A 57,671-nucleotide genomic window follows, 5' to 3' on the forward strand; every position below is an offset into this window, starting at 1 on the left:
ACACATTTCCATTTAACTTCACTTGAATAAGCAATTCTCTGCATAATAAAACACTCCTATCAAATTCATTTTATATGAATTCAACAAGAGTGTTTTTTATTCTGTCCCATTAATTGGGGTCAGTCCGCTTTTCCTATCAAAAGAGCCGATGCTTTTATATTTTATTTCACGAAATGCTGCTCAACATACTTCGTCAGCTGTGGCAGTTGAATATAGCCATCCGCAACAATTTCATCATTCATTGTAATGAGTGGATAGAAAAGTTCATCGTCCTGAATTCGCTCAACGATAGACTGATCATAATCTGAGTGATTTTCAGTATCATTGATATCGATATAGTTGAAAGTAAAATCCAGATGATCGAACTTACGCTTTAAGTTCGGCTGTACCCAGTCGTAGATATCTTTAGATGTTGGTGCATTGACACAGCTTGCGCAGACAACATCTGCACCGTAAATATTTACTTTTACTTGTTCCATGTGCAACCCCCTTAAATAATTGTATAAACTATGCTATAGTGATTATACTATACAGTAAGTGAATAAAGAAAGGAGTCTACTATGACGACTGAACAACAAACTCAATTTGATCAAGTCAGTGAAGTGCTTGATAAATTACGTCCATTCCTTTTACGTGACGGCGGTGACTGCGAACTTGTTGACGTAGAAGATGGTATCGTTAAACTACGTTTACTAGGCGCATGTGGTACATGCCCTTCTTCTACTATTACGCTTAAAGCAGGTATCGAACGTGCGCTGTTAGAAGAAGTGCCTGGCATCGTAGAAGTTGAACAAGTATTTTAAGACTACTCTTCGGAGTGGTCTTTTTTTATTCTATTATTGTCAAACACTAAATGTTAACCTATTATTATTTTATGTTTACATTTAGGGGGATTATGATGCAATATGCTGAAAAAGTAATGAATGGCTACACTTTAACAAAGGAAGAAGCACTCAACGTACTACAGACACCTGATTCAAAAATACTTGCTTTAATTGATGATGCCTATCAGATTCGTCACCACTACTACGGGAATGCTGTCAAACTGAATATGATCTTAAACGCAAAAAGCGGGCTTTGTGCTGAAGACTGCGGGTATTGCGGTCAGTCTGTCAAAGCTGATACCGGCTGCAGTCAGTATGCACTTGTGGATGAGGAGAAGTTAATAGAAGGTGCTGAAGCGGCCGTCAACAACCAGGTCGGTACATACTGCATTGTTATGAGCGGCCGTAAACCGACGAACCGGGAAGTCGACCGGGTCACAGATGCAGTGAAATCGATCAAGTCACTCCATCCTTCACTGAAAATATGTGCCTGTCTCGGACTGTCGACAGAAGACCAAGCGCAGAAACTGAAAGATGCAGGTGTTGACCGCTACAATCATAATATCAATACGAGCGAACGCTACCACGATGAGGTTGTTTCGACGCATAGTTATCAGGACCGGGTCAAAACGATTGAAATCATGAAGGCACATCACATTTCTCCTTGTTCCGGCGTCATCTGCGGAATGGGTGAAACAGATGAAGACATCGTCAATATGGCTTTTGCACTTAAAGAAATAGACGCAGACAGTATTCCAGTGAACTTCCTCCATGCCATTAAAGGGACGAAGTTCCAGGATAAAGATGAACTGACACCTAATCGCTGTCTGAAGATCCTGGCACTTTTCCGCCTGATCAATCCGACGAAGGAAATCCGTGTTTCTGGCGGTCGTGAAGTGAACTTACGTTCGTTGCAGCCTCTCAGTCTTTATATCGCCAACTCTATCTTTGTAGGCGATTATCTTGTGACAAATGGTCAGCCTAATGAAGAGGATTACCAGATGATTCAGGACTTAGGTTTTGAAATAGAAACCAATGCTTTTCATACAGACCCCTCTATAGTTAAAACCCTTTAAAGAATGGAATGTTCCATTCTTTTTCTTTTGAATCCATATATTTGGTTAAATTTTAATTAATTTAAGGGTTTACATTGTATAAATCCTGTAAAAACTTATAATTAAGGTAGGCATAAAGTTTTTCATCAATTTTGAGAGGGGTTATTACATGAGTGAAGTTATGACTGGAACAATCCAAATCACTTTAAATGGCCAGCCAATGGCAGTGCCAGCGGAAGCCAATCTTCTAGACTATTTAAGATTCAAAGGTATTGAAGTACCTGCTCTGTGTTATCATCCGGATCTTGGAGCAATCGAAACATGTGACGCATGTATTATTGAGGTTAACGGGGAACTCGTGCGTTCATGTAGCACTCAGTTAAATGAAGGCGACGTCGTCAGAACGGGTACAAGCGAAGCATTCGAAGCACAGATGATCGCAATGGACCGCGTTTTACGCAACCACGAACTTTACTGTACAGTCTGTGATTTTAACAACGGTAACTGTACAGTCCATAATACGGTTAAAAAATTAAAAATCGATCACCAGGCGACACATCAGTCTCCTAAAGGTGCACCTGTCAATCGCGGTAAATTCTACCGCTATGATCCTGACCAATGTATCCTCTGCGGTCGATGTGTACAGGCTTGTCAAAATGTCCAGGTTAATGAAACATTAATGATTGACTGGGAACTTGAACGTCCACGCGTTATCTGGGACGGAAACGGTTCTACACTTATCGACGAATCATCTTGTGTCAACTGTGGGCACTGTTCAACTGTCTGTCCATGTAATGCCATGATGGAAGTCGGCATGGAAGGCGAAGCTGGTTTCTTAACGGGCATGCTGAAAGATGCATTCCGCCCGGCTGTAGAAGTCACTAAAGCCGTTGAAACGGGTTACACACCTCTTATGGCTATTTCTGATATCGAAGCAGAAATGCGTGAAGACCGCATCAAAAAAACAAAGACAGTCTGTACTTATTGTGGTGTCGGCTGTTCATTCGAAGTCTGGACTAAAGGCCGTGACATTCTAAAAGTAGAACCAACGCCTGAATCTCCTGCAAACCAGATTTCTACATGTGTCAAAGGTAAATTCGGCTGGGATTTCGTCAACTCAGGTGAGCGCTTAACAAAACCTTTAGTACGTGAAGGCAACGAATTCCGCGAAGCATCTTGGGAAGAAGCTTACGAGCTGATTGCTAAGAACTTCAAAGAAACAATTGAAAAACGCGGACCAGAACGTTTAGCGTTTATCACTTCTTCTAAATGTACAAACGAAGAATCTTACTTAATGCAGAAGCTCGCTCGTGCTGTTGTCGGTACAAATAACGTCGATAACTGTTCACGTTACTGTCAGTCTCCAGCTACAATGGGCTTATGGCGCACAGTCGGTTACGGCGGTGACTCTGGTTCTATCACAGATATCGGCAGTGCAGAACTGATCATCGGTATCGGTACAAATACTGCAGAAGCTCACCCAGTAATCGCAACGCGTGTGAAAAGTGCACAAAAAGTGCGCGGGTCTAAGATTCTTGTCTCTGATATCCGTAAACATGAACTGGCTGAACGTGCTGATATGTTCATCCGTCCTAACCCAGCTTCTGACTTAGTCTGGTTAAATGCGGTCACTAAATATATCATCGACAATGACTGGCATGATAAAGAGTTCATCGCAAAACACGTCAACAACTTTGATGAACTGGTTAAAGGTCTTGAGAAATATACGATTGATTATGCTGTTCAGCATACAGGTCTGACTAAAGAAGAAATTATTAAAGTCGCTAATATGATTCATGAAGCAAAATCAACAGTTGTCATGTGGGCAATGGGTATCACACAGCAACGTGGCGGTAGTGACGCTTCTACAGCGATCTCTAACCTCTTACTTGCAACAGGTAACTACATGAAGCCAGGTGCTGGTGCTTATCCGCTTCGCGGCCACAACAACGTACAAGGTGCGAGTGACATGGGTAGTATGCCAACTCACTTACCAGGCTACCAGAAGATTGACGACAAAGAAGCGCTTGCGAAGTTCAGCAAAGCATGGGGTCGTGAACTGAATCCTGAAAAAGGACAGAACAACCACCAGATGGTTGATGCGATGCATGACGGCGAACTTGATATCCTGTACTTAAAAGGTGAAGACATGGGTATCGTTGACTCTAACGTCAACTACGTTCGTGCTGGTTTCGAAAAACTGAAGTTCATGGTTGTACAGGATATCTTCTTCTCTAAAACAGCAGAATATGCAGATGTTGTCTTACCTGCTGCACCAAGCTTCGAAAAAACAGGTACATTTTCTAATACAGAACGTCGTATTCAGCGTCTGTATCAAGTCATGGAGCCGCTTGAAGGTTCTAAACCTGACTGGATTATCATCCAGGAGATCGCTAACTTACTCGGTGCAAACTGGAACTACACACATCCAAGTCAGATTATGGACGAAATCGCTGCACTGACACCTATTTATTCAGGTGTTAACTATGAACGCCTTGACGGCTTCAAGAGTTTACAATGGCCAGTACACGAAGATGGTACTGACTCACCTCTTCTTTTCACAGACGGCTTCCCGTTCGATGATAAGAAAGCTCGTTTCGCACCAGTTGACTGGACAGAACCAACAGAATATCCGGCAGAATATGATATTCACGTCAACAACGGACGTCTGCTTGAACACTTCCATGAAGGTAATATGACTTATAAAGTCGAAGGACTTGTACTTGAAACACCAGGTGCTTTCCTTGAGGTCTCTCATGAACTTGCAGCAGAACGCGGCTTAGAAGATGGTACACTAGTACGTCTGCAGTCTCCATACGGCCGTGTCGATGTGAAGACAGTTGTCACTGACCGCGTTTATGGTAAAGAGGTTTACTTACCAATGAACGATTCAGGCGACGCAGCCATCAACTTACTTTCAAGTTCTATCGCTGATAAAGATACATCAACACCAGCATACAAAGAAACAAAAGCGAAATTGATTATTTTAGATAAAGGTGGTAAATCACCACTCCCTAAAACAAACTTCCGTTATGGTCATCGCGTACCTCAGATGGGCGTCAATGTTCAGAAGAAATGGGAACGTCGTGATTATGTCTTCCCTGGTACAATCGTTAAAGAAAGAAGAGGTGGTAAGTAATGGCTCAAGCTACTACAGTAATCAGAAGAACAGAAGTCGATGTTGAAGCCGTTCGCGCAAAAGAACTACGTGAACTAGAAGATCAGCTGATCATGCATAAAGACACACTGCACAAACTGTTCCGCCTTCTTGACCAGCTGGATGACCACGAAGTCATCAACGCCTTAAATGCTGGACTTGCTAAAAGCGATCCGATTCTGACTCGTGTGTTAAAAGCAGTTAACGAGACAGAAACAGATAAAGCGATCCGTAATGGTCTCTTACTTGTCCAAGGACTCGGTAAATTCAACTTTGATGAGATTGAACCGATGATCTTAAAGTTCAATAAAGGTCTGAAATTATCGACTGAATATAACCAGAGTAAACCACTCGGCTGGTTAGGTCTTCTCAATGTACTGACAAATAAAGATTTCGTTGAAGGGTCTATCGTTCTAACGAAGTTTGTTAAAGGATTCGGTACAAGCTTTGAACAGCTCAAAAAAGAGCAAGGTATCATCGATCCAGTTCAGACAGATGTCGGTGACTTAGACAAAGCATCATCTATTGAACTTCCAAGCAAGGCTGCCCGCACACGTGAAGGCAACCGCACTGCTGCAAATCCTAAAGTGAAGATGCTCGGCATGGTTGCAGGTGCTGCACTTTCTGTCGGTGCATTACTTCTTAAAAAATAATAGTCATAAAAAATAACCTGGAACTTTAAGTTCCAGGTTATTTTTATTTTACAGGCGTTTTAGGTTCTTCGCCGTTTACAATGTGTTTTGCATTATCCACGCAAAGCTGAATCATGGCGTCGCGTGTTTCCACGGTCGCACTGCCGATATGCGGTAAGACAACGATATTCTTTTCTTTCAAGAAAGGATGTCCTTCTTTGATCGGCTCCTGACGCAGCACATCAAGGCCAGCCGCTAAAATCTCACCATTTTGGACAGCTTCGAGTAAATCTTCTTCGACGACATGGCCGCCGCGGCCAATATTGATGAAGATTGTGTCATCATTCATCTTCTGAAATGCTTCTTTATTGAAGATATTTTCTGTTTCTTTTGTGAGGGGTGCTGTACAGACGACATAATCTGTTTTTAAGAGCTCATCGAATGACACATATTTCGCGACCAGTTCCTTTTCAGCTTCTTCATGTCTTGAACGGGTATGATACATGATATCCATATCAAATCCTTTGCAGCGTCTGGCAAAGGCAGTACCGATAGAACCCATGCCGTATATACCGACTGATTTTCTGTAGACATCTTTTCCTGCCATCAAGTACGGCTCCCAGCCTTTCCACTCTCTTGACTCCACTAAATGTGCCGCTTCAATGATGCGTCTCGCTGTTACAAGCATCAGGGTAAAACCGAGCTCCGCAGTTGTTTCAGTGAGGACATCAGGCGTATTGCAGACGATGATGCCTTTATCCCTGGCATAATCTACATCGATGTTATCGTAACCGACTGCGAGATTAATGACAGCTTTCAGCTTAGGACAATGATCCAAGTACTCCTGGTCAATCTGATCACTCATCATCGTAATCACTACATCTGCGTCCTGACTTTCATTAAGCAGTTCTTCTCTTGGCATCGCCTTGAGTTTTTCATGATACATCTCAACATCTGCGACTGTTTTCAGGTCTTCAATAAAACGCTCTGGTATTTGTCTCGTAACTAAAACTTTCATTCTGTTCCCTCCTGATAGATCTTAATGACATCATTCAAGTTTTTGACAGAATATGACGGCGGCACTTCTTCTGCCATCACCGCATCATATGTAGAGACACCGGTCTGGACATGCAGCGTATCAATCCCACTATTGATACCCGACAGAATATCTGTCATATAAAGGTCCCCTATCATGACGAGATCTTCTTTTGGCAGTCCAATCATCTCTACCGCTTTATTCATGATATGCACTTCCGGCTTGCCGATGAAGATAGGATCTACATCTGTCGCTACTGTCAGCACGCTGGTTAGTGCACCATTCCCAGGCAGCAGTCCTCGCTCGCTCGGCAAAGTACGGTCCGGATTTGTTGAAATAAATGTCGCACCATTACGGATGGCAAGTGCTGCATTCGCAAGCTTGTCATAAGTGATATCTACATCGAGACCGATGACCACATAATCTGCTTCGATGTCGTCCACTATTTCAAGCCCCTCGTCAGTGAGCGCCTGTCTGATTCCTTTTCCGCCGACGCAGTGAACGCGAGCGCCTGGCTTTTCATCAGCAATATACATCGCTGTTGCCATGGCAGACGTCACCACGTTCTGAGCCGTGCACGGGAAACCCATGCCTGTCAGTTTCGCTGCTACTTCGTCTGGTGTTTTTGAAGCATTATTCGTCACAAATAAATAAGGCAGCTCATTTTGATAGAGATAGTCAATAAATTCCTTTGCCCCTTCTATCACGCGTGTTCCCGCATACATCGTCCCGTCAAGATCCAGCAGATACCCTTTATACTTTTTCATGGCTGCCTCCTTTTCCGAATGCCGACACAGGTCCAAGTTCGCGTTCAATAAATGATTCTACGGCATGCTGAAAGTTTTGATAAGCGTCAAGATTGTCACTGAAAGCTGACTTCAGTCTGCTATGGTCAATTTGTGTATAGTCACGAACCATCCACTGTCTCATCGGCAACGTCGCTGATATCTTCTTAGCATCCTCACTTGTGATCACTTTCTCCATCTCCATGATATCAATCACGTCCTGGTAACTGCCCGGATCACGCATAATAAAGCCATCTATCATCATATTGCCGACATCGACCGTGCTTTCAATCAGCATATGACAGATACGTTCAAGCGCGTAGCCTTCTGCAGCGGTGAAATCAGCTGTCAGCCGGGTAATATAATTGAGTTTTAATGCGAGTTCATCTCTGTCTACAAAATACATGTTATCGCCTCCATCCCTAGTTTAACAAATTTTCTTATCACCTTCATTACTGATATACTTGAGACGGAGGGATATTATGATAGATATGTTCTTATATGATGACTCAGAGAAGGCGAATGTCCGCTTCGTCAGTTTTCTCGGCGAATCTCGTCACGATTTAACACTTATCCAGACTGACCGGCATTATGGCAAAACCATTGTGTTGAATACACAGTCCAATAAATTCGGTATAATCGGTCGTGATGATCTGGAGGAAGAAGGTTATATTGCTTATGTGCTCGGTATCAGTGAAGCTGAAGCCGAAGAAGTAACAGAATTTTTAAATGACGTCATACATTAAAAAAAAGTAACTGCCTAGGCAGTTACTTTAAAAAATCTTTTAGTGTTTTACCAGTCGATAGATCCTCAGTCTCCTGAGCCGGTGTATGTTCCACCGGCTCTTCTACTTTGACTGCATCCATCTCCAGCTCTTCTACTGAAGTTTCCTTAACTTCAACTTCGACATCTTCAGCTTCATTACGAATCACTTCATGGGCCGTCAGTCGTCTTAAGACAAAATAGGCGCAGCCGAAGTTACAGTATTCGAGCAGATAATCCTGGATGCTTGAAAATCTACGGTTGATATCCGCTTTTTTATTTTTATCTTCATAGAAACCTTTCAGACGCAGCTGCTCATAACCGATATCTCCTACTATAATAGGATATTTATCAAGTACTTCTGAATAACGCGTCTCAAACTGTTCCTGATTGAAAGCATTCTTATGATCGACCATTATCTCAAAATAGTGATCGCCTGCTCTCACATTCATTAAGCTTCTCCGAGTGCCTGACGTTGTTTCGCTGCTTCATTTACCTGCTCGTCTGCATGGTAAGAACTACGTACCATAGGACCAGCCTGACAGTGTTTGAAACCTTTATCCATCGCGATTTTACGCAGTTTACCGAATTCAAGCGGTGAATAATATTTCTGAACTTTGATATGTTTACGAGAAGGCTGTAAGTACTGACCAATTGTCATGATGTCCACGTCATTTGCACGCAGGTCATCCATTACTTCAAGGATTTCGTCCCAAGTCTCTCCTAAGCCGACCATCAGACTTGATTTAGTCGGAATATCCGGCTGCAGTTCTTTAGAACGACGCAGTACTTCAAGAGAGCGGTCATAAGTTGCACGCGCACGAACTCTTGGCGTCAATCTACGGACTGTTTCGATATTATGATTCAGAATATCAGGACGCGCATTCATGAGGCGCTCCCAGTTATCAAAGCTGCCGCCCATATCTGATGGAAGCACTTCGATTGTTGTATAAGGATTGCGTTCACGTACTTTACGAATCGTCTCTGCATAGACTTCAGAACCACCGTCTTTTAAGTCATCACGGGCAACTGCTGTGATAACCACGTGTTTTAAGTTCATCAGTTCTACTGATTCTGCTACACGTTCCGGTTCATTTAAGTCAAGTTCGTTCGGCAGGCCCGTCTTAACTGCACAGAAACGGCACGCACGTGTACAGACTGCACCGAGAATCATGAAAGTCGCAGTACGACGTTCACCCCAGCACTCATGGATATTCGGACATTTTGCTTCCTCACATACCGTATGCAGGTTTTTCTCGCGCATCATTTTCTTAAGTCCTGTATAGTTCTGGTTCGTATTAAGCTTTATTTTTAACCATTCAGGTTTTCTCAAAATCTCTTCATTTCTTGTCGCCACAATACATCCCTCCGATATCCATTAATTATAACTCAAAGTCATTTAAAATAAAATGTCCGGCTCATGAAAATCTTCTATTAAGTGCCAGCTCCATGACATCCCGCAGAAACTCAGGCATAAAGTATTCTTTTTCGTTTTGAACGAACTGCGGAAAAAAACGTCCAAACGTATACATATCAAGGGTCGCCAGTGTATAAGACTTGTGGTCATCCACTGGCTGATCGCCTACAAAAAACTTACGTTCAGACTGAATATAACCGATATGATCCGTCACATACATACCGAAGACGTCGCCTCTGTAGCCAAATCCTTTGACGATTTCATCACGGAACTCATGCTTACTGCTCATGGCGATGACTTCTTTCAGTTCTCGTCCGGACAGCGTGATGTTAACAGGATTGATCGGATGCGGCAGCATCTTATGCAGGTCATATTTGGTTAAACTGTCGCCTTCGTAACCTTGCACGATCAGCCCTGAATTAATCAATGCGCAGTCTGCATCCAGTTCCACTCTCAGCTCATTTGCCAGGAGTGCTGTCGCGTATGATGCACTATACAGTCGTCTCGGCAGACTGACCGGACTTTGATGGATGACTTCGCTGAGAAGTGCACGGCCATCCTCATAATAATGATCTTCACTATTCGCCAGTTCATCTGTTTCAATCAGTCTCGCGTCTTTTTGAACAAGATGACCCTCGTCAAATTTCAGCTTGATTTCACCGATGTATTCACCATATCTACCTGCCGCACCAATCAGGACACCATTGACCCGTTCACCTTTTTCGAAATGATGATGGGTATGAGCACCAAGAATGAGATCAATACCCGGGATTTCATCAGCAATACGACGATCAGCGAACATACCCAGATGACTCAAGATGATGACAACATCACATTCACTACGAATTGCTTCTACCTGCTCTCGAATGGCTTCCAGCGGCTCTGTAACCTGCCAGCCGAGCGCCTTATAAAAAGGTGTGAACTCTGCTGTCGCCCCGATAAAACCGAGCTTAATTCCATTAAACTCATCGATGACATTAAGTTTGATATGACGGGGTAATCGTCCTTCCATATCGAACAAGTTGCAGCATGTCACTTCAAAGTCTGCTTGATCATAAAGCGCATTGAAGTCATCATGCGTCAACGTGATGCCCTCATTATTCCCGACAGTTGCTACTTTGACATGCGCTTCATTCAGCAGCTCAACATTTCCTTTACCAAGTGTCCCTTCAGTATAAGGATGACTTCTGTCTACATGATCACCAAGATCGACATAATAACTATCATCTGGCCGGTCCTTCAAGTAGCGGATGATTTTATTGAATGTCGATAGATGACTGTGAATATCATTTGTATGATAAAGTTTGATTTCCATTTTAATCTCCCCTTTAGATCATGCTTTTTATGATCAGATAGACACCGAGTGCCAGCATGATAAGTCTCAGTATCAGAACGACTGTCTCTGATTTTGCGCGTCTATTGATCTGTACACCAATTGTCGCACCGATAAAACTGGAAATGACCAGAATAATCGCATAATGCCAGATAACATTTCCCAGTACGATATGGCTGATAGCACCAGACAGACTGGAGAATAAGATCATCAGCATACTGGTGCCGACTGCGATATGCGGCGGGAATCTGAACGCGATAATCATCAGCGGTGTCATCAGTGCGCCGCCCCCAATACCAAACAAACCGGTCAGACAGCCGACAAAAAACGTTGCAATGACCGCAGGAACAGGTGCAATACTGTATTCATAGGTCTGCCCTTTCGCATCAGTGAACGTGCGCATGCGTTCTGGATTCTGAAAAAGCTTGATCGGTTTAATTTTATCCCGGAACATCAGCACGATACTCATGAAAATCATCAACAATCCGAAGTAGAGATTAAAGCTTTTTAATGTCAGAAAATGACTGAGGTATGCACCTACGATTGCGCCTGGAATAATACCAATTAAAAACAGAAATCCTGACTTGATATCGACTTGTTTTGCTTTAATATAACCGATTGAAGCAGATAATCCGGTCGCAATGAGGATGACGGTCGACGTCCCAATCGCTGTCTGCGGGGTGATGCCCGCTAAGAGCCCTGCCCCTCCTAAAAAGATCAGAGACGGTACGATAATAATGCCACCGCCAAGCCCAACTAAAGAGCCAAGAATAGCTGAGCCGACGCCAAGTAATATAAGTAGTACGATAGACATCTTGTCCTCCTTAGAACAGCGACAGCTGCTGTGCATTCAAATGATCATAATCAATTCCCAGAATCTCTTTCATCCGCAAGGCATTACCTGCTGCGTGTCCACCTGAGTTGTTATTGAAGATGACATACACTTCTTCTGCTTTCTGATCGAGTATTCTGAACTTCGCTGCCAGACCCTGCAATTCTTCCTCATTATATTCGTATAAATAGCGAACATCCCGCCATTCCTGATCCGACATATCTTTCTTTGTCCAGCCTGCAACATTTCTGCCATGCAGTCTGACAAGCGAAATCGGGTGCGTCACCCTATTCACCATCGGAATTGAACCGTGACCACTCTGCGGTTCGTCGCAGACAGAATGAATCAGTTTATTCTCATAAAGAAAATGCAGTGTATTTTCTGTCATCTCCCCCGTAAACCAGCTATCATGACGAAATTCGATAGCGATAGGCATTTCTCGCAAGTGCTGCTTCAAATATAGTATATAATTAATGTTCTGGGTATTACAGTCAAACCAGGGTGGGAACTGAACCAGTACCATAGCGAGCCGGTCTTCTTCAATCAACGGACCCACCATCAAGTTAAACTGTTCAATCAGCTGGATTCTTGTATCTGCATACTGCTCTACTTCTGCATGTCCAGACAATGCCTGGTGGATTTTAACGACGAACTTGAAACGGTCCGGCGTCTCACTGATCCATTTACGTATATTTCGTTCTGGCTGCACGGCATAATAACTCGCATCCAGTTCTACAGTCGGAAAATAACTGCCATATGTATACAATTTATCTTTTTTATTCGCCAGTTCAGGATATAATGTATCATGATCCGACCAGGCGGTTAATCCTATATTTATCATCATTATCACCTAGCCTAATCATATCATAAGTAGGCATGACACTCCCTAGAAAGGAACCTTAAAATGACGACCATCCAATTTGAGAAAATTAATGTTATTCGTAATGATCATCATATTCTGCATGACATTTCCTGCCTGTTTCCTTCCGCTACAATCACCGCACTCATCGGGCCATCAGGTGCAGGCAAAACGACTCTACTTAAACTACTGAACGGACTGCATAGCCCGACTTCAGGAGAAATTTATTTCAATGACAAACCTGTATCCACTATGAACCTGCTGGACCTTAGACGCCATGCCGGCATGGCTCTGCAGAGTGCGCCGATGCTGCCAGGTACTGTCTTTGATAATCTTAATCTCCCAAGAACCATTGCTGGAGATGCACTAAAAGAAGAAGAAGCGGTCCGTCTCCTCGCGCAGGTTGATTTAGAAGATGTGCCATTGACACAGGACATCAAATCATTATCAGGGGGCCAGCGTCAGCGTCTGTCTATCGCACGCACACTCGTCAATCAACCACGCGTTCTTCTGCTCGATGAAATCACTTCGAGCCTGGATCCAAGAAGTGTGAAAGAAGTGGAAAAACTTATCCATTCTATTCATAAGAGTCAGCAAGTCACCATTATCTGGATTACGCATGACGTTGATCAGGCAGTCCGTGCGACAGACCGCTATATTATGCTGAAAGACGGTCGTGTAGAACATACAGGTGACTCTAATACGCTGCTGCATAGTGACGTTCCAGCGGTCAGAGAATTTATTGAAGGAGAAGAACTATGACCATTCTACAGCTTAGTCTGACGATCATCTTCGTCATTATTCCTTTAGTCCTGAGCGCTTACTTGAAACTCGGTCTTGAAAAAGATATTGTCATTGCAACTATACGCAGTACTATTCAGCTCTTTATCGTCGGCTATATTCTGACATTTGTCTTTGAAGGTAATCATCCCATCTATATTCTGCTGATGATTTTGCTGATGATCACAGCAGCGACCCAGAATATCATTAAAAAAGGCAAGGGCATCAAAGGCATCACGTGGAAAATAGTTGTGACACTGGTCACGGTGGAAGTGATAACGATGGGCATCATGCTCGGCTTCCATATCATTCCGTTTGAAGCACGATATGTCATTCCTATCAGCGGTATGGTTATCGGTAACTCTATGGTTCTATCTCTTCTGTTCCTGAATCGCTTCTTAAGTGAAATTCGCAATAACGATGAACAGATTGAACTAATCTTATCACTCGGAGGTACGAATAAACAGGCGATTCATAGAAGTCTGATGTCCGCTATTAAAAGCTCGATGATACCGACGATTGAAAGCCAGAAAACGATGGGTCTTGTACAACTTCCGGGTATGATGAGCGGGCAGATTATAGGTGGGGCAGACCCTATTGTAGCCGTTCAGTTCCAGCTGCTCATTCTTTTCCTGCTGTTAACTGCAGCCACCTTATCAAGTGTGATGGTTGGCTTCTTAAGCTATCCGACACTGTTCAATGAAAAAGAACAATATCTAGGTGAATATCAAAAATAAAGGACTGAACTATTTTGTTCAGTCCTTCTGCTATTTAAAGATGTTCTTCTTGACGAGAAATACATAAGTCAACGCCATCAGAATGAGCGCAACTGATACTGTGCCTAACCACGTCAACTCCGGCAGATCAACGTTCATACCGAAGAAACTGAAGACAAGTGTCGGTAAAGTCAGGAACACTGTCACTAAAGTGAGAAGCCGCATGATATTATTCATTTCATTACCGATAAGTGAAGAATAAGAGCCAGCGATACTCTCAAGGATATTCGTATACAGCTCGGTTGTGCTTAAAGCCTGTGTATTCTCAATCATCAAGTCTTCAAGGAGTTCCTTATCATCATCATAAAGCTTGATTGAACGGGAACGGAATATCCGTTTAATCGTATCTCCGTTGGCCGTCAGTGAGGTCAGGAAGTATACTAAACTTTTCTCAAGCTCCATCAGTTCATAGAGCTGCTTATTCGTCAGTGACGTTCTTAAGTTACTCTCAATCCGGAGACGTTCACGGTTCAGACGCTTCAGTGTATTATTGTACATCGTCGCGACGGTGAACAGCACTTCCAGCAGGAATCTCGACTTCATGCGCAGATCAAAACGACGATTCATCAGTTTGTTGAACATCTCATGTTCACGAGAACAAATCGTGATGATATACCCTTTACTTAAGATAATCCCGATTGGTACAGTGATATATGATAAAGTCTGCTTGATGTTTTCATCTATAATCGGGAAGTCATTGATGATCAATGTACTATTTGTTTCTTCATCATATTCAATACGGGCACTTTCTTCAGGATCAAGCGGATCTTCCAGAAATTCTATCGGGATATTAAAATACTCCGCTACTTCTTCCATCTCATCTCGGGATGGTTGTGTCATGTTGATCCAGTTATTCGGCTGGAATCGTTCTGCCTTAATGATTGTTCCCTCTTCTGAATTAATAAATGTTTGAATCATAAGATGTCTCCTTTCTTTCTGTCGTCGTTAACATAAAAATCTTAACGCAATTTCGCTAATAAAGATACCATATTTTTCACAAACTAAAAAAAGACGAGTAGGATACTCGTCTTTTTTGTATGGATTAACCGATTGACCCTTCCATCTCGAACTTGATGAGACGGTTCATCTCTACTGCATATTCCATCGGTAATTCTTTTGTGAATGGTTCGATGAAGCCCATAACGATCATTTCAGTTGCTTCTTCTTCTGAGATACCACGGCTCATGAGATAGAATAACTGTTCTTCAGATACTTTAGAAACTTTAGCTTCATGTTCTAAAGAGATGTTGTCGTTCATGACTTCGTTGTAAGGAATGGTATCAGAAGTTGACGCGTTATCCATGATCAATGTGTCACATTCAATATTAGAACGTGCACCTTCAGCATCACGGCCGAAGTGAACGATACCGCGGTAAACGACTTTACCACCTTGTTTAGAAATTGATTTAGAGACGATTGTTGAAGATGTATTGGGTGCTTTATGAATCATCTTCGCACCCGCATCCTGAACTTGTCCTTTACCTGCTAAAGCGATTGATAACGTCATACCACGTGCGCCTTCGCCAAGTAAATAACATGCCGGGTATTTCATCGTCAGTTTAGAACCGATATTACCATCAATCCATTCCATCGTACCGTTTTCGTAAACGAATGTACGTTTTGTAACAAGATTGAAGACGTTATTTGCCCAGTTCTGAATGGTTGTATACCGGCAGTATGCGTCTTTCTTAACGATGATCTCAACGACAGCTGAGTGTAATGAATTCGTTGTATAAACAGGAGCTGTACAGCCTTCTACGTAATGTACACTTGCGCCTTCATCTACAATAATCAGCGTACGTTCAAACTGCCCCATATTTTCTGAGTTGATACGGAAGTAAGCTTGAAGCGGTGTATCAAGTTTAACATTCTTCGGTACATAGATGAATGATCCACCTGACCATACTGCTGAGTTCAGCGCTGCAAACTTATTATCTGCAGGCGGAATAACTGATGCAAAGTGTTCTTTAAAGATGTCTTCATTCTCACGTAATGCTGAGTCAGTATCTTTGAAGATAATGCCTTGCGCTTCTAAGTCTTCCTGCATATTATGGTAAACAACTTCAGATTCATACTGTGCAGAGACACCTGCAAGATATTTCTGTTCTGCTTCAGGAATCCCTAATTTATCAAACGTCTGTTTGATTTCTTCAGGTACTTCATCCCAAGAACGTTCTGTATGTTCTGATGGTTTAACATAGTAAGTGATTTCATCAAAGTTCAGCTCTGATAAATCGCCGCCCCACATCGGCATCGGCATTTTGTAGAACTGTTTTAAAGATTTTAAACGGAAGTTGAGCATCCATTCAGGTTCTTCTTTCATTTTAGAGATTTCACGCACGATTTCTTCTGTCAGACCACGTTCTGAACGGAAAATCGATACATCTTTATCATGGAAACCATATTTGTAATCGCCCACATCTGGTGCTTTTTTAGCCATTTGGTTCACTCCTTATTCTTCTTCTTTTGTTCCTTTTTCAAGTGCTTTCCAGGCAAGAGTGGCACATTTAATTCGCGCAGGGAACTTTGCGACACCTGATAATGCTTCGATGTCACCCATTTCCTCTGTAATTTCATAATCGTTGCCAAGCATCATCTGACTGAATTCATGTCCCATTGCTAATGCTTCACTGATGGTATGACCTTTAATCGCCTCGGTCATCATTGAAGCGCTGGACATTGAAATAGAACATCCTTCGCCGTCAAACTTTGCATCTTTGACAATATCGCCTTCCACGTCAAGCGTCAGACGAATGCGGTCTCCACAAGTCGGGTTGTTCATATCAATCGTCAGTGAACCATCTTCAATAACCCCTTTATTACGAGGATTTTTGTAATGATCCATGATCACTGAGCGATAAAGTTGATCTAAATTGTTAAAACTCATAGCTGAAAAACTCCTTTGTTTTTTTCAGGCTATCCACTAGCAGGTCAATTTCTTCTTTCGTGTTGTAAATATAAAAACTTGCACGTGCAGTAGAAGACTGATTCAGCCATTTCATAAGAGGCTGTGCACAGTGATGGCCTGCACGGATAGCGATGCCATCAGAATCAAGTGCTGTCGCAAGGTCATGAGGATGAACGCCTGCAAGGTTGAAAGTAATCAACCCTGCACGCTTATCTGGACCAGGCCCATAGATTTCAAGTCCTTCAATCTCAGACATTTTGTCATAGGCATAAGAAGTCAGTTCATGTTCATATTTCAGAACTTCATCCAGACCAATTGATTCCAAATAGTCGATTGCTGCATGTAAACCGATTGCTTCAGCAATCAAAGGTGTTCCTGCTTCAAATTTAGTCGGCAGTTCGGTCCACGTTGAGTCCTGCAGACCTACGAAGTCAATCATATCGCCGCCGTATTCAATCGGTTCCATTTTGTTCAGTAATGACTTACGTCCGTATAAGACGCCAATACCTGTAGGACCGACCATTTTGTGGCCACTGAATGCATAGAAGTCAACATCTAAATCCTGCACATCTACTGTCATGTGAGGGACAGCCTGAGCACCGTCTGATACCATAATAGCGCCTTTATCATGTGCAAGTTTAGCAATCGCTTTAATGTCATTGATAGTACCGAGCACATTAGACACATGCGCTACAGAGACAATTTTAGTTCGGTCTGTAATCGTCGCTTCAACGTCACGTAAATCAAGTGTACCGTCTTCCTGCATCGGAATATATTTTAAGACGGCTTTACGTCGTTTAGCAAGCTGCTGCCATGGTACAAGATTCGCATGGTGCTCCATCTGTGTAATAACGATTTCGTCGCCTTCTTCAACCACCATATCACCATAGCTATGTGCGACTGTGTTGATCGCTGTCGTCGTGCCACGAGTGAAGATGACTTCTTCAAAATACTGTGCATTGATGAAACGACGGGCCGCTTCACGTGCACCTTCGTATCCATCTGTTGCACGTGTGCCGAGTGTGTGAACACCACGGTGAACGTTCGCATTTTCATGATTGTAATACTGGTTGATTCTATCAATGACCTGCACCGGCTTCTGACTAGTCGCCGATGAGTCAAGATAGACGAGCGGTTGTCCATTCACTGTTTCATTCAAGATTGGAAAATCCGCTTTAACTTTATTAATATCGAATGGTGCCATTAGATCAGGACCTTTCTGTTATTTAATCGCTACTTTCTGCTCGATAACATCTGTCAGCTGACGACGTACCGCTTCAATCGGTAATTCATTAACAACCGGTGCTAAGAAACCATGAATCACTAAACGCTCTGCTTCTGCTTGAGAGATACCACGGCTCATCAGATAAAAGAGCTGCATAGGATCCACGCGTCCTGCTGATGCTGCGTGTCCTGCTGTTACATCATCTTCATCGATCAACAGGATTGGATTCGCATCACCGCGAGATTTCTCTGATAACATGAGTACACGAGATTCCTGCTGAGCATCTGCTTTAGTTGCACCATGTTTGATATAACCGATACCATTAAAGATTGATGATGCGGCATCTTTCATGACACCGTGCTTCAGAATATGACCGACAGAGTTTTTACCATATTGAATAATCTGAGTCGTAAAGTTCAGTTTCTGTTCACCGCGACCGACTACAACAGTTTTTAAGTTACTTGTTGAGTTATCACCCATTAAGTAAGTCGTATTATCGTTGATTGTGTCACCGTCGTTCATCAGACCAAGTGACCAGTCAATCGTTGCATCTTTATGTGCAATACCGCGACGGATAACATGTCCAGTAAAGCCTTTCGCTAAGAAATCAACCGTGCCGTAAGTGATTTTAGCATTATCATTCGCGATAACTTCAGAAATCACGTTCAGTTGTCCAGCTGCTTCTTCTACTGTTGATAAATAGTTCTCGACATAAGTCACTTCAGAACCTGTATCCGCTACAATCAGTAAATGGTTGAAAAGGTTCGCTTCTTTATCATCATGTAAGACAACCATCTGAATGGGTGACTCAATGACCACATTTTTAGGTACGTAGATGAAGAGTCCACCGTTCAGCAGTGCTGCATGAAGAGCCGTTAAACGATGTTCATCGACTTTAACGCCTTCAGTCATGAAGTACTTCTGAACAAGTTCAGCGTGCTCTGCCATCGCAGAATGAATGTCTTTAATGATGACACCCTGCTCTGCTAATTTGTCGTTTACTTTTAGGAAAGCAGGCGTGTTGTTATGTTGAACGTACAGGTTTTCTACCGCTTCAACATCAATGATTGATTTCACTTCTTCAGGCAGAGCGTCTGTACCGTCAAAAGTATCGCTATCCGCTGCGTGGTAAGTCACGTCAAAATTCCAGCGGTCCAGTCTCGTTTTATCAGGTTTAGGCATATCGATAGAATCTAAACGGTTAAACGCATCTTCACGAATAGCCGTCATCCATGAAGGTTCATTTTTTGATTGTGATAAACCTTTGATTTGTTCTAAGTTGATGTCACTCATTTCAGTTCCTCCTTATTCAGCTGCTTCATCCTGAATGTTTAATTCTTGTTTGATCCAGTCATAACCTTCTGCTTCAAGACGCTGAGCAAGTTCTTCTCCGCCTGACTTAACGACGCGACCTTGCATCATCACGTGTACGAAGTCTGGTGAGATGTAGTTCAGAAGACGTTGATAGTGAGTGATGATCAGGCAACCGAAGTTTTCGCCGCGCATTTCATTGATTCCTTTTGATACGACTTTAAGCGCATCGATATCGAGTCCTGAGTCAATTTCATCTAAGATAGCAAATTTAGGTTCTAACATCATTAATTGAAGAATTTCGTTACGTTTTTTCTCCCCGCCAGAGAATCCTTCATTTAAGTAACGTGTTGCCATATCAGGGTCCATTTCAAGGAATTCCATCTGTTTATCCATTTTTTTAATGAACTGCATTAAGTTGATTTCCTGACCTTCTTCACGACGAGAGTTAATCGCTGAACGTAAGAAGTCTGCATTTGTCACACCTGAGATTTCAGATGGATATTGCATCGCAAGGAAAAGACCTGCCTGCGCACGTTCATCTACTTCCATTTCAAGAACATTTTCGCCATCAAGTAAGACTTCGCCTTGAGTGACTTCATATTTTGGATGACCCATGATCGCTGATGATAAAGTTGATTTACCTGTACCATTTGGTCCCATGATAGCGTGAACTTCACCTTGTTTGATTGTTAAGTTTACACCTTTTAAAATCTCTTTTCCTTCGATTGAAACGTGTAAATCTTTAATCTCTAATACTGATGCCATTTGTGTACCCTCCACGAATTATAATTATTTTAAACTCTTAATAGTTTATAATGATTTTAATTTACAGTCAAAGACTCTTAAATTCATTTACTCAATTATTATAACGTAAACAGAATGATTGTTAAACGGATTGAGACCATTTCATTGAGAATCGTGGTGGAGTGATTGAAAATAAAAAACACTCAGCACAAGGCTGAGTGTTAACTATTAGTTTGCAGCAATAACTGCACCTTTATATTTCTCATCAATAAATTTCTTAACGTCATCAGATTGAAGGGCTTTGACAAGTGCTTTGATTTTAGCATCGTCTTTATGACCTTTCTGTACAGCGATTAAGTTAGCATATGGTGAGTCTTTATCTTCAAGTGCGATAGAATCTTTAACCGGGTTCAGTTTGTTATCAAGAGCGAAGTTAGAGTTGATGATGACCGCATCTCCTTCACCATTGTTAAATGATTTCGGTAAGAATTCAGCTGCCTGCTTGTTGTTGAATTTCAGATTCTTTTTGTTTTCAGCGATATCTTTGAATGTCGCTTTAACCGGGTCTGTTCCTTCTTTTAATTTAATTAAGCCTGCTTTCGTGAAGAATGATAAGAAACGACCTTCTTCAGCTGGGTTGTTTGATACGAAAATTTCAGCGCCATCTGGTAATTCGTCTAATGATTTATACTTTTTAGAGTATACAGCCATCGGTTCGATGTGCACGTTACCAGCTGATTCTAATTTGTAGCCTTTTTCTTTTGTTTCAGTATCTAAGTATGGTGTGTGCTGGAAGAAGTTAGCATCTAATTCACCATCATTTAACAGGCGGTTAGGTGTTGTGTAGTCGTTGATGATCTTGATATCAAGCTTGTAGCCTTCTTTTTCAAGGATTGGTTTAACTTGTTCAAGCAGTTCTGCGTGAGGGGCTGGTGAAGCGCCTACTTTAATTGTTTTATCTTCTTTACCACTTTCCTTTGAGTCTGAGCCACATGCTGTCAGAACAACAGCGAATAACAGAGTGAGTGCAAATACTAAAAATTTCTTCATCGTTTTTCTCCTTTGTTTTTTATATTTAACGTTTATCCGTGCGCTTCGCAAGGAAGTCACCGATAAACTGTATTGCAAAGACAATCAGCAGAATAAAGACAGTTGAGACTAAAATCACATCATTCTGACTGCGGGTAAAACCAACTAAATAAGCAAGGTTACCGAGTCCGCCTGCACCGATGACGCCGGCGATAGCCGTTGCACCGACAAGCGAAATCGTCGTGACAGTGATACCTGAAATAAGTGCAGGCATCGATTCACGAAGCAGTACTTTCCAGATCAATGTCCAGCGGCTTGCGCCCATCGCTTCTGCTGCTTCAATGACACCCTTATCGATTTCTTTCATACCGATTTCAACAAGACGAGCATAGAACGGTGCAGCACCGATGATCAAGGCTGGAAGTGCACCTTTAACCCCGCTGATCGTGCCCATCAGGACATTTGTGAACGGGATGAGGAGCAGAATCAGGATAATAAACGGAATCGCCCGGAACAAGTTGACGAAAAATGCCATGATGTTATAGAAAATCTTAGCACCTTTTGATTTACTGCGTGACGCAAGGAATAACGCCGTTCCGATAATCAGACCAAATACAAACGTAAAGATGGCCGAGATAATCGTCATATAAAGAGTTTCATAGACTGCGACCCAGACATCCGGCCAGACCACATTTTCAAAGCTGAACATTTCTCTCAGCGTGTCCATCATTGTATTATCCACGTCTTTCCACCTCCGCTTCTACACCATGCACCTTTAACTCATCGAACATTCTCTCGACGTCTGCAGTCAGTGCAGGAACATGTACAATCAAATGGCCGAAAGAGCCGTTTTGCGTATGCTTGATGTTCCCTGCAAGTACATTCGCATCCAGATCGTATTTTCTGATCATGCGACTGACAATCGGCTGCCCCGTAGAAGAACCGACAAACTTCAGTCGAAGGATTGCACCTGTCGGATAATGCGCCATGATTTCATCGATAGAGGCTTCGACTTCAGCATCTTTCAGATCGTCTTTGACAAAACGCTGCGTGACGCTGGATTGTGGGTTTTCAAACACCTGCATAACAGGTCCCTGTTCCACGACACGACCATTTTCCATGACAGCGACTTGATGACAGATTTTACGGATGACCTGCATCTCGTGCGTGATCAGAATAATGGTCAGGTTGAGCTGGCGATTGATGTTGACTAACAGATCCAGAATCTCGTCTGTCGTCTGCGGATCGAGTGCACTCGTCGCTTCATCACAGAGCAGGACAGTCGGGTTATTCGCAAGTGAACGGGCAATACCGACACGCTGCTTCTGTCCACCTGATAACTGAGAAGGATAAGCATTTTCACGTCCTTCAAGCCCCACCATACGAATCAGTTCATTGACACGTGCCGTACGCTCCGATTTAGAGACGCCAGCGATTTCAAGTGGAAATGAGATATTATCGAATACAGTACGTGACCAAAGCAGATTGAAATGCTGGAAAATCATACCGATCTTCTGTCTTTTCTTTCTAAGGTCAGTCGGACTGAGTTCTGCTATGTTATCGCCACCGACAACCACATCACCTGTCGTCGGTTTTTCAAGACCATTAAACATACGGATTAGCGTACTTTTACCTGCGCCTGAAAAACCAATGACACCATATATTTCACCTTCGTTGATCGTCAGATTGACATCATCAACGGCAGTAATCGTTCCTTTCTTCGTTGCAAACTGCTTAACTACTTGATTTAACGTAATCACTTACGTACCTCCTTTAAATGAATAAAGCGTCTTTCCCGTAAAGAGAAAGACGCAATGAGTTCATCGTCTCTCATCTTCTAAAGCTCATGCTTTATGTGAATTGGCACCATGTCATAAGACGGTTGCCGGGCTTCATAGGGCACATCCCTCCACCACTCTTGATAAGAGTTATATTCAATTGTTATACATATTAGACTACAATATTTAAATCGTCAATACTTTCCGAATAATTTCATAAATATTTGTGACAGATTCGAATCGGTAGACTGTCTCCACAACTTCATCATCTTTGACAATGAGAAGAACAGGGACACTCATCAACTGATAATTCTGCGCCAGAGACTCCGCAAAATTTAAATCTACTTTCATGATATTGACTTCAATCAGCTCTGGAATGATATCTATTATGCGCTCTGCAACTTTACAAGTGCCACAGAGCGGCGTGTAGCCGAATATCACATAATCACCAGACGGGGCTGAAGGCAAATACTCGCTGACTTTCATCTTCTACTTCCAGACCTTTCACTTCAAACTCATGTTTCATTAATTTTTTGGCAAGGTAATCAACAGGACAGCGGCCGACTTCACCATAAGTCGGATCGATATAGATATGCTTACATTCACTTAAATGACGTTTGAACCAGCTGCGAATGTTCTTTCCAGCTTTATCAGCATCGGTCATCACGTAGACATTATGACCTGTCAGTTCATCGAGCATTTCATCCATTTTACTGATTCCCATCGTGCCGTTCGTGCAAATAATATGTACAGGTTCAGATAAAACTTGTTGTAACTTTTTCTTGTCAGACTTGCCTTCCACAACTATGACTTTACTGATTACAGACATCTCATCACCTTTTCATATGCAATTATAAAAAAAATCCTTGATAAGAATCTTATCAAGGAAATTATAGCATTTACGCGTTAATCATTTCATCATATTGAGCTTGATCAAGTAACTCATTTAATTCATCGTCACTTTCAGTCTCAACTTTGATCATCCAAGCATTTTCGTATGGAGATTCGTTAACGAATTCTGGAGAATCTTCAAGTTCGCTGTTTACTTCTACAACTTTACCACTAAGTGGAGCGTATAATTCAGATACTGTTTTAACAGATTCAACGCTACCGAAAGGTTGTCCTGCTGAAATTTCATCGCCAACTTCTGGAAGTTCAACGAATACGATGTCTCCAAGTTCTGATTGAGCGAAGTCAGTAATACCGATTGTTTTTACGTTTCCTTCTGATTTTACCCATTCGTGATCTTTAGAATATTTTAAGCCTTCAATAGTTGCCACAAAAATCCCCTCCTAATAATGATTACACTCTAATAATGACATAGCATGACGGGTTATTCAACTTTTTTTATAGCCAAATCTGACGATATTGTTCTTCCTTGAATCCAAGTGTTATCTGCTTCCCGTTAGTCGCAAGGGGTCTTTTAACAAGCATACCGTCCGATGCAAGCAGATTTAATTTTTCTTCCAGTGATAACGTTTCCAATTTTTCTTTTAATTCAAGCTCTCGGAACTTGGCGCCCTGACGATTGAATAACTGATCGACATCAACACCTGTATCGTCAACCAACTTCTTGAATTCAGCAGCAGTCGGTGTCAGTTCAACAATATTGACCGGTTCAAAACTGACACCATGCTCCTGAAGAAATTGAGCTGCTTTTCTACATGTTGAACAATTAGGTAACTGATAAAATTTTAGCATCGTCTTCCTCCATACAGTAAGATAAAACAATAGTACCAATATTTTGACAATAGAACAAATGCTTCTTAAGCTCATCGTTTATTTTTTGAGTGATGGTGGTATATACTAAATACAAATACAAAAAGGAGCATGACTATGAGAACAATAAGTCAATATGCAGAATTCGAAGAGATTATTAACCAGGATGAACAGATTATCGTAAAATTCTTTGCTGACTGGTGCCCGGATTGTTCAAGAATGGATTACTGGATTGATCCAATCGTTGATGAGTACCACGATATTACATGGTATAAAATTAACCGCGACCAAGTACCTGAAGCAGCTACAGAAAATGATGTCATGGGCATTCCAAGCCTTTTGATCTTTAAGAATGGCGTAAAACAAGCGCACCTGCACTCAGCCAATGCGAAGACACCTGAAGAAGTTAAAGCATTCTTAGCAGAACATATCGAAAAATAAAAGCCGGCTATGCCGGCTTTTTTCATTAGAACTCACTGATTAAGTTACTGTTTTTACGTGGCTTGTCTTCCAGTTGCTCAGGCAGTTCTGTCAAATACACTAATCCATAGACCATTTCATCATCATGAATGTCAAGCGCTGCATTAAACTTAGGCTCAAACATACTGGCCGGTGTCTTGATACAGCTGCCGATTCCTGCGTCAAAGAGCAGTAACGATAATGTCTGCATATAGCCCCCGATAGCGAGCACGTCTTCAAGGCGCTGTTTCTGTCTGCGGTCTACCGGACCTGCAATAATGAGTATACCACCGAGCTTTTGAGCCATCGCCGTAAAAGCCTGTCCTTTTTCATTATCATTTTTAAAGTTGACTTCAGCAAAGAGTCGCCCATATTCTGATAAGCGGTCTTTTTTCACCCATATAATGCGCCATGGTTCACGCATACCATGGTTAGGCGCATAAGCTGACAGCTCAATCGCCTGCTGAATCTGTGCATCCTCAAAATAACTATCTTGCTCAAATTTCTTGATACTTCTTCTATTGATAATCAAGTCTTGAATAGACATGAGAAAAGCCCTCCCCTAGTTGATAACTATTATCAATTATAGAGAAGGGCTATTATTTTGTAAATGCTTACTGATAAATCTCCATCAGTGCTTTCAGCTGCTGAACATGAAGCTGTCCCGGAGCTGCTTCCTGACCGATATGGCCATAAGTCAGGGCAGAGCCAAATGCGCCTCCTGCCAAACGGCTGAGTTTGCCTTGTTCACCCATCGCTATTCCGACGATGTGATGATCAGAGTCTTGCTTTGTTTCGTAGACAGCTGTCAGAAGCTTAAGGACATCTCGCCCGTCTTCAGGCATGACCGCAAGCTTACTGTAATCCACATTCAGCTGCTGCATATGCTGATAAAGAGCTTTCATTTCCTTTAAGCTAGGGGTGTGATCCATCTCGTGATGAGAAACCAGCACCTGAATACCTTTGTCATGCGCCAGTTCAATCAGTTCGTTACGTAAATCTTCATACAGGAAAAGTTCGATATCAATAATATCGATACCACCCGCTTCAATAATGGAACGATTGAGTGCGTAGTATTCATTAGGTTCGAGCTCGCCTTTACCCCCCTGGCCATGTGTGCGATAAGTAAAGATGATAGGCAGATTACTGAATTTCTCTTTTAATGTTTGCAAGTCTTCCAGATAATCTGAAGTCTCTTCTCCGCCACATAAATCCGCTCTATACTCGATAATGTCAATAAAGAGTTCATTATCTTCTACTTTTTTGTACAGGTCTTCCCACTGGTTCTTATCAGCGGATAAGGTCACCACTATTTTAGATTTCACATTCACTTTGTCCATAACGTTCCCTCCGTTCTCATTATAAATATATACCATTCAAATACATGAAGTAAACGAATAAAAGAGCTCTGAACTAAGTTCAGAGCTCTGATCATTTTATTGTTGATTGACATAGTTTGTCGGATCGACTGAGTACTCATTGCCGACCCCACCTGCCATGCGCTGGAAATGCAGATGCGGTGCAGTAGAATTACCTGTGCTGCCTGATAAACCGATCTGCTGCCCTGCAGAGACAGATTGTCCTGCAGAAACATTCAGTGAATTCATGTGCATGTACCACTGGTAATAATTGCTGTTCGCTTCTTTAATTGTAACCTGGTTACCACCACCGTAGTTACTCCAGCCCGCTTGAATAACCGTGCCGTCAGTCAGAGAGTAAACAGGTGTATTCACAGGCATATCATAGTCAACACCATAATGTGCCCCGCCGCCGTAATATTGACCGTATGGCTGCATTTTACTATAGCTCTTCAGCCAGCTGCTCGTTGCTTTTGCGTTATCAGTTTGAGCTGTTTCAGCTGTCTTCTGTGATGAAGAAGCTTGAGATTGTGGTTGAGTTGCGTTTGCTTGAGTTGAAGCAGTGTTTAGTGTTTGAGTTGTTGGTCGGGCTGCAGACTCATTATATGACTGAGCTGAAGGACTTACGTTTGTATGGCGTTCAGCCACTGGTTGTTCTGTTTTTTCTTCATTGACATTCACAGAAGTCGGAATCTGAGTCATATTCACATTACGGCTCGGCTGCGTAATATCGTAGCCCTCTTTTTCGATTGATTGATAAGATTGAGATGCTGAATAGTTATTATCCGGAATAAACATTTTCAGTTCGCTTTTCGGGAAATAAAAATAATGCTTTTTATTATTGCGATCTGTTAAATAGAAATACCATTCTTTATCATCAAACATACTTTGGTCCCATTTACCATCTTTAGTATGGTGATAATCTCCTTGCATATCTTTTGTATAGTACGAACCGTATTCATATGAATATCCTTTCACGGCCTCGTGAACGATTTCATCTGCCTGAACGTCATAACCTCCTGCTGAATAAAGTGCGAATCCTACACCAAGAGCTGAAGCTGCCATTAATTTTTTCATAAGTTCATTTCCTTTCGAATTTCGTGATAAATTAACTTTAGCAGTATAACAGTTTGAAATAAACACATGTAATTGCTTTGTAGCCATCTCTTAAAATCGTAACAAAGCCGTTAAAAACATAACAACAGAATGACAAGGTGTAATTATTCAGACAATAACAGTATAATAAGTATACTAAAGGAGAGAAGGAGACATTTACGGATTATTATCATATGGTTGATGTTGATAGATTGGAAGCATTTCCTAAAATAATTGAAAAAATCAATCAGCACACCCCTCGTGAATTCACTAAAATGGAAGATTATGGAGGTGTTAGCTATGTCGTACCTCACTCCATCTATCCAGCTGGTTACCACTGTACGCCTGAAAAACCATTACCGTTTCTTTACGTTGTCGCACAAAAGAAACATATCGCCATCTATCATATGGGTCTCTATGCAGATGTTGATCTTCTGAAATGGTTCCAGGATGAATATGCTAAGAGAGACCCCACTAAACTGAATATGGGAAAAAGTTGCATTCGCTTTACGAACATTAAAAAGATTCCTTACGATTTAATAGGTGAACTTGCTGGCAAGATGTCTGCAGAGGAATGGATTGAACGTTATGACACCATGAAAAAAAGCCGCTCATAATGAGCGACTTAAGTAATGGAGACGGCGGGAGTCGAACCCGCGTCCAAAGATCCTGCAGTTAATACTTCTACGTGCGTAGTCACATTATTGTTTGTTCGCCAGCAAGCTGAGAATGGACACCCGACTTGATGGCTAGCCCGATTGATCTCTTCTGTTCAGACTCCAGGCGGAAGTGAACAGCGTATCCTACTTAAGGTTGAACCTCTACATCAGGCACATAGGCGATGCTTGAGAGAGGTGCAGAGTGCGATTAGGCAGCTACTGCGAAATTGTTTGTTTTGCCAGTTATTATAACTGTTGTGTTGATGACGAAGACAACCCTCCGGCACGCTATACTAACCCAAGTGACCCCTGTCGAATCCGTAACGCCCCCTGGATAGAAAGTTGTTATATTAAACTAGCAACATATAGTGTAACAAAATGAAGAGTGTGATGCAAATAACTTGCATCACACTTTTTTAGTATCTTCCTTTCATTGCACGATCTACTTCGCGCTTAGCTTCTTTCGCTTTTAAGGCATGACGTTTATCATAATCTTTTTTACCTTTAGCGAGACCTAGAAGCATCTTGCAGTAACCGTTCTTGATATAGAGTTTTAAAGGTACAAGCGCATACCCCTGCTCTCTTGTCTCACCAAACAGCTTATCTATCTGCTTACGCTTGAGTAACAGTTTACGCGTTCTGAGCGGATCATGATTGAAACGGTTTCCTTCTTCGTACGGCGCAATATGCATATTGTAGACATACATTTCACCTTGATACACGCGTGCGTATGAATCACGTAAGTTCGCACTGCCCCGTCTGATAGATTTGATTTCTGTCCCCTTCAATTCAATGCCCGCTTCGATTGTTTCTTCTATCGTATAGTCATGGCTCGCTTTTCTATTCTGAGCGAGTGTTTTGCCGTCACCTTTTGGCATACTTTCACCTCTATTTCTTCTTGCCACGTCCTGCATTTTTTACAGCTTTCGCTTTGTAGAATGGTTTTTTATTACCATTATTACTGCTGCCACTTCTATTATTTCGTCCTTTGCCACGAGGTTTACGGTTGTCATCACGACCGGCTTTTTTCTCAGTGCGGATAACTGTACCGCGTGATTTACGTTCAATCTGTCTTGGTTCCATTCCGACGATGCTGAAGTCAATCATGCGCTCATCAATATTGACACTAAGCACTTTAATTTTCACTTTATCGCCAATACGGAAGACTTTACCACCACGTTCTCCGATTAATGCCATCTGGCGTTCATCGAAGTGATAATAGTCATCAGTCATGTTCGTATTATGAACCATACCTTCAATGGTATTCTCGAGTTCCACGAACATTCCGAAGTTCGCAACTGATGAGATGATACCTTCGAATTCCTCGCCGACATGCTGCAGCATATATTCCGCTTTTTTGAGATCATCTGTATCACGTTCTGCATCTACTGCACGACGTTCACGTTTAGACGTGTGATCACTGATTTCGACAAGCAGATCTTCCCACTTATCTTGTGCAGCATCGTCCATTGATTTTTCAATGAGATATTTACGAATCAGACGATGTACGATCAAGTCAGGATAACGACGGATCGGCGATGTGAAATGGGTATAATACTGGGCTGACAGACCGAAGTGGCCGAGAGACTGCTCAGAATACTTCGCCTGCTGCATGCTGCGAAGCATCAGCGTTGAAATCACCATTTCCTCTGGCTTTCCTTTGATTTCTTTAGCAATGGTCTGGAGTGTTTTCGGATGAATGTTCTCTGTACCACCCCGCACCATGATACCGAAATTCGCGATGAACTCGAAGAAACGTTTAATTTTATCCGCTTTCGGCTCTTCGTGTATACGGTAGATAAAAGGAACTTTCATATGATGGAAGTGTTCAGCAATCGTTTCGTTTGCTGCCAGCATGAACGACTCAATCAGACGTTCACCTTTGCCGCGTTCACGAATCGCTACATCAAATGGCACACCGTCTTCATTGACCAGAATCTTCGCTTCCTTGAAATCGAAGTCAACTTCACCGCGGCGCTTACGCATGGCAGCTAGAATCGTATTCAGTTCCTGTGCATCTTCAATCATCGGAACAATATGAGCATATTTCTCTCGCAGTTCTTTATCTCCATCCAGAATCTCGTTGACATCACTGTAAGTCATACGTTCATCTGAATAGATGACACTTTGGAATATGTCATGGTTAATGATTTCACCTTGCGGCGTAATCTCCATCTCACAGCTCATCGTCAGACGATCGACCTGCGGATTAAGTGAACAGATACCGTTCGACAGGCGATGCGGAATCATCGGAATCACGCGGTCCACTAAATAGACACTAGTACCACGCTCATAAGCTTCTCTGTCCAGTGCAGAACCTTCTGTCACATAATGACTGACATCAGCAATACTGACTGTCAGAAGATAGTTCTCACCTTTCCGTTCAAGGCTGATGGCATCATCTAAATCTTTTGCGTCAGCGCCGTCTATCGTAATTGTCAGTTTATCTCTTAAATCTCTGCGTCCCTTGATATCTTGAGGACTAATAGCGTCCGGCACACGTTCTGCTTCCTTAATGGCATCTGGTGCGAAATCTATATTGATTCGGTGCTGATAGATGATGGACAGAATATCGACGCCCGGGTCATTTTTATGTCCCAGGATTGCAGTGACATGTCCTTCAGGATTACTGTTGCCGTCAGGGTAAGCAGTCAGTTCGACCAGTACTTTATGCCCTTCAACCGCGCCTAAGTTACGTTTCTTCGGAATGAAGATATCCTGTGTAATCCGTTTATCGTCCGGCAGTACAAAACCGAAGTGCTTTGCTTCCGTATACGTACCTACTACAGTCGTAATCGCGCGGTTGGTAATTTCCTTGATAACGCCTTCTTCACGGCCGTCACGCCCTTTAAAAACTTTGACAAGTACCGTATCCCCGTCCATTGCCTGATTGATCGCATTGGGTGGAATAAAAATATCTTCAATTCCTTCAGTTGCCGGGCGCACAAAAGCAAAACCTTTTTTATTCTGACTGACAATCCCCTCAACATACTCAGAGTCAATCAGCATATAACGATCTTCTTTCGTCCGTTTAATTTTTCCTTTTTGTTCTAGTTCAACGAGCATCTTGACGAGTTCCTTGAATTCATCTGCATTAGAAAGCGCAAGCGCCTGCTCGATATCGCTGATTGCAAGTGCCTCGCCTTTTCTTGTTTGTAAAATGTTTAAAATATCTGTTTGTGTCATAGTCTTCCCCTTTCGTTAGTGAGACCATTCCAGCCCTTCTAAAAATGCAAAATAATCATCGAAGAGCTGTTCTTTTTCCTTATCTATAGTAATGACGTGCCCTGAGTTTTCATACCAGTGAATCTCTTTCACGTCACTCGATGACTCCTCGTAAATAATATTAGCAGAGTCCGGATTAATCATTGTATCCAGTCGGCCTTGTGCGACAAAGAGCGGTGCAAAGACATTATCGACTGTTTCACGAACTTTGACGATGGTCTGCTGAAGATCCTCAAGCAGACTGGTCGGATGAAAAGCGGCCATTTCTCTCTCTATCTGCTCAGCATCTTTGCCTTCACGTTTCTTGAATTCTCTGGCATATTCAAGGACGCCTTCAAACATGTTACCGGTTGTCTTGATATACATTGGAGAGCACATTGTAGCGACACTATTGACATCTCTATTCTGAGAAAGTCTAAGTGCAAAATCGCCACCTAAAGAAAGTCCTGCTACAGCAATATCAGTATACCCTTTCTCTTTCAGGAAGTCATAAGCATCAAGCACCTGTCCCCACCAGACATGCGGACTAGAAGCAAGCAGTTCTTCAGGTGGTACGCCATGACCTTCGTAGTGCGGTGCATAACACGTATACCCTTTCTTCTGCAGATAACGCCCTAATTGTCTGACATCAGAAGAGTTGCCTGTAAAGCCATGCAAAAGAAGCACAGCACGTGGGCCTTCCTCAAAGAAAAATGGTTCAGGTAATCGAATTTTCATGATGATAACTCCTTTTAATGTATTAATTCTATTGTATGTGTTTTTAAGTCCTATTCAAAATAAAAAAGCCCGGTGAATCACCGGACTTATCATCTACATGTTGAAATAAGTTAATGCCAGCATAATTAAGAAGAATAATACTGACAGAACAATCGTTGTACGCAGTAAAATTAAGTCGACACCACGTGTCTTCTGTTTGCCGAATAATGTTTCTGCACCGCCACTGATAGCACCAGATAAACCATTACTCTTACCTTCCTGCAGTAAAACAACAGTAATCAATCCGATACAAACGATGACCAATAAAACGGTAAGCACTGTATGCATATAGGGTCCTCCTACTAATAGTCACTTGCCCTATTTTACCATGAAACTCTCAAAATGAAAACACAAAAAGACACGGCGTCCCGTGTCTTTAAGCATGACTATTTATTTAAGTTGTAGAAAGATTTAATGCCTTCAAACTTAGCAGTTTCATATAACTCATCTTCGATACGAAGTAATTGATTGTATTTCGCAATACGGTCTGTTCTTGATAAAGAACCTGTTTTAATCTGACCTGCATTTGTCGCTACAGCGATATCTGCAATTGTTGTATCTTCTGTTTCACCTGAACGGTGAGAAACAACAGCTGTATATCCAGCTTTCTTAGCCATTTCAATCGCTTCGAATGTTTCTGTTAATGTACCAATCTGGTTCACTTTAATGAGGATAGAGTTACCGACACCTTGTTCAATACCACGAGCAAGGATTTCAGTGTTAGTAACGAAGAGATCGTCACCTACAAGTTGTACTTTGTCGCCTAAACGTTCAGTTAAAGCTTTCCAGCCATCCCAGTCGTTTTCATCCATACCATCTTCAATAGAGATGATTGGATATTTGTTAACTAATTCTTCTAAATAATCTACTTGTTCTGCAGAAGAACGTTTCGCGCCGCCTTCGCCTTCAAACTTCGCGTAGTCATAAACACCGTTTTCGTAGAATTCAGAAGCTGCACAGTCAAAGCCAAGGTAAACATCTTGTCCTGGTTCAAGACCTGATTTTTTGATTGCTTCTAAGATTGTTTCAACACCATCTTCTGTTCCTTCGAAACGAGGTGCAAAACCACCCTCATCGCCCACTGAAGTTTCAAGTCCACGTTCTTTTAAGATTGATTTTAAGTTATGGAAGATTTCAGCGCCCCAGCGTAAAGCTTCTTTAAATGTTTCAGCGCCTACTGGTAATACCATAAACTCCTGGAAAGCGATTGGTGCATCTGAGTGAGAACCACCGTTTACAATGTTCATCATTGGAACTGGTAACTGAACACCGTTGAAGCCGCCTAAGTATTTGTATAATGGCTGACCTAAATAGTCAGCAGCTGCACGAGCAACAGCCATAGATACACCTAAAATTGCGTTGGCACCAAGTTTACCTTTGTTCGGCGTGCCGTCTAACGCGATCATCATTTTGTCGATAGACACTTGCTCAAGTACAGAGAATTCACCTTCGATGATTTCTGGAGCAATAATTTCGTTTACATTTTCAACAGCTTTTTCTACACCTTTACCTGAATAGCGTTCTTTATCGCCGTCACGTAATTCAACTGCTTCATGTTCACCAGTTGATGCACCTGATGGTACAAGTGCACGACCAAATGCACCGCTTTCAGTTAATACTTCTACTTCGATTGTCGGATTACCACGTGAGTCAAGGACTTCGCGTGCATATACGTCTGTAATAATTGGCATAGTTAAAACTCCTTTGAATGTATTTTCTCTTATATTATTGAATATTCACTGTATTTAATCAACTAATATCTTTTACTTTTGAATCAGTGATTCTCCAGTCATTTCAGCTGGTTGATCGATATTCATCAGATCAAGTAACGTCGGTGCGAGATCCGCAAGGCGACCACCTTCTCTAAGCGTCATCGTTTCATCTGTGACGATAACCGGAACCGGGTTCGTTGTGTGAGCTGTCATCGGCTGGTCATCCATCGTAATCACTTCATCTGAGTTGCCATGGTCTGCTGTAATAATGGCACGACCACCTTGTTCAATGATCTTGTCCACTACAGCACCCAGGCATTCGTCTACAGCTTCAATCGCTTTGATTGTCGGTTCAAGTTTACCGCTGTGACCGACCATATCCGGATTAGCAAAGTTGAGGATAATCAGATCAAGGTCTTGTTTATCCAGTTCAGCAAGCAGTGCATCTTTGACTTCATAGGCACTCATTTCAGGCTTAAGATCATAAGTTGAGACTTTTGGTGAATTAATCAGTACACGACGCTCTTCAGCGAACTCATCGTTTCGCCCGCCACTCATGAAGTAAGTCACATGCGGATATTTTTCTGTTTCAGCGATACGCAGTTGTTTTTTACCTGCATTCGCCACCACTTCACCGATTGTATTGACCAGATTTTCTTTTTCGAAGACTACATCTGCTTTAATTGTGTCGCTATATTTAGTGAACGTCACAAATTTAATACCGATTAAGCGACGGTCCATTTCAAATCCGACAAATTCTTCGTTCGTATAGACTTCTGATAACTGCGCCGCACGGTCAGGACGGAAGTTGAAGAAAATCATACCATCACCGTCATTGACTCCTGTATTCTCATGTCCCACTTCGTGATCTTTCACAACGAAAGGTACAACGAATTCATCTGTCACACCTTCTGCATAGCTTGCTTTAACACCTTCTGCAGCAGTCTTGTATTCTTTACCTTTACCGTAAGTCATCGCATCGTATGCCAGCTGTTCACGTTCCCAGCGTTTGTCACGGTCCATCGCATAATAACGGCCAGAAACAGAAGCGAACTGTCCGATTCCGAGTTCCTTGAACTTCGCTTCAGTATCTTCAATGTATTGAAGCGCCGTTTCCTGACCGACATCACGACCGTCAAGAAAGGCATGGACGTAGACATGTTCTACGCCTTGCTTTTTAGCCATTTCTAACAGGGCAAAGAGATGATGATAATGACTGTGTACGCCGCCATCAGATAACAGTCCCATTAAGTGCAGAACGCTGTCATGTTCTTTAACGTGCTTCATCGCATCGAGCAGTACCTGATTCTCAAAAAAGTCGCCATCTTCAATCGATTTATTGATACGCGTCAAAGACTGATAGACGATTCGACCAGCACCGATATTCAGATGTCCTACTTCAGAGTTACCCATCTGACCCTCAGGCAGTCCAACATCAAGACCTGAAGCTTTCAGCTGATTATGCGGGTACTTGTTGAAGTAGCGATCAAAATTAGGTTTATGCGCTTGCTTAACAGCGTTCCCTTTGATTTCGTCTCGATTAGCAAAACCATCTAAAATGATAAGCGCTGTTGGTTGAGTCATTATTTTGCACCTTCTAACAATTTAACGAATGAATCTACTTCAAGAGAAGCACCACCGACTAAAGCTCCGTCGATATCAGGCTGTGCCATATATTCTTTAACATTGTCAGGTTTTACAGAACCACCATACTGAATACGCACTGCTTCAGCTGCTTCTTTAGAGAAGTCTTTCTCTACAACTGAACGTACGAACTGACAACTGTCCTGTGCATCCTGTGATGTTGCCGATTTGCCTGTTCCGATTGCCCAGATAGGTTCGTAGGCAATTACAGCCTGTTTAACCTTCTCTTCAGTAAAACCTTTAAGTGCTGCAGAAACCTGTTTAGAGATGACTGTTTCAAACTCTTTTCCTTCACGCTGCTCTAACGTTTCACCGACACAGATAATCGGTGTCATATCATTTTTGAAAACAGCAAGCGCTTTTTTATTCACATCTTCATCTGTTTCGTGGAAGTACTCACGACGTTCTGAGTGACCAAGCACAACGTATTTAACGCCTAAGTCTTTAAGCGCAGCTGGACTCGTTTCTCCTGTGAATGCACCACTTTCTTCGAAGTAAGCATTTTGTGCCCCGATATTTAATCCTTCAACGTTCGCACTTACAAGCGCATCCAGCTGGATAGCAGGCGCACATATTACAGTATCTACTTCTTCTGCAGAAGGTAACTGCGGTAAGTTCTGAACGAAATCTTTAGCTTCCGCTACTGTTTTATTCATCTTCCAGTTACCTGCAATAATTGGTTTTCTCATTATTAAACACTCCTATTTATCTGAAATCGATTTAATACCTGGTAATTCTTTACCTTCTAAATACTCAAGCGACGCGCCGCCACCTGTAGAAATGTGCGTAAATTTGTCAGCGAAGCCGAGTTCCATTGCTGCTGCTGCAGAATCGCCACCACCGATAATCGTTGTCGCTTCTTCTAAGTTCGCAATGGCCTCACAAACACCGATTGTACCTTGAGCGAAATTGCTCATTTCAAACACACCCATCGGCCCGTTCCATACAACTGTTTTAGCCCCTTCAAGCTGTTCTTTGAAAAGTTCTACTGTTTTAGAGCCAATGTCCAGTCCCATTTTATCTGCTGGAATTTCGTCTACTGATACTTCCTGAATATCGCCTTCATTCGAGAATTCAGCATTGATTTTCGCATCTACTGGCAGAACAATCTTACCTTCTCCGCGTTCTAATAAATCTTTAGCAAGTTCAATTTTATCTTCTTCCAGTAAAGATTTACCGATTTCTTTTCCTTGTGCTTTAAAGAACGTATACGCCATGCCGCCACCGATCAGAACTTTATCCGCTACTTGTAACAGATTCTCGATCACACCAATTTTATCTGATACTTTTGCACCACCTAAAATCGCGACGAACGGACGCTCAGGATTTTCTACAACGCCACCGATGAACTTGATTTCTTTTTCCATCAGGAAGCCGGCAGCTGATTCTAAATGAGCGCCGATTCCTACGTTAGAGGCATGCTCACGGTGAGCAGTACCGAAAGCATCATTAACGAATACATCGCCAAGAGATGCCCAGTATTGACCGAGTTCAGAATCATTTTTACTTTCTTTTTTACCATCAACGTCTTCAAATCGTGTATTTTCAACTAAGAATACATCGCCAGGTGTGAGATTCTGAATAGAAGCTTCTAATTTTTCACCACGCGTGACGTTCGTAAATCCGACTTCTGTACCAAGTAACTCAGCTAAACGACGTGCAACAGGTTGAAGTGATAATTTTTCTTTGTCTTCTTCTGTTTTTACTTTACCTAAATGAGAGAAAATAACAGGAATACCGCCTTGCTCAATGATGTATTTAATAGTAGGTAACGCTTCAACGATACGATTGTCATTCGTGATTTCGCCGTCTTTCATAGGGACGTTAAAATCTGCTCTAACCAGAACCTTTTTATCTTTCAATTCTAAATCTGAAACAATCTTCTTTGCCATTACTATTCCTCCTCAAAATTGGTGTCAGTATCAGTATAACAATTTATTAGAAAAAAATAAGCAGGAGAAGCGTATCTTCTCCTGCTTACGCTTAACTAGATTAAGCTTGCTGTGCTTGTTCAGCTAAATGTTGTAAAGTACGAACTAATTGAGCAGTGTAACTCATTTCGTTGTCATACCATGAAACTGTTTTAACCATTTGGTGTTCACCGACAGTCATAACACGAGTCTGTGTCGCATCAAATAATGAACCGTAAGTGATACCAATGATGTCAGAAGATACGATTTGGTCTTCTGTGTAGCCAAATGATTCATTAGATGCTTCTTTCATTGCCTGGTTGATTTCTTCAACCGTTACTTCTTTTTCTAAGATAGTTGTTAACTCAGTGATAGAACCTGTTGCTACGGGTACACGTTGTGCTGATCCATCTAATTTACCTTTTAATTCAGGGATAACTAAACCGATCGCTTTAGCAGCACCTGTTGAGTTAGGGACGATGTTCTGTGCAGCTGCACGCGCACGACGGAAGTCACCTTTAGCATGTGGTGCATCAAGTGTATTCTGGTCACCAGTGTATGCGTGAACTGTCATCATTAAACCTTCAATGATGCCGAATTTATCATTTAAAGTTTGAGCCATTGGTGCTAAACAGTTTGTTGTACAAGAAGCACCTGAAACGATTTCTTCAGAACCGTCTAAAATGTCATGGTTAACGTTGTATACAACTGTTTTAAGATCACCAGTTGCCGGTGCTGAGATTAATACTTTTTTAGCGCCTGCTTTAATGTGCGCTTGTGCTTTTTCTTCACTTGTGTAGAAACCTGTACATTCTAATACGACATCAATACCAAGGTCTCCCCATGGAAGTTCTTCTGCTTTAGGGTTAGCATATGATTTGATTTCACGACCATTGACAAGGAAACCACCTTCAACGACACGTACTTCCTCTTTGAAGCGGCCTTGTGTTGTATCGTATTTTAAAAGATGTGCAAGCATATCGTCGTCTGTTAAATCATTTACTGCTACGACTTCGATATCTTTTACTTCTTGTAATCTTCTGAATGCTAAACGACCGATACGTCCAAAACCGTTGATTGCTACTTTAACTGCCATGAATAATGGCCTCCTTTTAATTTATATTATTGTCAAAAGCAAATGCCTTTAATAACTGTTTTGCTACTGCTTCATCTGTGATAAGAACTGTTTGTTCAGGCGCAATTTTAAGATAAGCGGCAATAGCCGTCGCTTTACTCGCACCGCCCGCCACAGCGATAATGTGCTTTTTAGTCATGACATCTTCCCGCTGCAGACCAATTGTTCTGACCTTATAAACAATATTACCCTTTTTATCAAAATAGTAACCAAATGCCTCACCAACTGCTGCTTTTTCATGAAGAAGTTTTTTGACGGCTGCATCTGTTTTTCTTCTATTTGCCATCTTATTCGCATTGCCAATGCCATGAACGACAATATCTGCCGATTTGATTTGATCAAGTACCGAATGAATCGCCGGCTCTTGAATGAGGTTCTGATAAGTCTGTTCACTGACCTGATCTGGAACATACAGCGCTTCATAACGACCCCCTGTATATTCTGCCATCTTCGCGACGATGAAATTCGCCTGATGAATCATATCTTCACCTAGACCGCCTCTCGCCGGTGTAAACGTGACGTCAAAAGGTACAGAAGCTAAATGACTCGCCATACTCGCCGTACTAGATCCTCCAGTTACAGTGACCGTTGTATTCGGGCTAAGCAATGATTGAAGACAACGTCCCGCTTCAACACCAAGGTGAACCTGAGTTTCAGGGCTTTCATCAGCATCACCTTTTACAACAATAATTCTGCTGATACCGGTCAACTTAGTGATTTCACTGCCTAGCGCTGATAAATCATTATAGATCTCCATATGACGTGCCAGCACGGAAAGCACTTCTTCACCTTCTACAGTAATCGTCATACCTTTAGGGTGTATCTCAATAAGGTGTTCAGATTTCAGACTATCTACATCGCTTCTCAGTACACGCTCTGTCTGATTAAGTCGTTCAGCAAGTGTTCGTCTGCCGATTGGCTGCTCATGCTGGATCATGGAAAGGACATTGAAACGGCGTTGCATTTTCTCAATTAAATCTGGAATCAGTCTCTGCTGAACAACAAAAATATGATCCATTCGACATCCTCCATTATATCGAGACATAAAACGTCCCACTTGGGACAAAACATGTTACCTCTATATATTAGCAAGATAAATCCCTGGAAGCAAGAAATAACCTTGCTCAACTTTAAAGTTGAGCAAGGTTATCATTAACAGTGATAAAATCAATATGACCTTCCTGAATGACCTGATCTTGATAGACAAGAACAGGCACCCGTAACTGATAAGTCATCAGCAGTTCATCATCTTGAGTAATATCAATTTCTTCATAAGTAAAAGATCCGTCAACAAACGCCAGCTGTCGTTTCGCATCTTCACAGAGACCGCAGTTGGGCTGAGTATAGAGCTTAAGATGGATATTACGCTCTGCCATAAACCCAGTCCTCTAAACAATTATTTTCCTGACAGTACTTATAGGTTTTTTCGTAGTCAGTTTGCTGTAGCAGTTTTTCTAAATGAAGCCGACCTTTTTCAGTGATTTCAATATCTTTTAAAACAATCAAATCATCTATCAGCACCTCACCGGATATAAATCCTTCATCTTTCATCTCAACAAACGTATCCTTCAGCAGATCGACTTTAATCCAGCCGAAAAAATCAGCAAGAACAGTCCCTTTTTTCAGTTCACAGAGAACAATAAATTCCACACGGTCTTTTAACATCACAAGGTCCTCCTCGAATATATTATCCTACTATACCCGCAAAACGATATCTGTACGCAAAAAACTGCAAATAATTGCAGTCATAACGCGCTCGAAGATTGTTTCATGTAGCTCAATGTCACTATTGATCAGTGCTTTGGGGACTGTGCGGGGATAAAAGAGTGAAAAAGCTGCTTATTAGTTTAATTTGACAGTAATTTAAGAGCTACTGCTTACTATGAAAATGCGTAGATCATACCTGCTATAAGATAGAATATAGAGTATGCTGTTAAACGCAATAATATAATTTTCGTTTTATTCTGCTGATATGTTCCTGCATCAACCTGCTTTTTATACACTCTTATTGATAAATAAGTTTCTAACATAGAAAAGATCAGTATACCTACAATTAATAATGCCCACTTCATTAAATCAACCTAACCAGTTCTGAGTATATGCCAGTAGTCCTAGCACCGCCCCTATGCCAGCACTGATAAACATAATTATCGTCAGATTATCTTTTTCTTTTTTATCTATTTTCATAATAGTTGCACTCTCTTAAAGCTATCGTCATTAAGAATATAGTCAGTATATCATGATTATACTGTTAAAAATAGTAAAAACCACATATCTTATGAGATACATGGTTTTGCAGTGGCTCTAAAGTTGCTGTCTTGTTTGAGGACGAATGAAAGATTATATTATTTCTTCAGTTCAACCGTTAGCGTCCCCAACTTTTCTCCGCCAATACCCTTCGAAGCTTTTAACTCAACGGGTGTTTTTAAATCTTTTAAATCATAAGCAATAGCATTTTTAACTATTCCCTCTTTTTTAATAATATTAGACTGATTCTCTAACGCAAATTTATACTTGTCATTTAAAGGTGACATACCCACATCTAATTTACGCATAGAATTTTCATCTTCTTGATAGGCTTCAAATGCAGCTAAGAAACCTGATAGCGGGTCTATTTCTTTATCCGTCTTATTTTTAACTTCATAGGTAATGACTAATTGATCTGCTATTTGTCCTTCATAAGAACCTTTTGGCATTAACTCTGTCTCTAATACTTTTACATCTATATCATCTAATACAGCAGTCTTATCTTTCAGTTCGTTACTACCGTCATCCTCTTTTGCCGGTTCTTCTGTAGTCGCAGTTTCATTAGTCACTTCATCAGCTGTTTTCTTTGCTTTATCCCCTGCTGTATCTGCAGCACCCTCTATTTTCTTACTTACATCCTTCGCTGTATCTTCTGCTTGACCACATGCAGCAAGTAACAATGATGAAGCGAGTAGTATACCGGATAATAATTTGTAGTTCAATTGAATCCCCCTTATCTGTATGGTTAGTCCCACTTAACGATACCATTCATTCTATAGTCATGTCATCAGAAATAGTAAAACCGTCAAGTGATGATATAAAAGGAGCCCGGAATAAAGATGTATAAAAAAACGTATGATTACTTACAACATCTTAAACAGCTTATAAGCTATTCAGATATTTCAGTGATCATACGTTTAACCTATATAACGCCCTCGGAGGGAATCGAACCCCCATTTCAAGAACCGGAATCTTACGTGTTATCCATTACACCACGAGGGCAAGTAATTTATATTATAGCGTTTATTGTTATATATTTAAATATGAAATAATACAAGTTGTTCATATTGTTAAAAATAAGTTCTATCTTTTGACTATTTTTGACCATCTATAGTATATTATTATCAAACCTTAAAGGAGGATTTATTAATGAATTTAATTCCAACAGTTATTGAATCTACTAACCGCGGTGAACGCGCATATGACATCTACTCTCGCCTTCTGAAAGACCGTATTATCATGCTCGGTTCTCAGATTGACGATAACGTCGCTAACTCTATCGTGTCACAGTTATTATTTTTACAAGCGCAGGATGCTGAAAAGGATATTTACCTTTATATTAATTCACCAGGTGGCAGCGTGACTGCAGGTATGGCTATCTATGATACAATGCAGCATATTAAACCAGATGTCCAGACCATCTGTATCGGTATGGCCGCTTCTATGGGGTCATTCTTACTGGCTGCGGGTGCTAAGGGTAAACGTTTTGCACTTCCTAATGCTGAAGTCATGATTCACCAGCCACTCGGTGGTGCACAAGGTCAGGCGACTGAGATTGAGATTGCTGCTCGCCATATCCTAAAAACACGTGAAAAATTAAATCGCATTCTGTCAGAACGCACAGGTCAGCCGATTGAAAAAATCGAAAAAGATACTGATCGCGATAACTTCCTGAGCGCTGAAGAAGCTAAAGAATATGGTCTGATTGATGATGTGATGCATCCAGCAGATAACGATAAATAGGTTCTAATCCAGCACTGAGCGATTTGTTCAGTGCTTTTTTATTTACACTAACTTTACAGTTTTTTTACAAGAATAACGTATAGCCTTTACATTTTACTGATAGATTTAGTTTGTAATCATAAAACTTAGGAGGATTCATCGTGAAATCATTCAATAAAGTTATTGCTTCATCTGTAATCGCTGGTCTTTTCTTATCTTCAATGCCAACTTCTACTGGTGTTCACACTGCAGAAGCTGCTACTACGAAAGTAACTCCTTGCAGTGAGCATAAAACGCCAAAAAACATCATCTTCATGATCGGTGATGGTATGGGTCCTTCATTCACTACTGCTCACCGCTATATGATGGATAACCCATCAACTAAAAGAATGGATCTTGTATCATTTGACCATTACTTATTAGGTACTCAGCGTACAATTGCTGAAGATGATAATGAAAACATCACTGACTCAGCTTCTGCTGCTACGGCGATGAGTGCGGGTGTTAAAACTTACAACAATGCAATCGCTGTTGATAACAACAAAGCAGAAGTCAAGACTGTTCTTGAGCGTTCTAAAGAAGTTGGTAAATCTACTGGTTTAGTGGCAACTTCAGAAGTGACTCACGCAACGCCAGCCGCTTATGGTGCTCACGATGAATCACGTAAAAATATGCCAGCGATCGCTGATGATTATTATGATGAAATGATCAACGGTAAACATAAAGTTGATATCATTCTTGGTGGTGGTAAAGATTACTTCAAACGTAAAGACAGAAACTTAATTAAAGAATTCAAGAATGACGGCTACAAATATGTGGGTAATAAAAAAGGGTTACTGAAGGCAGCTTCTAACTCTAAAGATAAACAGATTCTCGGTTTATTCTCACCAGGTGGTATGCCTAAAATGATCGACCGTGACGCTAATATGCCTTCATTAAAAGACATGACTAAAACAGCTATCAAAAAGTTAGATTCAAACAAAAAAGGATTCTTCTTAATGGTAGAAGGTTCACAGATTGACTGGGCAGGTCATGCTAATGACGTAACGGGTGCAATGAGCGAAATGAGAGACTTTGACTTAGCATTCCAGGAAGCCATCAACTTCGCTAAAAAAGACTGCAACACTTTAGTTATCGCAACAGCTGACCACTCTACTGGTGGTTTCTCAATCGGTGCTAACGGCATCTACAACTGGTTCACTCAGCCAATCAAACAAATGAAACATACACCTGAATACTTACGTGCTCAACTCATGAAAGACGGCGCTAATGTAGACGAAATCATCAAAGCTAACGTCGGCTTTGAGTTAAAAGCAGAAGAAATGACAGCGATCAAAGATGCTGTAGCCGCTAAAGATGCTACTAAAATCGAAAATGCTATTGAAGCACCTGTCAATGCTCGCAGCTTAACTGGCTGGACTACTGGTGGCCATACGGGTGAGGACGTCAACGTATATGGTTACGGTCCATCAAGCAGCTTATGGAGAGGTAACATCGAGAATACAGACAACGCTAAACAAATCTTCAAGCTGATTAAATAATCAATATTTATGAAGCCCTCTATGAAGTAATAGAGGGCTCTTTATTTTTAAAGGAGAGTTATCATGCACAAGTATTTATACATATTGCTCGCAGCTGGTCTATTAACAGGCTGTGCTCAAAAAGATGATTCTACCAGCAAGGAGAATCAAGCAGAAAAAGCCACTGCTGAAACGACGGAACAATCTACTGAAGAAAAGTCAAAAAAAACTCAGGAAGAAGACATTCATGACCATGAAGATGTCGCCTTCAAGGATACTGAAAGTCTGAAGCCAGGCGTCAAAAAAACGTATCCAATGACAAAACTGACAACAGAAACAATCGATAAGACTGTAAAAGTTAAAGATAACGATACTGTTTTATATACAGAAGATACAGGACACGGCATTCCTACTAAGCCAGCCGGTGAAGGCCAGGAATTTCATGCTATCCTCGCTGTAAAGTTCGACAATATGGACATGTACATGCTTGAAAACGGCACGTTTATCACTGCTGACCCTCAACATGTTGAAGTTGTTAAAACAGATAACAACCAGAATCAGTACCCTGTATTTAAAATGCATGAAGACGATCAGAAATATTTAAACTCTCTGGATAAGAAAGATCCTAAATATCAGGACTACGTGAAGTATGCCAATGCCTTTGGTAAAAGACAATATGACTATAAACGTGAGATGCTCATGCATACCGCTATTCATTCTGTTAACAGTAAAACACCAGGTAGTCTGACGATTCCAGAAGAACACTTCAAGCCTTTCGATGTCTTTAGAAAAGAAAAATAACAGATGCTTCGGCATCTGTTATTTTTTTAGGTCTATTTGTTCACCACTTCTAAGTTTCTCTGCTATTTCGTCTAACTTTCTTAACCGATGATTAACGCCGGACTTCGAAATCACGCCTGTTGAGACCATTTCTCCTAACTCTTTGAGAGAGATATCCTGGTGGATAATACGCAGTTTAGCAATTTCACGTAAACGGTCCGGCAATTCTTCCAGTCCAATCTCCTGCTCAATCAATTCTATATTCTCAACCTGTCTCATCGCTGCACTAATAGTTTTATTCAGATTAGCCGTCTCACAGTTCACTAAACGGTTTACTGAGTTGCGCATATCTCGTACGATACGCACATCTTCAAATTTAAGCAGCGCCTGATAACCGCCGATCAGACTCAGGAAATCAGATATTTTCTCCGCTTCTTTCATATAGGAAATGTAGCCTTTTTTACGTTCCAATGTTTTGGCGTTTAACTGATACTCATTCATCAGTTTCGTTAAGTCACGTGAATGACTTTCATATAACGAGAAAATCTCCAGATGATAAGACGAAGTTTCAGGGTTGTTGACTGATCCTCCCGCCAGAAAAGCTCCTCTTAAGTAACTTCTCTTACAGCAGTCATTTTTGACAAGGTGATCTTCTATCTCATGTGTAAAGCTGCCGTCCACAAGTATTCCGAGTTCTCCCAGGATATCTTTAGCTTTTGTCTTGATTCTACAGATATAGACATTGTTTTTCTTCAGCTTCATCTTTTTGCGGACCAGGAGCTCGATTTCAACTCCAAATATCTTTTTAATCAAAGAAAATACGCGGCGTGCTATCGCTGCATTTTCTGATTGAACATTGATCACCCATTCACGGTTTGAAATACTTAAGTTACCATTCATGCGAATGAGTGCTGCAAGCTCCGCCTTGCTACAGCAGTCATCTGCTTCTATTCTTGTCAGTTCATTTTTCATCTCAGATGCAAATGACACGTTGCTCTTCCTTTCTATTCATCTACCTGAATTGTACTTACTTCAGATAGAACCAGTTCATAGATCATTTCTGCAAGGACACAGTTATCGTGACGCACTGCATAATCCTCATTGACGAGGACCAGATGATCATCAGTCAATATTTCGATACCTTGTGCTTCAATTTTCTCTGTATCACAATGGACGAAAGCAGAATTCCGGCGTTCATAATTTGAGGATATCTTTTCATTCAATGTCTTTTGATTCGCAATGACAAACTGAATGAAACTCGCTCCGACGTGCTTATGAATTGCATTGATGTGATCAGAAACCGTGTAATCTGTTGTTTCTCCCGGCTGCGTCATGATGTTCGACACATACAGTTTTTTAGCTGTGCTTTTGATAAGTGCTTCTGCTATCTCATGCAAGAGTATATTAGGCATAATACTCGTATAAAGACTGCCTGGACCCATTACGATTAAATCAGCATCATACAGCGCTTCTACTGCTTCAGCCATTGGTTGTATTTTAGCAGGTGTCAAAAAGACATGATCAATTCTTTTATTTTTGGTCGGTATCAATGACTCTCCGACTACGATTTCGCCATCTTCCATTACCGCATTTAAAATAGGACTTGTATTAGTAGAAGGAATAACCGTTCCTTTAACATTCAGTATTTTACTTAGCTCTCTTACTGCATGACCGAAGTCATCAGTAATATCAGTCATCGCTGCCAGCATGAGATTACCGACGGGATGTCGCCCCAGATTATCAGAATCAAATCGATATTGGAACAGTTTTTCAAGTAACGGCTCGACATCGCTTAAAGCCGCCAGGACATTGCGAATATCTCCGGGTGCTGGTATATTCATCTCATTCCTTATTTTCCCGGTGCTTCCTCCGTCATCAGCTACAGTCACAATAGCCGTGATATCAACTGGGTAAGCCTTTAGACCACGAGCAAGAACAGACAGACCTGTCCCTCCTCCGATCAGACAAATTCTAAGCCTTCTCATTGATCTTACCTTCTATCATCGCATCACGGTGAGATGTACTGAGTTCAAAATCAAAGAATTCCTTTAAATCATGACTGATTCTTTCTGCGAGAGCCACTGAGCGGTGCTGTCCTCCTGTACAACCAATTGCGATGACGACTTGTGACTTTCCTTCCCGCATATAGCCGGGCATGATGAACTTCAGCAAGTCCATCAGTTTATTATAGAATATAGTCGTCTCCTTCCATTTCATCACATAATCATAAACTGACGCATCCAATCCAGTTAATGGTCTTAGCGTCTCGATATAGTAAGGGTTCGGCAGGAATCTGACATCAAATACAAGATCTGCATCTATCGGAATCCCGTGCTTGAACCCGAAGCTCATGACATTAATCTTAAAGATATTGTCTTTGCCATTATTAAAAAGCTCTAGTATATGACTGCGAAGTGCCTTAGGCTTCATTTCTGTAGTATCTATCATATGAGTGGCCATGCCACGTAAATCTGCCAGCATTTGACGTTCCTGCTGAATAGCTGGCAGCGGCGAACCCCCTTCTGATAAAGGATGATTACGTCGCGTTTCTTTATAACGTGTGACGAGGACACGGTCTTTTGCATCTAAATAAAGAATCTGGACGACAATATCCGTCAGATTCGTCACTTGCTGCAGTTCATTTGATAAGTTGTCGAAGAAATCTTTACCTCTTAAATCGATGCCGATCGCCACTTTAGATAGTGAATCATTGTTTTCATGCATCAGTTCTACAATCTTAGGCAGTAAGATAGGCGGCAAATTATCAATGCAGAAATAACCCAGGTCCTCCAGACTCTGGATTGCTACCGATTTACCTGCCCCGCTCATACCTGTCACTACAATCAGTTTTTTAATGCCTTCTTCTGAGTTCAAGCCGTCCCCTCCTTATTTATTCATTTTACACAATTTCATAAAAATAGACACGCCCATTCGGACGCATCTGAACTGAATCATTTACTTTTTATCATTAAGTTCTTCGATGTAATGTTGTGCATTTTGCGCTGCGATACTGCCATCACCTGTTGCCGTCACTATCTGACGTAATGTTTTTACACGTACATCGCCTGCTGCATAAATGCCTGGGATAGCTGTTTCCATCTGATCGTTCGCAACAATATAACCTGCTTCGTTTGTGATACCAAGGTCAACGAATGGACCTGTCAGCGGCTGCATACCAATATAAATGAAGACACCATCAGCTTGAACTTCAGACTCTGTACCTTCTTTATCAACAAGAGTAACACTACCTACTTTACCGTCTTTTTCATTAATTGATTTCAGAGTTGAATTCCAGATGAAATCGACTTTTTCATTTTTAAAAGCACGTTCCTGCAGAATTTTCTGTGCACGTAACTCGTCTCTACGGTGGACGATCGTTACTTTATCTGCGAATTTCGTCAAGTAGACGCCTTCTTCAACAGCTGAGTCACCGCCACCGATTACAATCAGGTTACGGTTTTTAAAGAATGCACCATCACAGACTGCACAATAAGAAACGCCGCGGCCACCCAGTTCTGTTTCACCTGGTACACCAATTTTTTTGTATTCTGCACCTGTCGCAATAATCACTGCTTTACCAACAAGTTCTTTGTCGCCTAGTGAGACAATTTTGTTATCGCCTTCTACACGGATTCCTTTAATATCTCCATATGCGTATTCCGCACCGAACTTCTGTGCATGCTGGAACATTTTTGTTGAGAGATCAGGACCAGTGATCAGATCAAAACCTGGGAAGTTCTCCACATCATTTGTGTTGGCCATCTGTCCGCCAGGCATACCGCGTTCCACCATCACAACAGAAAGGTTGGCACGTGCCGCGTATAAGCCTGCTGTCATCCCAGCTGGACCTGCTCCGATAATAATTACATCGTATTGTTTTTGTTCAGTCATAATATCCTCCTTAAAGTTTGTTTAGTAATATAAGAATAAACTAAATTCATTGATTTAAATATTATTTTGCTTATAGAAATTGAGTGCTTTATTTAAGCGATAACGGGTGAGATGAAAGAGTTCTGCACAGTGCTGAACGGATATCGCAGCCGTTCTTTTCATGTATAAGTAATAACACGCAGCTGTATACGCCGAAACTTCCTTCAGCTCGTTCAGTTCAATCAATGCCTGTGCCTTATCCACCCAGCTGAGAAGCAGCTCTGTAGATTGGTTGAGCTGCCATAACAACACTAACCCTTGATGAATAAAATCAAGTTTTACAAGCTGTAGTTCGCTAAATATATAGGACAAATACAGTTTTTCATAATCGCCCATCTGTTCCAGCTGATCCCACAGTTCCTTTGAAATAATCGCTTCTTTATAAGGCAGCTGTGACAACTTGAAAAGGCCGACTATTCTAGCATGTCTGTCATCGCTGTGAAGTAAAGGTACGATATCCTTTTCTATGAACTGGCTGGTTTCATGAACTTCTTTCGGACTTGGAGAAGCTTTCGAAAAGGACTGTAATTTACGCCACATTTCTTCAGATTCTTTTACCTGACCTAATGCAAAATAATTGAAGCTTAGCGCGTGAAGCAGCTGTGCATTCTTTAAGTTCTTTTTCTTATAGATAGGCAATAACAGTTGCTGCGATGCGGAATATTGTTTCAGGAAACTAAGGACGATTCCCAGTTTAAATGACTCATCCTCATTGATAGGATGCAGCTTATTCAGTCGCTGCAGATAGTGATTAAACTTCTCATGCTGATGCGTATTATAAAGAAGCAGTGTATAGTGACAAAGCGCATGAATATCGGTTTCGTCCTCGGTCAGCAGTTGTTCCAGAAGTGCTTCTGCCTCATTGTACTTTGACATAAAAAGATAGGCCATTGCTTTTAGATTGCGCATCTCTTTACGTTCCTGAATATGGACCGGCTGGCTGCTTAACCAGTCGATTGATTCATCAATTCGTCCATGTGAAAACAAATACTGAAATAACTGCTGTGCGACATACAGCGTACTTTCCGCTTCCACAGCTGTCTGACTCGTATAAGTGACCTCAAATGTTGTTTTAAGTGTATCAAAATAATCCTGATCATCTGTCAGCTGAACATAGTATAAACCGTATAGAAATGCTTTATTCGGTTCACGTATTTCCGTGTAAATCTGACTGAGCTGATAAAAATAAACTGCAAAGTCCTCTTCTTTAACAATTCTTTCGAACAGGATGTGGACGCCTTCCTCTGTCTTTCCTGCTTTCACTAAACAAGTCGCTAGGTCGATATAATAGTCCTGCCGGCTGTTCAGTCTAATGGCTTTCTCCAGATAAGGAATCGCATCCTGATATAACTGCTGCCTTATTTTCTTTTGAGCAATATGTGCGTAGTCGTCCGCATCTACAGGTAGACTGACTATTTTTTCGTTCATGTTGTTTCCTACTCTCTTATCTGCATCGGATTACCATATGCAAAGGTTCTAGCGGGCACATCTTTTGTCACGACTGTATTTGCGCCTATTACAGCTCTATCACCGATTGTCACACCGGGTAGTATCAGTGCCCCGGCACCAATCAAGACTTCATTGCCGATGATGACTTCACCTATCCTGTACTCATCTATGAGATATTCATGACAGAGAATCGTCGCATTAAAGCCAATGACACAGTTTGTACCGATTGTAATCTTTTCGGGATACATAATGTCAGGGGTCACTTTATAGGCAATCGAAGTCTCATGTCCAATCGTCATTCCCGTTAATTCATACAATTTCTTCTTCAATGACATCGAAGGACAGTATCTCCCTATTTCTATGATCAATGTATTGAAGAAAGTACGACCAAAGGGCAGTCTTTCATAGACATTCCATAACGGATTTGGCCCCGAGACTTTATGACGCTCGGTGCGTCTCATCGTTACTGCTCCGTAAAATATAGTTAAGGTCGCCATATTTCGGCAGACGATATTTCATACTTCTGTAAATCCATGTGATGATACTGACCGCAATAATGACAAGGGAAATCACTTGAGCAATTCTCAGATGCTCTGTCAGCATCAGACTGTCTGTTCTTAAGCCTTCAATAAAGAAACGACCGACTGAATACCAGATGGCATAGAGTAAGAAAGTCTGACCGATTCTCAGATGTTTTCTGATCAGTAGCAGCGTGATAAAGCCAAGCAGACTCCACAGTGATTCGTACAGAAAAGTAGGCTGATAGTAGAGACCGTCTATCTGCATATGATTGATGATCCAGTCAGGAATCATCAGGTTCTCAAGAAACGAACGAGATACAGGTCCCCCATGTGCCTCCTGGTTCATAAAGTTACCCCAACGACCCATAGACTGCGCGAGAATAATACTTGGTGCAATCAAGTCTGCCATATGGAAGAATGAGCGGTTGCGTCTTTTGACAAGGAAATATCCGGTTGTCAGTGCACCGATCAACCCGCCGTGAATCGCTATCCCACCATTCATAATCATCGGTATCTCCGCAAGGTGCTCTTTATAGTAGTGCCACTCAAAACCGACATAATAAATGCGGGCACAGATGATGCCGACGATAATCGGCCAGACAATTAAATCAATCAGGTCATCTTCTGCCATACCATGTTTCTTCGCTTCGCGATTTGCGACTAGAAAGCCCAGCAGGATACCTGCCGCAATGATGATACCATACCAGCGCACCGGCCATGAGCCGACATGAAATGCAATAGGATTGATTGAAAATAACATATTAGTTCTCCTTCAATGACTGTTTTTTTATTTGCTGATTCAGACGATTGTTGAATTCTTCTGCCGTGTTCACACCCATTTTATTCAGACGGTAGTTCATAGCCGCTACTTCAATGATGACTGCGAGGTTCCGCCCAGGTTTAACCGGTATCGTTTTCTTGGTGATTTTAGAATCAAGAATAGATAAAGTCTCCTCTACTAGTCCTACCCGGTCATACATCTTGTCACGGTCCCAAGTCTCTAAATTGATGTTCAGCATCACACGTTTCTCGGGCAGAATAGAGCCTGCTCCGAACAATGTCATGATATTGATGATTCCGAGTCCTCTGATTTCAAGCAGATGTTCAATGAGTTTTGGCGGACTGCCCATCAGAATATTACGCGATACTTCTTTGATTTCTACATTATCATCGGCTACAAGACGATGTCCTCTTTTAACAAGTTCCAGTGCAGTTTCACTTTTACCGACGCCCGAGTCACCCGTGATTAAGACACCAATACCATATACATCGACCAGTACACCGTGCAGACTTGTCGCAGGCGCAAGCTGTGTTTCAAGGTAACTTGTTAAGCGACTGATTAAATTCGTTGTCGCATCTTCACAGCTGAAAAGAGGTGTATCGCGCCGATTACAGGCATCAACCAGCTCTTCCGGTGCTTCTATGCCCCGTGCAATGATAATACACGGTGTTTCTTTACGACAAAGCTTGTTCATGCGCTCTGCTTTATCTTCTTTACTGAGCATCTCAAAGAAAGAAGTTTCCGTAGTCCCTAAGAGCTGTATACGGTCAGATGAGTAATGGGAGAAATACCCTGCCATCTCGAGTCCGGGTCTTGAAATATCCGTGTTGCTGATGGTTCGACCGAGCCCTTTTTCTCCGGCTACTAATTTAAAATTAAAATGGTTCTGTAGTTCAGCACTATTCATTTGATAATCCTCCATGCTTTAATTTTAATGAACTTCCAACTGAAATACAATCAAACAAAAAATCCGCATCGTTCAATGCGGATTTATACTTAATTCTTCGTGCGCTCTATTGCTTTTTTCAAATACTGACCGGTGTAGGATTCCTTCACTTCCATTATCATCTCAGGCGTTCCTTCTGCGAGAATCGTACCCCCGCCGTCGCCTCCTTCTGGTCCTAGATCAATAATGTGGTCAGCCGTTTTAATGACATCGAGATTGTGCTCGATGATGATGACAGAATCACCATTTTCGACCAGCTGATGCAGGACTTTAAGTAAACGGGCAATATCGTCGACGTGAAGACCTGTTGTCGGCTCGTCTAAAATATACAGCGTCTTCCCATTTGAACGACGATGAAGTTCTGATGCCAGTTTAACGCGCTGTGCTTCACCGCCCGATAACGTCGTGGCTGATTGACCCATCGCCACATACCCTAGTCCGACATCCACTATTGTCTTCAATTTGCGACTGATCTTCGGATGATTCTCGAAGAAATGATAGCCGTCTTCCACTGTCATCTCCAGAATATCTGCGATGCTTTTATCCTTGTATGTGACTTCCAGAGTTTCACGGTTATAACGTTTACCATGACAGACTTCACAAGGTACGTAGACGTCAGGCAGGAAGTGCATCTCAATCTTAATGATACCGTCACCTTTACAAGCTTCACATCGTCCACCTTTGACATTGAAACTGAAACGGCCTTTCTGATAACCGCGGAGCTTCGCTTCATTTGTCTGGCTGAATAAATCACGGATGTCATCAAATACACCTGTATAAGTGGCAGGATTTGAACGCGGAGTACGTCCAATCGGTGACTGATCAATATCGATGATTTTATCGATATGTTCAATGCCTTCTATCGAATCGTGGGCACCAGGTTTTCCCTTAGTCTTATAGATTTCCTGCGCCAGTCCTTTAAATAATACATCATTCACTAAAGAACTTTTTCCTGATCCGGATACGCCGGTCACTACTGTCATGACACCTAGCGGAATATCAACATCGATGTCTTTTAAGTTATGACTACGTGCACCTCTGATTTTAATATATCGTCCGTCTGGTTCGCGGCGTGTATCAGGCACATCAATCTGTTTCTTACCGCTTAAATACTGACCGGTAAGTGATTTTGAGTTCTTCATCACCTGTTTTGGAGTGCCGGCCGCTACAATTTGTCCGCCATGAACACCCGCACCCGGTCCGATATCAATGAGGTAATCTGCGACAAGCATCGTGTCTTCATCATGTTCAACAACAATGAGTGTATTACCTAAATCACGCATAGATTCGAGCGAAGAGATGAGTCGGTCGTTGTCGCGCTGATGCAGGCCGATAGACGGTTCATCCAGTATATAAAGGACACCTGTCAGCTGTGAACCAATCTGCGTTGCAAGGCGGATACGCTGCGCCTCACCACCTGACAATGTCCCCGCACGGCGATCCATCGTCAAATATTCCAGTCCGACATTATTCAGAAAAGAAAGTCGGGAAGTGATTTCCTTGATGATTAAATTGGAAATCATCTTCTCTTTTTCTGTCAGTTCAATCTCTTCATAGTATTTAAGAGCCTGACCGATTGAACGTTTAACAACCTGGCCAATATGCTCGCCGTTAATCTTAACAGCCATCGCCTGTTCATTCAGACGGTAGCCTTCGCATGTCTCACAGACCTCTTCTGTCATATATTTACGCATCTGCTCACGTGTAAAATCAGAAGGACTGTCATGGAAACGACGGTCGATATTGTTGACGATTCCTTCATAGGCCATTGTTCTTGAACGGCTGACACCATTATCTTGTCTGAATTTATAAGTTATCTGCTCCGGTGAACCGTAGAGGATAATGTCACGCTCTTTTTTGGTCAGTTTATTAAACGGCTTCTTCATATCAATTTTGAAATGCTTGGCTGTCTGTCTAAGAAGAGACGGATAATATTCCGAGCTGATCGGCTGCCAAGGTACGAGAGCGCCATCAGCGAGACTAATGGATTCATCCGGTATCACGAGACTGAGGTCGACCGTCAGCTTTGTCCCAAGACCATCACAGCTAGGACAGGCACCAAACGGGCTATTGAACGAGAACATCCTTGGTTCCAGCTCATCTATAGAAAAACCACATTTAGGACAGGCATGATTTTCAGAGAACTTCATTTCTTTCTCGCCGATGACATCTATCACCACATTGCCTTCAGCAAGTTCCAGTGCATTTTGCAGAGAGTCCGCTAAACGGCTCTCAATATTCGGTTTGACGACTAATCGGTCAATGATGACATCGATATCATGATTTGATGTCTTCGCTAAGTTAATGTCATCTCCGATTTCCACCATCTCACCATCAATGCGTAGACGGGCATAACCTTTCTTACCGATGTCTTCAATCAGCTTCTTATGTTCACCTTTACGACTGGAAACAATGGGAGCCAGCACTTGTATTTTAGTACGTTCTTCAAGCTCCATAATACGGTCTACTATCTGCTGTATGGTCTGAGATTCTATCTTGATGTTATGGACCGGACAATAAGGTGTCCCGATTCGAGCAAACAACAGACGTAGATAGTCATAGATTTCTGTCACGGTTGATACTGTGCTTCGCGGGTTATTACTAGTCGTCTTCTGATCGATTGAGATAGCTGGGGATAAGCCTTCAATCGTATCAACATCAGGCTTATCCATCTGTCCTAAAAACTGTCTGGCGTAAGCACTTAATGATTCTACATAACGACGCTGGCCTTCTGCATAAATTGTATCGAATGCAAGACTGGACTTACCCGAGCCAGATAAACCTGTCATCACGACAAGCTTATCGCGCGGTATTTTTATATCTACATCTTTAAGGTTATGAGCTCTTGCTCCTTTAACGACAATTTCTTTATTTTTCATAAGTTCACCCTTCTGCTTTCAGTTCAAATAGAATATCACGCAGCTCTGTCGCACGTTCGAAGTCCAGTGCTTTTGCCGCTTCTTTCATTTCGTGTTCGATTTGTTCCATACGGGTTGCACGTTCTTTTTTCGTCAGCTTTTTCTTTGGTTTAGTTTCTTTCACTGATTCATCGGTTTCAACAGAAGCGCTGATAGCATCACGGATTTTCTTATGAATTGTTGTTGGTGTAATACCGTGTTCTTTATTATAGGCTTCCTGAATATCACGTCGACGCTGTGTTTCATCTATAGCTGTACGCATCGAGTCAGTGATTTTATCTGCATACATAATGACTTTCCCGTTTTCATTACGCGCAGCTCGTCCAATTGTCTGAATAAGTGATCTTTCTGAACGCAGGAATCCTTCTTTGTCAGCATCCAGAATGGTAATCAGTGACACTTCCGGTATGTCCAGTCCTTCACGAAGCAGATTGATACCAATGAGGACATCATAGACACCAAGACGCAAATCTCTGATGATCTCTGTTCGTTCCAGCGTCTTAATCTCTGAATGCAGGTAGTTGACTTTAATGCCTGCTTCTTTCAGGTAAGCGGTCAAGTCTTCACTCATTTTTTTAGTCAGTGTCGTAATCAGGACACGTTCTTTGCGTTCGATACGCACGCGAACTTCTTCCATCAAGTCATCAATCTGATGCTGTGAAGGTCGAACCTCAATAATAGGGTCAAGCAATCCTGTCGGACGGATAATCTGTTCAACCATCTCGTCAGTATGTTCAATTTCAAATGGACCGGGCGTCGCAGAAACATAGACAAACTGCTGTGCTTTTTCTTCAAATTCATCAAATTTAAGAGGACGGTTATCCAGTGCGCTTGGCAATCTGAAACCATGATCCACCAGTACCTTTTTACGCGCCTGGTCACCGTTATACATACCGCGAATCTGCGGCAGACTGACGTGCGACTCATCGACCATGATCAACCAGTCATCTCCGAAATAATCCAGTAGTGTATAAGGCGTCGAGCCTTTTGGGCGCAGTGTTAAATGTACAGAATAGTTCTCGATACCTGAACAGAAACCCATCTCACGCATCATCTCAATATCATAGTTTGTACGCTGCTCGAGACGCTGGGCTTCCAGCAGTTTATTTTCGGCGCGAAATACTTTCAGCTGTTCTTCCAGCTCTTTTTCAATACGTTCGATGGCTACTTTCATTTTTTCTTCTCGTGTAACGAAGTGACTGGCCGGGAAGATAGCGAAGTGTTCACGCTCTTTCAGCACTTCACCTGTTAAATAGTTGATCTCACGTATTCTATCTATTTCATCACCGAAAAACTCGACACGCACACACTGCTCATCACGTGAGGCAGGAAATATCTCGACGACGTCCCCGCGTACACGGAATGTCCCGCGCTGAAAGTCAATATCGTTTCTTGTGTACTGAATATCTACAAGCTTACGGAGCAGCGCATTACGATCCATCTCCATACCTGTTCTTACGCTGACCACCATATCCTTGTATTCTTCCGGGTTACCGAGACCGTAAATACAACTCACCGATGCAATGATGATTACATCATCCCGCTCAAAAAGTGCACTTGTCGCTGAGTGACGTAATTTATCGATTTCATCGTTAATTGAGGCATCTTTTTCTATAAATGTATCTGTAGAGGGAACATACGCTTCCGGCTGATAGTAATCGTAGTAGCTGACAAAATATTCAACGCGGTTATCAGGGAAAAACTCCTTAAACTCACTGTACAGCTGACCTGCAAGCGTCTTATTATGCGCAATAATCAATGTGGGTTTGCCGACTGCCTGGATGATGTTACTCATTGTAAACGTCTTACCTGTACCTGTTGCACCGAGCAATGTCTGATAACGTTTACCTTCTTTAATACCGGCTACAAGCTTTTTAATCGCTGCCGGCTGATCCCCACCGGGCTTAAATTCTGACTGTAGTTTAAATGGATGATGTT

Annotated in this window: 60 protein-coding genes, 1 tRNA gene, 1 other RNA gene and 1 riboswitch (1 of these 63 running past the window's edge); of the genes, 12 read left to right on the forward strand and 50 right to left on the reverse strand. The window is 41.8% G+C overall.

The window, feature by feature from the left end; translation table 11 throughout:
* Positions 1 to 161 precede the first annotated feature (161 nt).
* Entirely contained in the window at positions 162 to 479 is a 318-nt protein-coding gene (locus tag ERX27_RS00005) for a YuzD family protein (RefSeq protein ID WP_133430759.1), read from the reverse strand.
* Between the two features lie 81 nt (positions 480 to 560).
* Here ERX27_RS00005 and ERX27_RS00010 point away from each other — a divergent pair, with 81 nt between their 5' ends.
* The 4 genes from ERX27_RS00010 to ERX27_RS00025 all read left to right on the forward strand — a co-directional run bounded on the left by ERX27_RS00010 (position 561) and on the right by ERX27_RS00025 (position 5,689).
* The gene (locus ERX27_RS00010; protein WP_133430760.1) at positions 561 to 803 is read left to right on the forward strand and encodes a NifU family protein; all 243 of its coding nucleotides are present in this window, start codon (positions 561 to 563) and stop codon (positions 801 to 803) included.
* Between the two features lie 89 nt (positions 804 to 892).
* The gene (bioB, locus tag ERX27_RS00015; protein ID WP_165983037.1) at positions 893 to 1,900 is read left to right on the forward strand and encodes a biotin synthase BioB; all 1,008 of its coding nucleotides are present in this window, start codon (positions 893 to 895) and stop codon (positions 1,898 to 1,900) included.
* Positions 1,901 to 2,060: 160 nt separating this feature from the next.
* Entirely contained in the window at positions 2,061 to 5,018 is a 2,958-nt protein-coding gene (fdhF, locus tag ERX27_RS00020; protein WP_133430952.1) for a formate dehydrogenase subunit alpha, read from the forward strand.
* The gene (locus ERX27_RS00025) at positions 5,018 to 5,689 is read left to right on the forward strand and encodes a helical membrane plugin domain-containing protein (RefSeq protein WP_133430762.1); all 672 of its coding nucleotides are present in this window, start codon (positions 5,018 to 5,020) and stop codon (positions 5,687 to 5,689) included. Before fdhF ends, ERX27_RS00025 begins: the two co-directional genes overlap by 1 nt.
* A gap of 43 nt (positions 5,690 to 5,732) precedes the next feature.
* Here ERX27_RS00025 and ERX27_RS00030 read toward each other — a convergent pair whose 3' ends face one another.
* Genes ERX27_RS00030 through ERX27_RS00040 form a run of 3 tightly spaced genes read right to left on the reverse strand, consistent with a single transcriptional unit; the run spans position 5,733 to position 7,895 of the window.
* Positions 5,733 to 6,686 (reverse strand): 2-hydroxyacid dehydrogenase, encoded by a 954-nt coding sequence (locus tag ERX27_RS00030; protein ID WP_133430763.1) that lies wholly within the window; start codon positions 6,684 to 6,686, stop codon positions 5,733 to 5,735.
* Entirely contained in the window at positions 6,683 to 7,471 is a 789-nt protein-coding gene (locus ERX27_RS00035) for a TIGR01457 family HAD-type hydrolase (protein ID WP_133430764.1), read from the reverse strand. Before ERX27_RS00035 ends, ERX27_RS00030 begins: the two co-directional genes overlap by 4 nt.
* Positions 7,458 to 7,895: a DUF86 domain-containing protein gene (locus ERX27_RS00040; RefSeq protein ID WP_133430765.1), complete on the reverse strand. Its 438-nt coding sequence runs from the start codon at positions 7,893 to 7,895 to the stop codon at positions 7,458 to 7,460. Before ERX27_RS00040 ends, ERX27_RS00035 begins: the two co-directional genes overlap by 14 nt.
* Positions 7,896 to 7,971: 76 nt before the next feature.
* Between ERX27_RS00040 and ERX27_RS00045 the strand changes: the two genes are divergently transcribed.
* Complete coding sequence (locus ERX27_RS00045) at positions 7,972 to 8,235, forward strand: DUF3055 domain-containing protein (protein WP_133430766.1); 264 nt, start codon at positions 7,972 to 7,974, stop codon at positions 8,233 to 8,235.
* Between the two features lie 22 nt (positions 8,236 to 8,257).
* On the opposite strand, the gene ERX27_RS00050 is transcribed toward ERX27_RS00045, so the two are convergent.
* The 5 genes from ERX27_RS00050 to ERX27_RS00070 form a co-directional block, all read right to left on the reverse strand.
* Positions 8,258 to 8,704, reverse strand: a complete 447-nt coding sequence (locus tag ERX27_RS00050; protein WP_133430767.1) for a YutD family protein — start codon at positions 8,702 to 8,704, stop codon at positions 8,258 to 8,260.
* Positions 8,704 to 9,609 carry a lipoyl synthase gene (lipA, locus tag ERX27_RS00055; protein WP_133430768.1) on the reverse strand — a complete coding sequence of 302 codons (906 nt, stop codon included), beginning with the start codon at positions 9,607 to 9,609 and terminating at the stop codon, positions 8,704 to 8,706. Before lipA ends, ERX27_RS00050 begins: the two co-directional genes overlap by 1 nt.
* 61 nt (positions 9,610 to 9,670) lie before the next feature.
* A complete protein-coding gene (locus tag ERX27_RS00060; protein WP_133430769.1) occupies positions 9,671 to 10,984 on the reverse strand; it encodes a bifunctional metallophosphatase/5'-nucleotidase in 1,314 nt (437 codons plus the stop codon).
* 13 nt (positions 10,985 to 10,997) lie between these two features.
* Entirely contained in the window at positions 10,998 to 11,816 is an 819-nt protein-coding gene (locus tag ERX27_RS00065; RefSeq protein ID WP_133430770.1) for a sulfite exporter TauE/SafE family protein, read from the reverse strand.
* A 10-nt stretch (positions 11,817 to 11,826) separates the two neighbouring features.
* Positions 11,827 to 12,675 carry a DUF72 domain-containing protein gene (locus ERX27_RS00070; RefSeq protein ID WP_133430771.1) on the reverse strand — a complete coding sequence of 283 codons (849 nt, stop codon included), beginning with the start codon at positions 12,673 to 12,675 and terminating at the stop codon, positions 11,827 to 11,829.
* Between the two features lie 63 nt (positions 12,676 to 12,738).
* Between ERX27_RS00070 and ERX27_RS00075 the strand changes: the two genes are divergently transcribed.
* Together ERX27_RS00075 and ERX27_RS00080 are read left to right on the forward strand one after the other, a co-directional pair.
* Positions 12,739 to 13,455 (forward strand): ABC transporter ATP-binding protein, encoded by a 717-nt coding sequence (locus ERX27_RS00075; protein ID WP_133430772.1) that lies wholly within the window; start codon positions 12,739 to 12,741, stop codon positions 13,453 to 13,455.
* Positions 13,452 to 14,210: an ABC transporter permease gene (locus ERX27_RS00080; RefSeq protein ID WP_133430773.1), complete on the forward strand. Its 759-nt coding sequence runs from the start codon at positions 13,452 to 13,454 to the stop codon at positions 14,208 to 14,210. Before ERX27_RS00075 ends, ERX27_RS00080 begins: the two co-directional genes overlap by 4 nt.
* 30 nt (positions 14,211 to 14,240) lie before the next feature.
* Here ERX27_RS00080 and ERX27_RS00085 read toward each other — a convergent pair whose 3' ends face one another.
* The 13 genes from ERX27_RS00085 to ERX27_RS00145 all read right to left on the reverse strand — a co-directional run bounded on the left by ERX27_RS00085 (position 14,241) and on the right by ERX27_RS00145 (position 24,948).
* Positions 14,241 to 15,167 carry a magnesium transporter CorA family protein gene (locus tag ERX27_RS00085; RefSeq protein WP_133430774.1) on the reverse strand — a complete coding sequence of 309 codons (927 nt, stop codon included), beginning with the start codon at positions 15,165 to 15,167 and terminating at the stop codon, positions 14,241 to 14,243.
* A gap of 124 nt (positions 15,168 to 15,291) precedes the next feature.
* Positions 15,292 to 16,689, reverse strand: coding sequence for a Fe-S cluster assembly protein SufB (gene sufB / locus ERX27_RS00090; protein ID WP_133430775.1), 1,398 nt, complete (start codon positions 16,687 to 16,689; stop codon positions 15,292 to 15,294).
* Positions 16,690 to 16,701: 12 nt separating this feature from the next.
* Positions 16,702 to 17,136: a Fe-S cluster assembly sulfur transfer protein SufU gene (gene sufU / locus ERX27_RS00095; protein ID WP_133430776.1), complete on the reverse strand. Its 435-nt coding sequence runs from the start codon at positions 17,134 to 17,136 to the stop codon at positions 16,702 to 16,704.
* The gene (locus tag ERX27_RS00100) at positions 17,126 to 18,361 is read right to left on the reverse strand and encodes a cysteine desulfurase (RefSeq protein WP_133430777.1); all 1,236 of its coding nucleotides are present in this window, start codon (positions 18,359 to 18,361) and stop codon (positions 17,126 to 17,128) included. Before ERX27_RS00100 ends, sufU begins: the two co-directional genes overlap by 11 nt.
* An 18-nt stretch (positions 18,362 to 18,379) precedes the next feature.
* On the reverse strand, positions 18,380 to 19,675 hold the full coding sequence (gene sufD / locus ERX27_RS00105) for a Fe-S cluster assembly protein SufD (RefSeq protein ID WP_133430778.1): 1,296 nt from the start codon (positions 19,673 to 19,675) through the stop codon (positions 18,380 to 18,382).
* Between the two features lie 12 nt (positions 19,676 to 19,687).
* On the reverse strand, positions 19,688 to 20,461 hold the full coding sequence (gene sufC, locus ERX27_RS00110) for a Fe-S cluster assembly ATPase SufC (RefSeq protein ID WP_133430779.1): 774 nt from the start codon (positions 20,459 to 20,461) through the stop codon (positions 19,688 to 19,690).
* 207 nt (positions 20,462 to 20,668) lie between these two features.
* On the reverse strand, positions 20,669 to 21,490 hold the full coding sequence (locus tag ERX27_RS00115) for a MetQ/NlpA family ABC transporter substrate-binding protein (RefSeq protein ID WP_133430780.1): 822 nt from the start codon (positions 21,488 to 21,490) through the stop codon (positions 20,669 to 20,671).
* Between the two features lie 25 nt (positions 21,491 to 21,515).
* Positions 21,516 to 22,211 (reverse strand): methionine ABC transporter permease, encoded by a 696-nt coding sequence (locus ERX27_RS00120; protein WP_420827904.1) that lies wholly within the window; start codon positions 22,209 to 22,211, stop codon positions 21,516 to 21,518.
* Positions 22,204 to 23,229, reverse strand: coding sequence for a methionine ABC transporter ATP-binding protein (locus tag ERX27_RS00125; protein ID WP_133430781.1), 1,026 nt, complete (start codon positions 23,227 to 23,229; stop codon positions 22,204 to 22,206). The genes ERX27_RS00120 and ERX27_RS00125 overlap by 8 nt, the downstream gene beginning before the upstream one ends.
* A gap of 67 nt (positions 23,230 to 23,296) precedes the next feature.
* Positions 23,297 to 23,397, reverse strand: a riboswitch (SAM riboswitch).
* 36 nt (positions 23,398 to 23,433) lie between these two features.
* Positions 23,434 to 23,733, reverse strand: a complete 300-nt coding sequence (locus ERX27_RS00130; protein ID WP_133430782.1) for a thioredoxin family protein — start codon at positions 23,731 to 23,733, stop codon at positions 23,434 to 23,436.
* Complete coding sequence (locus ERX27_RS00135; protein ID WP_133430783.1) at positions 23,693 to 24,076, reverse strand: toprim domain-containing protein; 384 nt, start codon at positions 24,074 to 24,076, stop codon at positions 23,693 to 23,695. The genes ERX27_RS00130 and ERX27_RS00135 overlap by 41 nt, the downstream gene beginning before the upstream one ends.
* Before the next feature lie 70 nt (positions 24,077 to 24,146).
* Positions 24,147 to 24,527, reverse strand: coding sequence for a glycine cleavage system protein GcvH (gene gcvH / locus ERX27_RS00140; protein ID WP_133430784.1), 381 nt, complete (start codon positions 24,525 to 24,527; stop codon positions 24,147 to 24,149).
* 67 nt (positions 24,528 to 24,594) lie between these two features.
* Positions 24,595 to 24,948, reverse strand: a complete 354-nt coding sequence (locus tag ERX27_RS00145; protein WP_133430785.1) for a Spx/MgsR family RNA polymerase-binding regulatory protein — start codon at positions 24,946 to 24,948, stop codon at positions 24,595 to 24,597.
* A gap of 135 nt (positions 24,949 to 25,083) precedes the next feature.
* On the opposite strand from ERX27_RS00145, the gene ERX27_RS00150 reads away from it, so the two are divergent.
* Complete coding sequence (locus ERX27_RS00150; protein WP_133430786.1) at positions 25,084 to 25,407, forward strand: thioredoxin family protein; 324 nt, start codon at positions 25,084 to 25,086, stop codon at positions 25,405 to 25,407.
* A 25-nt stretch (positions 25,408 to 25,432) separates the two neighbouring features.
* On the opposite strand, the gene ERX27_RS00155 is transcribed toward ERX27_RS00150, so the two are convergent.
* The 3 genes from ERX27_RS00155 to ERX27_RS00165 form a co-directional block, all read right to left on the reverse strand.
* Positions 25,433 to 25,972 (reverse strand): nitroreductase family protein, encoded by a 540-nt coding sequence (locus ERX27_RS00155; protein WP_133430787.1) that lies wholly within the window; start codon positions 25,970 to 25,972, stop codon positions 25,433 to 25,435.
* 67 nt (positions 25,973 to 26,039) lie between these two features.
* Positions 26,040 to 26,765 (reverse strand): type I 3-dehydroquinate dehydratase, encoded by a 726-nt coding sequence (gene aroD / locus ERX27_RS00160; RefSeq protein ID WP_165983027.1) that lies wholly within the window; start codon positions 26,763 to 26,765, stop codon positions 26,040 to 26,042.
* Positions 26,766 to 26,861: 96 nt separating this feature from the next.
* Positions 26,862 to 27,860, reverse strand: coding sequence for a M23 family metallopeptidase (locus ERX27_RS00165; protein WP_133430789.1), 999 nt, complete (start codon positions 27,858 to 27,860; stop codon positions 26,862 to 26,864).
* A 212-nt stretch (positions 27,861 to 28,072) separates the two neighbouring features.
* On the opposite strand from ERX27_RS00165, the gene ERX27_RS00170 reads away from it, so the two are divergent.
* Complete coding sequence (locus ERX27_RS00170; protein ID WP_133430790.1) at positions 28,073 to 28,495, forward strand: DUF1801 domain-containing protein; 423 nt, start codon at positions 28,073 to 28,075, stop codon at positions 28,493 to 28,495.
* Positions 28,496 to 28,508: 13 nt separating this feature from the next.
* Here the strand turns inward: ERX27_RS00170 and ssrA are convergent.
* From ssrA to ERX27_RS00245, 15 genes are all read right to left on the reverse strand, one after another.
* Positions 28,509 to 28,868, reverse strand: a transfer-messenger RNA (tmRNA) gene (ssrA, locus tag ERX27_RS00175).
* 85 nt (positions 28,869 to 28,953) lie between these two features.
* Entirely contained in the window at positions 28,954 to 29,415 is a 462-nt protein-coding gene (gene smpB / locus ERX27_RS00180; protein WP_133430791.1) for an SsrA-binding protein SmpB, read from the reverse strand.
* A gap of 10 nt (positions 29,416 to 29,425) precedes the next feature.
* The gene (gene rnr, locus ERX27_RS00185; RefSeq protein WP_133430792.1) at positions 29,426 to 31,723 is read right to left on the reverse strand and encodes a ribonuclease R; all 2,298 of its coding nucleotides are present in this window, start codon (positions 31,721 to 31,723) and stop codon (positions 29,426 to 29,428) included.
* A gap of 15 nt (positions 31,724 to 31,738) precedes the next feature.
* Entirely contained in the window at positions 31,739 to 32,479 is a 741-nt protein-coding gene (locus ERX27_RS00190) for an alpha/beta hydrolase (RefSeq protein WP_133430793.1), read from the reverse strand.
* Positions 32,480 to 32,572: 93 nt separating this feature from the next.
* Positions 32,573 to 32,806, reverse strand: a complete 234-nt coding sequence (gene secG / locus ERX27_RS00195; RefSeq protein ID WP_133430794.1) for a preprotein translocase subunit SecG — start codon at positions 32,804 to 32,806, stop codon at positions 32,573 to 32,575.
* Positions 32,807 to 32,904: 98 nt separating this feature from the next.
* On the reverse strand, positions 32,905 to 34,209 hold the full coding sequence (gene eno, locus ERX27_RS00200; RefSeq protein WP_133430795.1) for a surface-displayed alpha-enolase: 1,305 nt from the start codon (positions 34,207 to 34,209) through the stop codon (positions 32,905 to 32,907).
* A 72-nt stretch (positions 34,210 to 34,281) separates the two neighbouring features.
* Entirely contained in the window at positions 34,282 to 35,817 is a 1,536-nt protein-coding gene (gpmI, locus tag ERX27_RS00205) for a 2,3-bisphosphoglycerate-independent phosphoglycerate mutase (RefSeq protein ID WP_133430796.1), read from the reverse strand.
* Entirely contained in the window at positions 35,814 to 36,563 is a 750-nt protein-coding gene (gene tpiA, locus ERX27_RS00210; protein ID WP_133430797.1) for a triose-phosphate isomerase, read from the reverse strand. Before tpiA ends, gpmI begins: the two co-directional genes overlap by 4 nt.
* Positions 36,564 to 36,575: 12 nt before the next feature.
* Positions 36,576 to 37,766 (reverse strand): phosphoglycerate kinase, encoded by a 1,191-nt coding sequence (locus tag ERX27_RS00215; protein ID WP_133430798.1) that lies wholly within the window; start codon positions 37,764 to 37,766, stop codon positions 36,576 to 36,578.
* Positions 37,767 to 37,866: 100 nt separating this feature from the next.
* On the reverse strand, positions 37,867 to 38,880 hold the full coding sequence (gene gap / locus ERX27_RS00220; RefSeq protein ID WP_133430799.1) for a type I glyceraldehyde-3-phosphate dehydrogenase: 1,014 nt from the start codon (positions 38,878 to 38,880) through the stop codon (positions 37,867 to 37,869).
* Between the two features lie 16 nt (positions 38,881 to 38,896).
* Positions 38,897 to 39,937 carry a sugar-binding transcriptional regulator gene (locus ERX27_RS00225; RefSeq protein WP_133430800.1) on the reverse strand — a complete coding sequence of 347 codons (1,041 nt, stop codon included), beginning with the start codon at positions 39,935 to 39,937 and terminating at the stop codon, positions 38,897 to 38,899.
* Positions 39,938 to 40,049: 112 nt separating this feature from the next.
* The gene (locus ERX27_RS00230) at positions 40,050 to 40,295 is read right to left on the reverse strand and encodes a glutaredoxin family protein (RefSeq protein WP_243715848.1); all 246 of its coding nucleotides are present in this window, start codon (positions 40,293 to 40,295) and stop codon (positions 40,050 to 40,052) included.
* Positions 40,282 to 40,584 carry a hypothetical protein gene (locus ERX27_RS00235; protein ID WP_133430801.1) on the reverse strand — a complete coding sequence of 101 codons (303 nt, stop codon included), beginning with the start codon at positions 40,582 to 40,584 and terminating at the stop codon, positions 40,282 to 40,284. Before ERX27_RS00235 ends, ERX27_RS00230 begins: the two co-directional genes overlap by 14 nt.
* Positions 40,585 to 41,264: 680 nt before the next feature.
* Entirely contained in the window at positions 41,265 to 41,888 is a 624-nt protein-coding gene (locus ERX27_RS00240) for a DUF5067 domain-containing protein (RefSeq protein WP_165983028.1), read from the reverse strand.
* Positions 41,889 to 42,096: 208 nt separating this feature from the next.
* A tRNA-Arg gene (locus ERX27_RS00245) sits at positions 42,097 to 42,168 on the reverse strand.
* Between the two features lie 147 nt (positions 42,169 to 42,315).
* Here ERX27_RS00245 and clpP point away from each other — a divergent pair.
* The 3 genes from clpP (at position 42,316) to ERX27_RS00260 (ending at position 45,209) form a co-directional block, all read left to right on the forward strand.
* A complete protein-coding gene (gene clpP, locus ERX27_RS00250; protein WP_133430803.1) occupies positions 42,316 to 42,909 on the forward strand; it encodes an ATP-dependent Clp endopeptidase proteolytic subunit ClpP in 594 nt (197 codons plus the stop codon).
* Positions 42,910 to 43,049: 140 nt separating this feature from the next.
* Positions 43,050 to 44,429 carry an alkaline phosphatase gene (locus tag ERX27_RS00255; RefSeq protein ID WP_341777581.1) on the forward strand — a complete coding sequence of 460 codons (1,380 nt, stop codon included), beginning with the start codon at positions 43,050 to 43,052 and terminating at the stop codon, positions 44,427 to 44,429.
* 63 nt (positions 44,430 to 44,492) lie between these two features.
* A complete protein-coding gene (locus ERX27_RS00260; RefSeq protein WP_133430804.1) occupies positions 44,493 to 45,209 on the forward strand; it encodes a hypothetical protein in 717 nt (238 codons plus the stop codon).
* 18 nt (positions 45,210 to 45,227) lie between these two features.
* Here the strand turns inward: ERX27_RS00260 and whiA are convergent, their stop codons facing one another.
* The 10 genes from whiA to uvrB form a co-directional block, all read right to left on the reverse strand.
* Complete coding sequence (gene whiA / locus ERX27_RS00265) at positions 45,228 to 46,178, reverse strand: DNA-binding protein WhiA (protein WP_133430805.1); 951 nt, start codon at positions 46,176 to 46,178, stop codon at positions 45,228 to 45,230.
* A gap of 14 nt (positions 46,179 to 46,192) precedes the next feature.
* Positions 46,193 to 47,173 (reverse strand): gluconeogenesis factor YvcK family protein, encoded by a 981-nt coding sequence (locus tag ERX27_RS00270; protein WP_133430806.1) that lies wholly within the window; start codon positions 47,171 to 47,173, stop codon positions 46,193 to 46,195.
* Positions 47,160 to 48,062, reverse strand: coding sequence for an RNase adapter RapZ (rapZ, locus tag ERX27_RS00275; protein WP_133430807.1), 903 nt, complete (start codon positions 48,060 to 48,062; stop codon positions 47,160 to 47,162). The genes ERX27_RS00270 and rapZ overlap by 14 nt, the downstream gene beginning before the upstream one ends.
* Positions 48,063 to 48,143: 81 nt before the next feature.
* On the reverse strand, positions 48,144 to 49,079 hold the full coding sequence (gene trxB / locus ERX27_RS00280) for a thioredoxin-disulfide reductase (RefSeq protein WP_133430808.1): 936 nt from the start codon (positions 49,077 to 49,079) through the stop codon (positions 48,144 to 48,146).
* Between the two features lie 54 nt (positions 49,080 to 49,133).
* On the reverse strand, positions 49,134 to 50,546 hold the full coding sequence (locus ERX27_RS00285; protein WP_133430809.1) for a tetratricopeptide repeat protein: 1,413 nt from the start codon (positions 50,544 to 50,546) through the stop codon (positions 49,134 to 49,136).
* 8 nt (positions 50,547 to 50,554) lie between these two features.
* The gene (locus ERX27_RS00290) at positions 50,555 to 51,028 is read right to left on the reverse strand and encodes an acyltransferase (RefSeq protein WP_133430810.1); all 474 of its coding nucleotides are present in this window, start codon (positions 51,026 to 51,028) and stop codon (positions 50,555 to 50,557) included.
* A complete protein-coding gene (gene lgt, locus ERX27_RS00295) occupies positions 51,006 to 51,848 on the reverse strand; it encodes a prolipoprotein diacylglyceryl transferase (protein WP_133430811.1) in 843 nt (280 codons plus the stop codon). The genes ERX27_RS00290 and lgt overlap by 23 nt, the downstream gene beginning before the upstream one ends.
* A gap of 1 nt (position 51,849) precedes the next feature.
* Positions 51,850 to 52,776, reverse strand: a complete 927-nt coding sequence (gene hprK / locus ERX27_RS00300) for an HPr(Ser) kinase/phosphatase (protein ID WP_133430812.1) — start codon at positions 52,774 to 52,776, stop codon at positions 51,850 to 51,852.
* Between the two features lie 89 nt (positions 52,777 to 52,865).
* Positions 52,866 to 55,694 (reverse strand): excinuclease ABC subunit UvrA, encoded by a 2,829-nt coding sequence (uvrA, locus tag ERX27_RS00305; RefSeq protein ID WP_133430813.1) that lies wholly within the window; start codon positions 55,692 to 55,694, stop codon positions 52,866 to 52,868.
* 4 nt (positions 55,695 to 55,698) lie between these two features.
* Positions 55,699 to 57,671, reverse strand: partial view of an excinuclease ABC subunit UvrB gene (gene uvrB / locus ERX27_RS00310; RefSeq protein ID WP_133430814.1) — the 3' portion only. The gene runs 4 nt beyond the window's last position; only the last 1,973 of its 1,977 coding nucleotides appear in the window; its start codon lies beyond the right edge, outside the window — the gene reads right to left on this strand; the stop codon is at positions 55,699 to 55,701.

The sequence above is a fragment of the Macrococcus brunensis genome, assembly GCF_004359615.1.
GTDB lineage: Bacteria > Bacillota > Bacilli > Staphylococcales > Staphylococcaceae > Macrococcus > Macrococcus brunensis.

What these genes read in the sequence shown, in the direction of transcription:
- ERX27_RS00005 (WP_133430759.1), bottom strand. Translation starts at nt 479, where the DNA reads ATGGAACAAGTAAAAGTAAATATTTACGGTGCAGATGTTGTCTGCGCA.
- ERX27_RS00010 (WP_133430760.1), top strand. Translation starts at nt 561, where the DNA reads ATGACGACTGAACAACAAACTCAATTTGATCAAGTCAGTGAAGTGCTT.
- fdhF (WP_133430952.1), top strand. Translation starts at nt 2,061, where the DNA reads ATGACTGGAACAATCCAAATCACTTTAAATGGCCAGCCAATGGCAGTG.
- ERX27_RS00025 (WP_133430762.1), top strand. Translation starts at nt 5,018, where the DNA reads ATGGCTCAAGCTACTACAGTAATCAGAAGAACAGAAGTCGATGTTGAA.
- ERX27_RS00030 (WP_133430763.1), bottom strand. Translation starts at nt 6,686, where the DNA reads ATGAAAGTTTTAGTTACGAGACAAATACCAGAGCGTTTTATTGAAGAC.
- ERX27_RS00035 (WP_133430764.1), bottom strand. Translation starts at nt 7,471, where the DNA reads ATGAAAAAGTATAAAGGGTATCTGCTGGATCTTGACGGGACGATGTAT.
- ERX27_RS00040 (WP_133430765.1), bottom strand. Translation starts at nt 7,895, where the DNA reads ATGTATTTTGTAGACAGAGATGAACTCGCATTAAAACTCAATTATATT.
- ERX27_RS00045 (WP_133430766.1), top strand. Translation starts at nt 7,972, where the DNA reads ATGATAGATATGTTCTTATATGATGACTCAGAGAAGGCGAATGTCCGC.
- ERX27_RS00050 (WP_133430767.1), bottom strand. Translation starts at nt 8,704, where the DNA reads ATGAATGTGAGAGCAGGCGATCACTATTTTGAGATAATGGTCGATCAT.
- ERX27_RS00060 (WP_133430769.1), bottom strand. Translation starts at nt 10,984, where the DNA reads ATGGAAATCAAACTTTATCATACAAATGATATTCACAGTCATCTATCG.
- ERX27_RS00065 (WP_133430770.1), bottom strand. Translation starts at nt 11,816, where the DNA reads ATGTCTATCGTACTACTTATATTACTTGGCGTCGGCTCAGCTATTCTT.
- ERX27_RS00070 (WP_133430771.1), bottom strand. Translation starts at nt 12,675, where the DNA reads ATGATAAATATAGGATTAACCGCCTGGTCGGATCATGATACATTATAT.
- ERX27_RS00075 (WP_133430772.1), top strand. Translation starts at nt 12,739, where the DNA reads ATGACGACCATCCAATTTGAGAAAATTAATGTTATTCGTAATGATCAT.
- ERX27_RS00080 (WP_133430773.1), top strand. Translation starts at nt 13,452, where the DNA reads ATGACCATTCTACAGCTTAGTCTGACGATCATCTTCGTCATTATTCCT.
- ERX27_RS00085 (WP_133430774.1), bottom strand. Translation starts at nt 15,167, where the DNA reads ATGATTCAAACATTTATTAATTCAGAAGAGGGAACAATCATTAAGGCA.
- sufB (WP_133430775.1), bottom strand. Translation starts at nt 16,689, where the DNA reads ATGGCTAAAAAAGCACCAGATGTGGGCGATTACAAATATGGTTTCCAT.
- sufU (WP_133430776.1), bottom strand. Translation starts at nt 17,136, where the DNA reads ATGAGTTTTAACAATTTAGATCAACTTTATCGCTCAGTGATCATGGAT.
- ERX27_RS00100 (WP_133430777.1), bottom strand. Translation starts at nt 18,361, where the DNA reads ATGGCACCATTCGATATTAATAAAGTTAAAGCGGATTTTCCAATCTTG.
- sufD (WP_133430778.1), bottom strand. Translation starts at nt 19,675, where the DNA reads ATGAGTGACATCAACTTAGAACAAATCAAAGGTTTATCACAATCAAAA.
- sufC (WP_133430779.1), bottom strand. Translation starts at nt 20,461, where the DNA reads ATGGCATCAGTATTAGAGATTAAAGATTTACACGTTTCAATCGAAGGA.
- ERX27_RS00115 (WP_133430780.1), bottom strand. Translation starts at nt 21,490, where the DNA reads ATGAAGAAATTTTTAGTATTTGCACTCACTCTGTTATTCGCTGTTGTT.
- ERX27_RS00130 (WP_133430782.1), bottom strand. Translation starts at nt 23,733, where the DNA reads ATGAAAGTCAGCGAGTATTTGCCTTCAGCCCCGTCTGGTGATTATGTG.
- ERX27_RS00135 (WP_133430783.1), bottom strand. Translation starts at nt 24,076, where the DNA reads ATGTCTGTAATCAGTAAAGTCATAGTTGTGGAAGGCAAGTCTGACAAG.
- ERX27_RS00145 (WP_133430785.1), bottom strand. Translation starts at nt 24,948, where the DNA reads ATGCTAAAATTTTATCAGTTACCTAATTGTTCAACATGTAGAAAAGCA.
- ERX27_RS00150 (WP_133430786.1), top strand. Translation starts at nt 25,084, where the DNA reads ATGAGAACAATAAGTCAATATGCAGAATTCGAAGAGATTATTAACCAG.
- ERX27_RS00155 (WP_133430787.1), bottom strand. Translation starts at nt 25,972, where the DNA reads ATGTCTATTCAAGACTTGATTATCAATAGAAGAAGTATCAAGAAATTT.
- aroD (WP_165983027.1), bottom strand. Translation starts at nt 26,765, where the DNA reads ATGGACAAAGTGAATGTGAAATCTAAAATAGTGGTGACCTTATCCGCT.
- ERX27_RS00165 (WP_133430789.1), bottom strand. Translation starts at nt 27,860, where the DNA reads ATGAAAAAATTAATGGCAGCTTCAGCTCTTGGTGTAGGATTCGCACTT.
- ERX27_RS00170 (WP_133430790.1), top strand. Translation starts at nt 28,073, where the DNA reads ATGGTTGATGTTGATAGATTGGAAGCATTTCCTAAAATAATTGAAAAA.
- smpB (WP_133430791.1), bottom strand. Translation starts at nt 29,415, where the DNA reads ATGCCAAAAGGTGACGGCAAAACACTCGCTCAGAATAGAAAAGCGAGC.
- rnr (WP_133430792.1), bottom strand. Translation starts at nt 31,723, where the DNA reads ATGACACAAACAGATATTTTAAACATTTTACAAACAAGAAAAGGCGAG.
- ERX27_RS00190 (WP_133430793.1), bottom strand. Translation starts at nt 32,479, where the DNA reads ATGAAAATTCGATTACCTGAACCATTTTTCTTTGAGGAAGGCCCACGT.
- secG (WP_133430794.1), bottom strand. Translation starts at nt 32,806, where the DNA reads ATGCATACAGTGCTTACCGTTTTATTGGTCATCGTTTGTATCGGATTG.
- eno (WP_133430795.1), bottom strand. Translation starts at nt 34,209, where the DNA reads ATGCCAATTATTACAGACGTATATGCACGCGAAGTCCTTGACTCACGT.
- tpiA (WP_133430797.1), bottom strand. Translation starts at nt 36,563, where the DNA reads ATGAGAAAACCAATTATTGCAGGTAACTGGAAGATGAATAAAACAGTA.
- ERX27_RS00215 (WP_133430798.1), bottom strand. Translation starts at nt 37,766, where the DNA reads ATGGCAAAGAAGATTGTTTCAGATTTAGAATTGAAAGATAAAAAGGTT.
- gap (WP_133430799.1), bottom strand. Translation starts at nt 38,880, where the DNA reads ATGGCAGTTAAAGTAGCAATCAACGGTTTTGGACGTATCGGTCGTTTA.
- ERX27_RS00225 (WP_133430800.1), bottom strand. Translation starts at nt 39,937, where the DNA reads ATGGATCATATTTTTGTTGTTCAGCAGAGACTGATTCCAGATTTAATT.
- ERX27_RS00230 (WP_243715848.1), bottom strand. Translation starts at nt 40,295, where the DNA reads ATGGCAGAGCGTAATATCCATCTTAAGCTCTATACTCAGCCCAACTGC.
- ERX27_RS00235 (WP_133430801.1), bottom strand. Translation starts at nt 40,584, where the DNA reads ATGTTAAAAGACCGTGTGGAATTTATTGTTCTCTGTGAACTGAAAAAA.
- clpP (WP_133430803.1), top strand. Translation starts at nt 42,316, where the DNA reads ATGAATTTAATTCCAACAGTTATTGAATCTACTAACCGCGGTGAACGC.
- ERX27_RS00260 (WP_133430804.1), top strand. Translation starts at nt 44,493, where the DNA reads ATGCACAAGTATTTATACATATTGCTCGCAGCTGGTCTATTAACAGGC.
- ERX27_RS00270 (WP_133430806.1), bottom strand. Translation starts at nt 47,173, where the DNA reads ATGAGAAGGCTTAGAATTTGTCTGATCGGAGGAGGGACAGGTCTGTCT.
- trxB (WP_133430808.1), bottom strand. Translation starts at nt 49,079, where the DNA reads ATGACTGAACAAAAACAATACGATGTAATTATTATCGGAGCAGGTCCA.
- ERX27_RS00285 (WP_133430809.1), bottom strand. Translation starts at nt 50,546, where the DNA reads ATGAACGAAAAAATAGTCAGTCTACCTGTAGATGCGGACGACTACGCA.
- ERX27_RS00290 (WP_133430810.1), bottom strand. Translation starts at nt 51,028, where the DNA reads ATGAGACGCACCGAGCGTCATAAAGTCTCGGGGCCAAATCCGTTATGG.
- lgt (WP_133430811.1), bottom strand. Translation starts at nt 51,848, where the DNA reads ATGTTATTTTCAATCAATCCTATTGCATTTCATGTCGGCTCATGGCCG.
- hprK (WP_133430812.1), bottom strand. Translation starts at nt 52,776, where the DNA reads ATGAATAGTGCTGAACTACAGAACCATTTTAATTTTAAATTAGTAGCC.
- uvrA (WP_133430813.1), bottom strand. Translation starts at nt 55,694, where the DNA reads ATGAAAAATAAAGAAATTGTCGTTAAAGGAGCAAGAGCTCATAACCTT.